At 47.8% G+C, this 57,671-nt stretch carries 43 protein-coding genes (2 of these 43 running past the window's edge); 25 read left to right on the top strand and 18 right to left on the bottom strand.

The features are described 5' to 3' along the window. On the bottom strand, positions 1-349 hold the 5' portion of the coding sequence (locus tag BM082_RS03790; RefSeq protein ID WP_074925359.1) for a DUF3087 domain-containing protein. The gene continues 158 nt to the left of window position 1, outside the view; 349 of the gene's 507 nt are visible here — the first part of the coding sequence; its start codon is at positions 347-349; its stop codon lies off the left edge, out of view. 338 nt (positions 350-687) lie between these two features. Here BM082_RS03790 and BM082_RS03795 point away from each other — a divergent pair, with 338 nt between their 5' ends. The 6 genes from BM082_RS03795 (at position 688) to rodA (ending at position 7,231) form a co-directional block, all read left to right on the top strand. Beyond that, on the top strand, positions 688-1,629 hold the full coding sequence (locus BM082_RS03795) for a hypothetical protein (protein ID WP_074925361.1): 942 nt from the start codon (positions 688-690) through the stop codon (positions 1,627-1,629). Positions 1,630-2,202: 573 nt separating this feature from the next. Then, complete coding sequence (katB, locus tag BM082_RS03810; RefSeq protein ID WP_074925365.1) at positions 2,203-3,663, top strand: catalase KatB; 1,461 nt, start codon at positions 2,203-2,205, stop codon at positions 3,661-3,663. Positions 3,664-3,967: 304 nt separating this feature from the next. Then, complete coding sequence (locus tag BM082_RS03815) at positions 3,968-4,699, top strand: phosphatase PAP2 family protein (protein WP_074925367.1); 732 nt, start codon at positions 3,968-3,970, stop codon at positions 4,697-4,699. Positions 4,700-4,864: 165 nt separating this feature from the next. Further along, positions 4,865-5,242 (top strand): hypothetical protein, encoded by a 378-nt coding sequence (locus tag BM082_RS03820; RefSeq protein ID WP_074925368.1) that lies wholly within the window; start codon positions 4,865-4,867, stop codon positions 5,240-5,242. A gap of 139 nt (positions 5,243-5,381) precedes the next feature. Next, the gene (locus tag BM082_RS03825) at positions 5,382-6,053 is read left to right on the top strand and encodes a DedA family protein (protein WP_017011530.1); all 672 of its coding nucleotides are present in this window, start codon (positions 5,382-5,384) and stop codon (positions 6,051-6,053) included. Between the two features lie 68 nt (positions 6,054-6,121). Then, complete coding sequence (gene rodA / locus BM082_RS03830) at positions 6,122-7,231, top strand: rod shape-determining protein RodA (protein WP_017015265.1); 1,110 nt, start codon at positions 6,122-6,124, stop codon at positions 7,229-7,231. 123 nt (positions 7,232-7,354) lie between these two features. Here the strand turns inward: rodA and BM082_RS03835 are convergent, their stop codons facing one another. The 4 genes from BM082_RS03835 to BM082_RS03850 form a co-directional block, all read right to left on the bottom strand. Continuing rightward, on the bottom strand, positions 7,355-7,846 hold the full coding sequence (locus tag BM082_RS03835) for a peptidylprolyl isomerase (RefSeq protein ID WP_074925370.1): 492 nt from the start codon (positions 7,844-7,846) through the stop codon (positions 7,355-7,357). A gap of 138 nt (positions 7,847-7,984) precedes the next feature. Further along, the gene (locus tag BM082_RS03840) at positions 7,985-11,149 is read right to left on the bottom strand and encodes an efflux RND transporter permease subunit (RefSeq protein ID WP_017015267.1); all 3,165 of its coding nucleotides are present in this window, start codon (positions 11,147-11,149) and stop codon (positions 7,985-7,987) included. A gap of 11 nt (positions 11,150-11,160) precedes the next feature. Beyond that, entirely contained in the window at positions 11,161-12,264 is a 1,104-nt protein-coding gene (locus tag BM082_RS03845; RefSeq protein ID WP_017015268.1) for an efflux RND transporter periplasmic adaptor subunit, read from the bottom strand. Between the two features lie 408 nt (positions 12,265-12,672). Then, positions 12,673-13,659 carry an ABC transporter substrate-binding protein gene (locus BM082_RS03850; protein ID WP_017015269.1) on the bottom strand — a complete coding sequence of 329 codons (987 nt, stop codon included), beginning with the start codon at positions 13,657-13,659 and terminating at the stop codon, positions 12,673-12,675. A gap of 380 nt (positions 13,660-14,039) precedes the next feature. Between BM082_RS03850 and BM082_RS03855 the strand changes: the two genes are divergently transcribed. The 4 genes from BM082_RS03855 (at position 14,040) to BM082_RS03870 (ending at position 18,679) form a co-directional block, all read left to right on the top strand. Continuing rightward, the gene (locus tag BM082_RS03855) at positions 14,040-15,200 is read left to right on the top strand and encodes an ABC transporter ATP-binding protein (protein ID WP_017011536.1); all 1,161 of its coding nucleotides are present in this window, start codon (positions 14,040-14,042) and stop codon (positions 15,198-15,200) included. Positions 15,201-15,407: 207 nt separating this feature from the next. Then, the gene (locus tag BM082_RS03860; RefSeq protein ID WP_017011537.1) at positions 15,408-16,493 is read left to right on the top strand and encodes an ABC transporter substrate-binding protein; all 1,086 of its coding nucleotides are present in this window, start codon (positions 15,408-15,410) and stop codon (positions 16,491-16,493) included. A gap of 72 nt (positions 16,494-16,565) precedes the next feature. Beyond that, positions 16,566-17,822, top strand: coding sequence for an ABC transporter permease (locus tag BM082_RS03865; protein ID WP_074925371.1), 1,257 nt, complete (start codon positions 16,566-16,568; stop codon positions 17,820-17,822). Positions 17,823-17,830: 8 nt separating this feature from the next. Then, the gene (locus BM082_RS03870) at positions 17,831-18,679 is read left to right on the top strand and encodes an ABC transporter permease (RefSeq protein ID WP_017011539.1); all 849 of its coding nucleotides are present in this window, start codon (positions 17,831-17,833) and stop codon (positions 18,677-18,679) included. Between the two features lie 249 nt (positions 18,680-18,928). Here the strand turns inward: BM082_RS03870 and BM082_RS03875 are convergent, their stop codons facing one another. After that, on the bottom strand, positions 18,929-19,282 hold the full coding sequence (locus tag BM082_RS03875) for a DUF6404 family protein (protein ID WP_074925374.1): 354 nt from the start codon (positions 19,280-19,282) through the stop codon (positions 18,929-18,931). Between the two features lie 286 nt (positions 19,283-19,568). On the opposite strand from BM082_RS03875, the gene BM082_RS03880 reads away from it, so the two are divergent. From BM082_RS03880 to BM082_RS03895, 3 genes are all read left to right on the top strand, one after another. Then, the gene (locus BM082_RS03880; protein ID WP_074925376.1) at positions 19,569-20,471 is read left to right on the top strand and encodes an AraC family transcriptional regulator; all 903 of its coding nucleotides are present in this window, start codon (positions 19,569-19,571) and stop codon (positions 20,469-20,471) included. A gap of 391 nt (positions 20,472-20,862) precedes the next feature. Then, the gene (locus tag BM082_RS03885; RefSeq protein WP_017010055.1) at positions 20,863-21,627 is read left to right on the top strand and encodes an AraC family transcriptional regulator; all 765 of its coding nucleotides are present in this window, start codon (positions 20,863-20,865) and stop codon (positions 21,625-21,627) included. A gap of 730 nt (positions 21,628-22,357) precedes the next feature. Continuing rightward, positions 22,358-22,837: an Hsp20 family protein gene (locus tag BM082_RS03895; RefSeq protein ID WP_342028241.1), complete on the top strand. Its 480-nt coding sequence runs from the start codon at positions 22,358-22,360 to the stop codon at positions 22,835-22,837. A gap of 68 nt (positions 22,838-22,905) precedes the next feature. Here the strand turns inward: BM082_RS03895 and BM082_RS03900 are convergent, their stop codons facing one another. The 5 genes from BM082_RS03900 to BM082_RS03920 form a co-directional block, all read right to left on the bottom strand. Beyond that, the gene (locus BM082_RS03900; protein WP_074925380.1) at positions 22,906-23,394 is read right to left on the bottom strand and encodes a GNAT family N-acetyltransferase; all 489 of its coding nucleotides are present in this window, start codon (positions 23,392-23,394) and stop codon (positions 22,906-22,908) included. A gap of 73 nt (positions 23,395-23,467) precedes the next feature. Continuing rightward, entirely contained in the window at positions 23,468-24,154 is a 687-nt protein-coding gene (locus tag BM082_RS03905; RefSeq protein ID WP_074925382.1) for an SDR family oxidoreductase, read from the bottom strand. Positions 24,155-24,801: 647 nt separating this feature from the next. Then, positions 24,802-25,845, bottom strand: coding sequence for a choline metabolism transcriptional regulator GbdR (gene gbdR, locus BM082_RS03910; protein WP_229491930.1), 1,044 nt, complete (start codon positions 25,843-25,845; stop codon positions 24,802-24,804). Between the two features lie 407 nt (positions 25,846-26,252). Then, positions 26,253-27,167 carry a pseudouridine-5'-phosphate glycosidase gene (locus BM082_RS03915; RefSeq protein WP_017010062.1) on the bottom strand — a complete coding sequence of 305 codons (915 nt, stop codon included), beginning with the start codon at positions 27,165-27,167 and terminating at the stop codon, positions 26,253-26,255. Further along, positions 27,161-28,252 carry a PfkB family carbohydrate kinase gene (locus tag BM082_RS03920; protein WP_017010063.1) on the bottom strand — a complete coding sequence of 364 codons (1,092 nt, stop codon included), beginning with the start codon at positions 28,250-28,252 and terminating at the stop codon, positions 27,161-27,163. Before BM082_RS03920 ends, BM082_RS03915 begins: the two co-directional genes overlap by 7 nt. Positions 28,253-28,521: 269 nt before the next feature. Here BM082_RS03920 and BM082_RS03925 point away from each other — a divergent pair, with 269 nt between their 5' ends. From BM082_RS03925 to BM082_RS03940, 4 genes are read left to right on the top strand one after another with little or no spacing between them, the layout of a single operon-like run. Next, on the top strand, positions 28,522-29,067 hold the full coding sequence (locus BM082_RS03925; protein WP_074925383.1) for a formate dehydrogenase subunit gamma: 546 nt from the start codon (positions 28,522-28,524) through the stop codon (positions 29,065-29,067). Next, positions 29,064-30,662 (top strand): formate dehydrogenase beta subunit, encoded by a 1,599-nt coding sequence (locus BM082_RS03930; RefSeq protein WP_017015276.1) that lies wholly within the window; start codon positions 29,064-29,066, stop codon positions 30,660-30,662. Before BM082_RS03925 ends, BM082_RS03930 begins: the two co-directional genes overlap by 4 nt. A 21-nt stretch (positions 30,663-30,683) precedes the next feature. Further along, positions 30,684-33,557 carry a formate dehydrogenase subunit alpha gene (fdhF, locus tag BM082_RS03935; RefSeq protein WP_017017057.1) on the top strand — a complete coding sequence of 958 codons (2,874 nt, stop codon included), beginning with the start codon at positions 30,684-30,686 and terminating at the stop codon, positions 33,555-33,557. Positions 33,558-33,592: 35 nt separating this feature from the next. Continuing rightward, entirely contained in the window at positions 33,593-33,829 is a 237-nt protein-coding gene (locus BM082_RS03940) for a formate dehydrogenase subunit delta (RefSeq protein ID WP_017010068.1), read from the top strand. Positions 33,830-33,926: 97 nt separating this feature from the next. On the opposite strand, the gene BM082_RS03945 is transcribed toward BM082_RS03940, so the two are convergent. Beyond that, a complete protein-coding gene (locus BM082_RS03945; protein ID WP_017015278.1) occupies positions 33,927-35,492 on the bottom strand; it encodes a glycoside hydrolase family 16 protein in 1,566 nt (521 codons plus the stop codon). Between the two features lie 113 nt (positions 35,493-35,605). Then, positions 35,606-37,027 (bottom strand): carbohydrate porin, encoded by a 1,422-nt coding sequence (locus BM082_RS03950; protein ID WP_017015279.1) that lies wholly within the window; start codon positions 37,025-37,027, stop codon positions 35,606-35,608. Positions 37,028-37,703: 676 nt separating this feature from the next. On the opposite strand from BM082_RS03950, the gene BM082_RS25165 reads away from it, so the two are divergent. Beyond that, on the top strand, positions 37,704-45,140 hold the full coding sequence (locus BM082_RS25165; RefSeq protein WP_074925384.1) for a hypothetical protein: 7,437 nt from the start codon (positions 37,704-37,706) through the stop codon (positions 45,138-45,140). A 145-nt stretch (positions 45,141-45,285) separates the two neighbouring features. Here BM082_RS25165 and BM082_RS03960 read toward each other — a convergent pair whose 3' ends face one another. Then, positions 45,286-45,960 (bottom strand): glutathione S-transferase, encoded by a 675-nt coding sequence (locus BM082_RS03960; RefSeq protein WP_074925385.1) that lies wholly within the window; start codon positions 45,958-45,960, stop codon positions 45,286-45,288. Positions 45,961-46,144: 184 nt separating this feature from the next. Here BM082_RS03960 and BM082_RS03965 point away from each other — a divergent pair, with 184 nt between their 5' ends. Then, entirely contained in the window at positions 46,145-48,397 is a 2,253-nt protein-coding gene (locus BM082_RS03965) for a peptidase U32 family protein (RefSeq protein ID WP_074925386.1), read from the top strand. A gap of 133 nt (positions 48,398-48,530) precedes the next feature. On the opposite strand, the gene BM082_RS03970 is transcribed toward BM082_RS03965, so the two are convergent. The 4 genes from BM082_RS03970 to BM082_RS03985 form a co-directional block, all read right to left on the bottom strand. Continuing rightward, a complete protein-coding gene (locus BM082_RS03970; protein ID WP_017015284.1) occupies positions 48,531-49,307 on the bottom strand; it encodes a siderophore-interacting protein in 777 nt (258 codons plus the stop codon). Between the two features lie 163 nt (positions 49,308-49,470). After that, on the bottom strand, positions 49,471-49,776 hold the full coding sequence (locus BM082_RS03975) for a hypothetical protein (RefSeq protein ID WP_017015285.1): 306 nt from the start codon (positions 49,774-49,776) through the stop codon (positions 49,471-49,473). Between the two features lie 251 nt (positions 49,777-50,027). Next, entirely contained in the window at positions 50,028-51,161 is a 1,134-nt protein-coding gene (locus BM082_RS03980) for a Gfo/Idh/MocA family protein (protein ID WP_017015286.1), read from the bottom strand. Between the two features lie 66 nt (positions 51,162-51,227). Further along, positions 51,228-51,935, bottom strand: coding sequence for a GntR family transcriptional regulator (locus BM082_RS03985; RefSeq protein WP_017009967.1), 708 nt, complete (start codon positions 51,933-51,935; stop codon positions 51,228-51,230). Positions 51,936-52,195: 260 nt separating this feature from the next. Between BM082_RS03985 and BM082_RS03990 the strand changes: the two genes are divergently transcribed. The 6 genes from BM082_RS03990 to BM082_RS04015 all read left to right on the top strand — a co-directional run. Next, on the top strand, positions 52,196-53,353 hold the full coding sequence (locus BM082_RS03990; protein WP_017009968.1) for an LLM class flavin-dependent oxidoreductase: 1,158 nt from the start codon (positions 52,196-52,198) through the stop codon (positions 53,351-53,353). Next, a complete protein-coding gene (locus BM082_RS03995) occupies positions 53,353-54,255 on the top strand; it encodes an aldo/keto reductase (protein ID WP_017015287.1) in 903 nt (300 codons plus the stop codon). The genes BM082_RS03990 and BM082_RS03995 overlap by 1 nt, the downstream gene beginning before the upstream one ends. Then, on the top strand, positions 54,252-54,728 hold the full coding sequence (locus BM082_RS04000; protein ID WP_017009970.1) for a flavin reductase family protein: 477 nt from the start codon (positions 54,252-54,254) through the stop codon (positions 54,726-54,728). Before BM082_RS03995 ends, BM082_RS04000 begins: the two co-directional genes overlap by 4 nt. Next, positions 54,728-55,303, top strand: a complete 576-nt coding sequence (locus BM082_RS04005; RefSeq protein ID WP_074925387.1) for a TRAP transporter small permease — start codon at positions 54,728-54,730, stop codon at positions 55,301-55,303. Before BM082_RS04000 ends, BM082_RS04005 begins: the two co-directional genes overlap by 1 nt. Positions 55,304-55,394: 91 nt before the next feature. Then, positions 55,395-56,681 carry a TRAP transporter large permease gene (locus BM082_RS04010; RefSeq protein WP_017009973.1) on the top strand — a complete coding sequence of 429 codons (1,287 nt, stop codon included), beginning with the start codon at positions 55,395-55,397 and terminating at the stop codon, positions 56,679-56,681. Positions 56,682-56,768: 87 nt separating this feature from the next. Further along, on the top strand, positions 56,769-57,671 hold the 5' portion of the coding sequence (locus BM082_RS04015) for a TRAP transporter substrate-binding protein (protein ID WP_017015289.1). Its footprint extends 186 nt past the window's final position; the window shows 903 of its 1,089 coding nt (coding positions 1-903); it begins with the start codon at positions 56,769-56,771; its stop codon lies beyond the right edge, outside the window.

Below are 57,671 nucleotides of genomic sequence, written 5' to 3' on the forward strand. Positions count from 1 at the left end.
TAAATTGCAGCGCAAGCATCGCATCAGGGTTACCTTGCTCGGCTGCGGCAAGGAGCTTTTTGTTCTTGCGGTAGATAAGGTTGAGCGCTTGTTTGAGATCCCACACGTACGCCACTTCACGCATCTTAGGGTGTGATTTCAGTTTTACTAGCCCCGCCACCAGAGCAATCGAACTGACAACAACACCGAGCAAATTCCAGTGAAAATGCGAGCCTGATTCATCAGGGAGTAGGAATATCAAAATTTGAGAGACCGCCAAGCTTGAAATCGCCAAACTCGCAATACAGGCGATAATCACGATATTTAAACGTGAACGGTAAAGTGTCTTGTCGATCTTCATCAGTTGCATGTGTTATCTCGTACAGGAGGAGGCTATAAATCATATCTCTTTTCATCGAGGGATTGAGGGAAACTTTGTTGCAATATGTATACCCAAACAACCTGAAGATGCAGGATTCAGCGAGGTTTACTCACGTTATGATCTAGGCGTCCCTTTGCCGATGTAGTGATCTCCATCAAAAAGGGATAACACCGAGCATGGCCTCTGAAATCGAGCATCTTCAGGTTGTTTGGGTATATGCGTTAGACGAGGCTGAAACAAAGAAGCCGACTTTGTCGTCGCGCAAATAGATACATTGTTCGCATTCCAACGTAAACTGCCCTTATTCGTTCAAGTATATAGCTGCCATGCAAACTGACTCTCATACCCTGATTGATATCCCGTTCAACTTTCGCCACACCTGTTGGTTTTGTGGCGAGCCAGCCTCTCGAGAGTTGAACTTTCCGCGTCGCGCCAATAAAAACGTAGAACATGCATTGTTGGCGATCCCCGCTTGCAAAGAGTGCGAGGCAATCTCACACCCTCGTGACATTAAATCGATTTGGCAATTGCGCGCCCATATCAAACAGAAACTGATGACCAAATACACCAAACACCTCGCTGTTGGTGAAAACTGGACGAAGGAAGAACTTGAAGACAGTGAGTTTTCAGGCTCGATACTGGGTGGGTTCGGAGAAAGCGCGTGGCAGATGTATGAAATCGCCAAGCAGCGAATCGCTTACGAAGGTTGGCCGCTTATCGTCGATGGTCTGCCTTTTTACGCCATTGATGATACGAGCAGTTTTGAATTTGACGGCATGCACTATGCCTCGCTTGCTGCGTGTGTCGAATTCTTCGTGAACGCGAGTGATGTAGACAGAGATCTGCTGACTCAGGTGGTGGATATTGTTACGCCAGCTCGGTTCGGCTACGCATTGAAAATCGCCAAACTCAACAAACGCATTTCTCCTGCACGACGCACCCAGATCATCGATGATATCGCTGTTCAAGAAGTCGAAGACCGAGAAGCCGAGCGCGAACGATTGGCGATGAATGCCCAAGATCATGCCATTGTTGAAATCACGGTATCAGGTGCTATCGCACCCACCTTCGCTATTCAATGGGCGATGGACAGAGGCGCACATACGCTATCCGCTCTGTGCCTATTGGAAGATGAGTACTTTGATGATTTTCAACACCTCGGCGGCGCTGCGGCATTTGCTTCCTACAACGGCTTGCAGTTGTATTTAGATGCCAGAGAAGATGAGGCGTGGGTGGAGGAGAATGATCCTAATAAGGATATGTGGTGAGTAAAATATGCCTGGGATAATAATGAGGGTGTTAATAGTCCGTTTAATGAACGTAGAAAAGGCGCGTATGAATTTTACGAAGCTATTGAGTTTAGTGGTAGTAAGGGTCAGCGCGTATTCCAAGTGCGAGATCTGCGCTAATCAATACAGCAAAGGAATTGCTAGTGACGTCGGAGACAACGCTCTTACATAAAAAGTCATGGTATTTTCAGAACTGTTTCCCAGTCGCCATGAAATGCTTGTACTTGATACCCGTATTTTTCTTCATGATTTTCTGGTTTAAACATGGCTTGGATTTCAAATCGTCTGAGCGATGGATTGCATTGCTCATAATTACGGTGTTATCGCTGCTTTGATGCTTATCGCCAGCATGTGTATGTTTGGATAAAAAACCAACGCATGCCACGGAGACTTATCAATTTATCCCCATGAAAACCCCTTGATATTAACATTTATCACCATGGTTATGATTTAAATCAATATTAAATGCCAGTAATCATTTATAACTCTCCCCTATAGGAATGATATTGATTCTTGTTTATGCACGAAGCATTGACGTATTTAGGGAATAGTATGGAAAACACACGCTACCTCACCAGCCAAAATGGCGCACCTGTTGCTGATGACCAAAACTCATTGACTGCCGGAGAGCGCGGGCCAGTATTACTGCAAGATTGGCACCTCATAGAAAAGCTCGCCCATTTTAACCGAGAGCGTATACCTGAGCGTATCGTTCACGCTAAAGGGACGGGCGCTTATGGCACATTCACACTGACACGTGATCTCTCTGAATTTACCTTAGCTGACCACTTCAATGGTGCGGGTAAACAGACAGAAACATTTGTTCGTTTCTCTACCGTGGGTGGAGAAATGGGGTCTGCTGATGCAGAGAGGGATCCGCGTGGTTTTGGTCTTCGTTTCTATACGCAGCGCGGAAACCACGACATTGTTGGCAACAATACCCCAACGTTTTTTCTGCGTGACGGTATTAAATTCCCTGATTTCATCCACACTCAGAAACGCAATCCTCACACCAACCTGAAAGATGCTCAGGCGATGTGGGAGTTCTGGTCGTTGAACCCAGAATGCATGCATCAGGTAACTGTACTGATGTCTGATCGTGGTATTCCTGCTAACTACCGTCAGATGCACGGCTACGGCTCGCATACCTATTCGTTGTGGAATGATAAGGGTGAACGCTTTTGGGTGAAGTTCCACTTTAAGAGTCTGCAGGGTGTTGTGAACCTGACCAATGACCAAGCAGCAACCCTACGTGGTATTGACCCAGATTCAAGCCAACGTGATCTTGTTATTGCGATTCAAGACGGTAACTTCCCACGTTGGAGCGTGAATGTTCAAATCATGCCAGAGGCGGATGCGAACAACTACCACATTAACCCATTCGATTTAACGAAGGTGTGGCCACACAGCGACTATCCGCTGATTGAAATTGGTGAGCTAGAGCTCAATCGCCTACCAGAAAACTACTTTGCAGAAGTAGAGCAAGTGGCGCTGGCACCGAGCAATTTGGTACCAGGTGTGGGTGCTTCCCCAGACAAAATGCTGCAAGCACGTCTTTTTGCTTATGCTGATGCACAGCGTTACCGCTTGGGTGCGAACTATAACCACTTGCCAGTAAACTGCCCACATGCGACTCAAGCAAACCACTACCAACGTGCGGGTGCAATGGCGGGAACTCAGTGCCCATACTCTGGTCACCAAACCGGTCAAAATGCATCACCAAATTTTGGACCAAACCAACAAGACACTTTGGTGGAAGCGCCAGAATTTAAAGAACCCCCAATGCGTTTAGACGGCGAGGCGGATCGCTACAGTCGTTACAACCAAGATGATTTTGCGCAAGCAGGGAACTTATACCGTTTATTAGGCGACGATGAAAAAGTGCGTTTAGTTGACACTATCTGTGGATCACTTTCACAGGCATCTGAAGACGTTCAACGCCGCATGGTCGAACATTTCAGCAATGCCGATGCCGATTACGGTCAGCGCATCGCAAACACCTTGGGTCTTTAGGACACGAGGCACGTTTGGTGAATCGGGTCAGCCCTAATGAATGGGCGAAGACTAACAAATAGAAACGGCCCACAAGGGCCGTTTCTATTTGTTTGAGCATCAGTTCAATTGGGCGAAATCAAACAGGTCATCACTCACTGAGGTTTGTCTTCACGGTGAACAGGAAGCTGCATCGGGTGTTGTGCAAGCCTTTTAGAAAATGAAATCTAAGAATTCACCGGGTTCTTACACGCGGCTTTTGGCTTGGCGGTAAACTGCTGAATCCAATTATCTTGTTTTTAGAGAGTGAAAGGTCGCGTTGTTTATGGTTTTTCAGAAAAAATACGGATTGATGTGCGCCGTATTGCTTTGCATGTTTTTGTCTTTCTCTGCGCTTGTTTCAGTGCGCTTTTCGTTCGTTGGTGAAGTGAATGACGCGCTCGGTGGAGCGTTTTCTTTTTTGTCCTGGTCTGCGGGATCTAAAGGGTTCTTGTTCACTACTGCACTACTCTGCGCTATCCCCTTTTTCTTAAAATGGCCTCGTCAGCGAGTGCTGGTGTGTTTGTCGTGCTTTGCGTTTGTACTCGGTGCGAGTTTCGTGACCAAAACCGTGCTGAAATCGGTCACTCAAGAAGCTCGTCCCTATACGTATGTATTGCAGGATCTAGGCGCTGTGGATTCTGCGGACGGTTTCTATTCGTTGTCTTCAGCACAACGTGTCAAGGCGATTGATACGGTGAAGGGCTTAGTAAGCGAATGGCGTTTGCCGCATTGGGAAGGGGAAACAAACTATTCGTTCCCGTCTGGGCATACGATTTTTGCGGCTTGCGCTGCAATTTTCTGGGGCGCTATTTTGTTGTCTGAAGGGCATCGCTTGCTCGCGGTAATGTTGGCAATGTGGGCAGGCCTTGTGGGCATGAGTCGGCTTTGGCTTGGTATGCATTGGTCTGTGGATCTCTTTGGTTCCCTTGTCTTCGCGACGGGTATCTGTTTGCTTGTACCCATCGCGGAAATCGCCATTTTTCGGCGAGGTCGGATACAAAATAACCAAGCGTGATGTAAGGGTTGATGAAAAGGGCGTGCGCCCTTTTTTTACGCCTGCTTGGTAGATTTTTAAACCGTGGGTGTTTGCTCAACTTTACGTGTATTCGCCCTGAAAAAATGTTGTCTTTTTTCAGGTTTAGACGTAAATAGTTACTATCTTCATTCTCTTGGTTCTCGCGTGGAAAAACTGCTCAAAAAGCTGCCATTTATCATGGTATTGCTTACTGTGTTATTTTGCAGTTACGCCCTTGGTGTGATGGGGTTAAGTTATGCTAAAAATGTGATAAATAAGGCTGTCAGCCAAGAATCCGTGCCAGACACTAAAATTGACACATTAGCCCCGCGTATTGCGTCGCCTCGAATACTCGTTTCAGCGTCATACCCACTGAACAAAGATCCTCTCTCTTGGCCGATGCTGTTTGCTTCTTTTGCAAGCCTGCAAGTGTTGCGACGCATCTTGTATGGGTTGCCAAGAACACATCTTTCCATCGACACCGATCGCTTAGGAGGTTGGCAAGACGCCAATCTGCAATATCGATTTATTCACTCTCGCTAAAAGCCCAACGTCGAGCAACACATTGACGCCCCTATTTCCTGTGATCACGCCTCACGTGGCGGAACACATCGTGTAGAACAATAAAAACCAATGACTCCGTAACACGCATTTCTTGAACCTTGGTATTTTTGGAGAAACCATGTTTGAAGCAATCCAAGAAGTTTTGGTCGCCATTTGGCACCAAGATTTCAACGCACTTCTCACCCCGGGCAGCGCAACCCTTATCTACATTCTCGTGGCGATTCTCATCAGCCTTGAGAGTGGTTTTCTCCCTGCGGCACCTTTGCCATGTGACAGTATCGTCGTGCTCGTTGGCACCTTGTCAGCGGTGGGTGTGCTGGATCCTTTCCTTGCGTTCCCAATGCTGATCATTGCGGCATCCATGGGCAGTTGGTTGGCATTTTCTCAAGGACGATGGCTGAACAGATTGCCGCTGGTTCAGTCATGGTTGGCGAAAGTGCCTGAAAAGCAAATGCGCACAGTCGATGCGCTGTTATGCCGTCATGGTCTGGTGGCGTTGTTTATCGCGCGTTTTGTGCCAGGTGTGCGCTCTGTGCTGCCAATGATGATGGGGATGCGCGTTCACGAGGCACCGCGTTTTCACTACTTTGCGTGGTTGAGTGCAACCATGTGGGTGTTCTTGCTGTCGGGATTGGGTTACCTCTTACCGTCGCTGCCTGAGCCGATCAGTCGTTTGGTGACCATGGGGCTGATGGCAGCACCTGTGATCACTCTGTGTATCGCGATTTTGACGGCGGTAACGTGGCGTATTCGTAAAGCGCTGCAAGGTAACTTGAAACCCTCCGCATAAGATTGCATTTGTGCGCGTTGGCGTTACTATGGCGCGCTTTTTTTTAACTGAGTGAGATAGAGAGTTCCGTGTTTAGCTTTCGCTTGCGGATAGATTATCCGCTGTTTTTTGCGATTTGTGCGTTGATTGCCTTCGGATCGCTAAGTGTGTGGAGTGCGAGTGGCTATAGCTTGCCCACGCTAGAACGCCATTTAGCGCGTGCCGCGTTGGCCCTTTTGGCACTCATAGGTTTATCAGCCATCCCTGCAAGAAGCTATAAAGATTTTGCACCCAAGCTTTTCATTATTGCCGTGGTGTTGTTAGTTGGGGTTATCGTTGCTGGTGACACAGTAAATGGTGCAAAACGTTGGTTGGCGCTCGGTCCAATCCGTTTTCAACCCTCTGAACTGATCAAAGTGGCGATGCCAATGATGGTGGCATGGCTCATTGTGAAAGACCCAGGGCGACCGGGGTTTCATAAAATCGCCATGTGCGGGTTAGTCACGGCGCTACCTGCTGGATTGATTGTTATTCAACCAGATTTGGATGGTGCGATTTTCACTGTGATGTACGCACTGTTTGTGCTGTATTTAGCGGGCATGAGTTGGAAAATCATCGGATCCGTATTGGCAACCGTGGCAGCGACTGTGCCAGTGATGTGGTTTTTCTTTATGAAAGACTATCAAAAAATGCGTGTTACCCAGTTTTTGAACCCTGAATCTGACCCTCTCGGGTCGGGCTATCAAATCATCCAATCTTTGATTGCGATTGGGTCTGGTGGCTTTAAAGGCAAAGGGTTCATGAGTGCGACCCAAGGGCAATTAGGCTTCATTCCTGAAAGTCACACTGACTTCATTTTCTCGACGTTTGCGGAAGAGTGGGGTTATTTGGGTAGCGCGACCGTTATTTTGTTGTACTTGTTTATTTCAGGTCGAACCCTATGGCTCGCGAGCCAAAGCCCATCGGCGTTTTCTCGTCTTGTGAGTGGTGCTCTGGCAATGAGTTTCTTCCTGTATGCCTTTATCAATCTCGGCATGGTGAGCGGGTTGCTGCCGGTGATGGGGAGTCCGTTGCCGTTCATTAGTTACGGTGGCACGGCCATGATCACGCAAGGTGCGTGTTTTGGTATCATCATGGCGCTTTGCTGTGGGGTACAACAAGCGGAAGCGACCTGGTCTCAACGCAGCTTTGCACGTTAGTCGTTAGCGAGTTGAACACACCCTAACCGAATAGCAGAAATTAAAAAGGCAGGTTTAAAAACCTGCCTTCTTTGTGTCTGTTTTTCACTGAATGCTGTGTCGTTAAACAACGGTAAGTCAGTGTTATTTGATGGTCACGCTTTGGATAACGATCGGATCCATCGGCACGTCATCGTGGCCTGCAACGCGCGTGGTCATTGCGTTACCAATGTTGTTTACCACATCCATACCCACGGTCACTTTACCAAACACTGCGTAACCCCAACCTTGGTTGGTCGTTGCGGTGTGGTCAAGGAAATGGTTGTTTTCCAAGTTAATGAAGAACTGCGCAGTTGCTGAATGTGGGGCATCTGTGCGCGCCATTGCGATAGAGCCTGTGACGTTTTTCAAACCGCGGTTTGCTTCGTTCACAATCGTTTCACGTGTTGGTTTTTCTTTCATTTTCGCGGTGAAACCGCCGCCTTGGATCATGAAGCCTTTGATCACACGGTGGAAAATCGTGTTGTCGTAGAAACCCTCTTCGCAGTATTTCAGGAAGTTTTTAGACGTGACTGGCGCTTTGTCCATGTCGAGTTCGATTTCAATGTCGCCGAAGTTGGTAGATAAAATAATCATAGGTCGTGACCGATAAGGGTTGAATCAAAGGGGCGCAGTATACGCAAAGCAAACGTACTCGCAAAGCCAAGATGTGGGCTAAGACTCGTCGTTCATAGTGTTTCCTGCGCTCGAAATTCGCGCCAACAAAACATGTCATCAATGGCTCGGTTTAGGGGCCTCTTCACCAATTCCTTTATCGCCAAGCGCGACATCGTCGAGATCTGCATCGATACCGTCATGCAATGCTTCCTCTTCGACTTCATCCATTTCCCCTTGGTGCAATTTGTGTTGATCCGCAATGAAGGTGTACATCACAGGCAGCACGAACAAGGTGAATAAGGTGCCCACGGCAAGGCCTGCTACAATCACGAGCCCGATGTTGTAGCGGGATGCTGCGCCCGCGCCTGTGGCAAACAGCAAGGGGATCAAACCTGCAATCATGGCGGATGTGGTCATTAAAATAGGACGAAGACGCACAGTGGCAGCTTCAATGATCGCCGCTTGTTTAGACGCACCTTTCAGTATTTGCTCTTCTTTGGCGACTTCACACATCAAAATGCCGTGCTTGGTGATAAGCCCTACCAAGGTGATCAATCCGACCTGCGAGTAGATGTTCATCGAGGTTTCCCCTGATACATGTGTCCACCCCAAGGCAATCAATGCGCCACTGATGGCAAGAGGAACGGTGAACATGATCACCAAAGGATCACGAACACTTTCAAACTGGCTTGCGAGCACCAAGAAGATGATGGCCAATGCCAGCGCGAAGGTTTGGTATAAGGAACTGCCTTCCTCCACGAATTGACGCGCTTCGCCCATAAAGGAATAGGTGTAACCTTGTGGTAAGTCAGTGACCGCTAATCCTTCAAGGAAGGCGATGGCATCGCCCATTGCAACATTTGGGGCAGGCACAGCTTCAATCGAAATAGAGTTCATTTGGTTGTAATGGGGCAGTGATTTCGCTTGTCCATCCACGGTGAAGCTGACCAAGCTAGAGAGCGGAATGGCGGATCCGTCTTGTGTCGTCACGTAGAATTTATTGATGTTATGCGGGTTGGCGCGGTTAACCCGATCAAGTTGCGGAACGACCTCATAAGAGCGACCATCAATGTTGACGCGATTGATGTACCCGCCACTCATCATGGTGCCTAACGTCGCGCCTATCTCTTGCATGGTGACGCCATACGCCCCGGCTGCATTTCTATCAATGTGCAGACGCACTAAGCCTGAATCGTATTTTAAATTCACGTCCGAATAGACGAAAAGCGGGCTGGCTTTCACTTTCTCTAAGATCTTGTTGCCAATGTTGAACAAGGTTTCAAAATCTGCAGGGCTTGTGATCACGAACTGAACCGGCAAGCCGCCAGATGCGCCGGGCAACGAGGGCATTTGATAGGCAGTTGCATTGATGCCTGGGATGTCTTTCGCCGCTTTGTTGATGTTGGCGGATATTTCTTTCTGGCTTAACGCTCTGTCACTCCACGGAATCAATGGGCCAATCGCGATGCCTTGGCTGCTGGTCGGCACGCCGACAAGGGCTAGCGACGCTTCTGCTTGTGGTTGATCGGCGATGATATTCGCAATCAATTTCATGTTGGCTTGAATGTAATCGTTATTCGACGTGGAAGGTGTGCTGCCTATTACCACGACCACGCCCTGATCTTCATCAGGCGCGAGTTGGGAAGGTACAAAGGTAAACAGCATGGGAAGGGCGACGAACACGGCAATCGCAAAGACAACCACGACGCGTTTGTGTTCCATGATGGCGTGAAGGCCGTGCTGATAGCGCTGGGTTAATCCACCTAACACGCGTTCAACCGTGGCTTCAAAGCGGCTCGGTTGGGTGTGTGGTTTGAGCATTTTGGAACACATCATGGGCGACAAGGTGAGCGCCACGAAGCCTGAGATAAACACGGCGCCAGCGAGGGTGAGCGCGAATTCTTTGAACAATGCGCCTGTGACGCCGCCCATCAGGGCAATCGGTGCGTAAACCGCGGCAAGGGTGATGGTCATTGAGATGATAGGGACGGCGATTTCTCGTGTCGCTTCGAGCGCGGCTTTAAAAGGTTTGGTACCCATCTTGATGTGTCTATCGACGTTTTCCACCACCACAATGGCATCGTCGACCACCAGCCCGATGGCCAATACCATGGCGAGTAAGGTCATCAAATTCAACGTGAAGCCAAAGGCTTGCATGACGACAGCGACGCCAATGAGTGACAAGGGAATGGTAACAATAGGAATGACGACGGCGCGAAACGATCCAAGGAACAGCAAGATCACCACAATCACAATGAGTGCGGCTTCGCCGATGGTTTTTACGACTTCGTCGATTGAATCTATGATTGCCAGCGTGGAGTCATACAGTACGCTGGCTTTCATGGTGGACGGCAAATTGTGTTGAATCGACGTGAACAAACCACTGATGCCTGCTGCCACGTCCAGCGGATTGGCGGTTGGGGTGGCGTTAATACCGATAATGACCGCTTCTCGTCCGTTGGCTAACGCGCGGAAGCTGTCGTTACTTTTGCTCATGTTCACTTCGGCCACGTCACTGAGCAGCACAACTTGGCCTTTCTGGCTTTTAATGATGAGGTTGCGTAACCCTTCTACCGTGTCAACTTGGCTGTCGATCGTACTGTTTAACACAGTGAAATAACTGCTGAACTGGCCGACGGCGGATTGATAGTTGTTTTGCTGCAAGATGCCGACAAGATCTGAGGTGGAGAGCTCGTACTGTCCCAACTTTTCCGGATCTGGCCATATTCGCAAAGCGAACGGGGCGCCGCCCATCATGGAAATATTGGACACCCCGTTGATGGTCGAAAGTTGAGGGTTCACCACCCGTTCTAGGTAGTCTGCGATTTGGCTGGAGTTGAGGTCTTCGCTGAAAAACGACAAATACATGATCGACGTCGTGGAGCCTGTCGATGAGGTCACTGACGGATCGTAAGCTTCTTGCGGCAATTGGTTTGTGACGGAATTGATTTGGGAGAGGACGTTCGCCAATGCCTCATCGGGGTTAGTGTTCAGCATCATGTTCAACACGATGCTCGAACTGCCAAGCTCGCTCGCGGAGGTCATGAAATCAAGGTTGTCCACTTGAGACAACGCTTGTTCTAAAGGCTGGGTGATAAAGCCTTCCACCAATTCTGCATCTGCCCCCGGATACGCGGTGCCCACGGTGATGACGGTATTTGTCATTTCTGGGTATTGCCGCACTTGCAGATCTTTTAACGCATTCAAGCCGAGCAATAGCAATAAAATGCTGAGTGATGTCGCCATAACAGGGCGGTAGATAAATATATCTGTAAATTTCATCGTCTGACTCCTTACAACTGTGGCATGGAATCAGGAACAGAAATGGGGTTTGGCACAATCTTCACTTTGGTGTTGTTGCCCAAATTCAAAATGCCTGTGGTGACAACGTCCTCATTGAATTTCAGCGCTCCCGATATCAAGGCGTTGTTACCGTTTCGCGCAACCACGTCAACCGTGACCTGTTTTACCCGTGTTTCGTCGTCTTTCTTCTCGGTGACATACACTGAGTTACCGTACAAGGCGAAGACGATGGCGGTTTGTGGAACCACAAACTGTTTGTCCAAATCTGTCAGTGCAACGGCGACGTCGGCAAACATACCGCCACGCAATGACCTGTCCTCATTGGGCAGTTCGGCTTGAATGGCGACTAAACCTGTTTGGGCGTTTACCACAGGTTCGATGGCGTTGATTTTTCCTTCATATGCCCGGTCGGGATACGCTTCAACAGTGAGTGAAATGGGCTGACCGATGCTGATTTTCCCGAGTTCCGATTGCGGCACACTGAATCGCACACGCATGACGGACAAATCATCGAGACGGACAATGTCAGAACCTACAGAGGCATATTGACCGAGATTAACGTTGCGAATACCGAGTAAACCATTAAAGGGAGCCTTGATTTCTCGGAGGGCAATGGTGGCTTGCAGGCTTTCAATACTGGCAAGCAGCGCCTCATATTTTGATTGCGCTGCCTCGACGCTTTGCTCTGATACCGAGCGCTCTTTATAGAGTTTGACGAGGCGGTTGTAGTCATCGCGCACCGACGGCAATTGCACTTGCTGTGCTTTCAGATCGGCGGCTTGCACGGAAGCATCAAGATTGACCAACACGGTGGCTTTTTCCACAGATTGGCCGTTTTCAAAGTTAATGCCGGTGACGATGCCCGCGACCTCATTAGAGATATTGACCCCTTGATTAGGTTCGATAAACCCGATCGCACTGATATTTTGCGGCCACACTGTTGGGGTGAGCGTTTCAATCGTCACCGGGTAAACAGGCTCTGGCAGATTGGCGAGGGTATTTTTAATCTTATTGTTCACGAAAAGGTTAAAGCCAATAACGGTGCCAAAGGCGAGCAAGATGATCACCAGCATTCCTAAGATCCATTTGTTCATGCGTAATGCTCCCCGCTCGAGTTAGCGTGTGTTGACAAGGAATTATGTTGGTGTACGTCAGTGAAACGTGGTGGCTGAATGTCCATTTTTGCTGCCTCTCCAGTGCGATACGAAAAAGTATAAGCAACCTGTCACATTGGGTTGTGTCCATCTTGGGACGAATGAAACGCGAAAATTGCGCGCCAAGGGATAAACATTTGAGGTGTGAGAAATGAAAAGTAAATCAGACAGTTGAAGGCGGTGTGGTGTGAGAGGGAAAAGTCAGAACGCGGGTGATCTTTTTCATTGAGGGTGTGAAAGACACGAAAAAGGAGGCGTTTCGCCTCCTTTGGTTTTTAAAATGTCGCCGCAATACATATCGAAAACAGTGTCGATAAATGACGGGGAATATTTGTCGAGATGATGTGCCTACAATGCGTCTTTCACTTTAGCTGCAACGTCAGCAGGCACCCATTGGCTCCATAGCTGCGGGTAGGATTCAAGGAATTCTAGCGCCGCGATTTCGCCATCCGCTTGGTTTTCTTCCATCCATGCCATCATCGCGCTCATGTCAGCATTCGGGTACGCACGATTGGCGATGTATGTGTAAGCCTCAGGGGAGTCCGTTGCAAAAGATTCCGTTGTGATGGTGTTTACGGCAGACGGTGGGTAAGCCGTCACTTTTGGCGATTCACAGCCTTCTTGCGTAATGCACGCCTCATAGTGAACGGGATCGGCTTCTACACCGAAGTCGACTTTTACCATGTCGTAGCGACCAAGCACGGGCGTTGGAGACCAGTAGTAACCAAACCAGGGTTTCTCGCGGTCATACGCACGGGCGATTGAACCTGCCAGCGCAGCGCCTGAGCCTGGGTCAACCATTTCAAAACCGGCGTCTTCAAGGTTGAGTGCATTAAATAGATGGCCTGCGGTGATTTGGCACGTCCAACCTGACGGACAGGTCATGAAGCCTGATTTACTGTCATCTTCTGGATGAGGGAAGAGCTTGGCATTCGCCTTCACACCCTCAATCGTGGCAAGTTCGGGATGTTTCTCGACCATGTATTTTGGTATCCAAAACCCTTCTTCGCCGCCTTCAGCAAATGCTTTACCGGCAAAGCGGAGTTTTTTCTCGCTGACGCCTTTTTCAAGCATTTCCTTGTGTGAGTTGCTCCAGAATTCAGGGGCAATATCTGGTTCGCCTTTTTCCGTCATGGAGATGCCCGTTGGCATAGTATCTCCCGGCACAAGTTCGGCGTCGCAGCCGTAGCCATTCTCAAGAATAAATTTATCTACGTTTGCAATGAGTGTGGCTGAATTCCAGTTCATGTCCGCGATGGTGACGTTGCCACATTCATCTGCAGATGCGAAAGGAGAGAGAGCTAGCAGCGCAAGCGGAAGATAGCGTTTTTGCATGTGAAAATCTCCGGCAGTAGACGATGTTCGTCTTTTTATTTTTTGGTGTGTTAAACCTTATGCCAACGCAACATGAAGGTGCAGAATTCAGGGCGTTTTACGGGGGTTGTGAGCGCCTCTGAGCTCAAGCATCTTCAGGTCGTTTGAGTCTAGTTTTCAGCGTAATGCCTTCAGTGAAAGACGATAACAAAGTGTATGAATGAAGCGTGTGAATTTAACGGTAATCGTGACGTTTGTTAGATTTTGCTAATTCAAAGTTAAAAATGAGTGTTTCATAACTGGGAGCAGGATGAATTGATCAGCCTCTCATTGGGGGGGCATGCTCTTTGATCAATGTTAATGCCATGTTATACGCTCTAGGTTGGTTAAAAGTGTAAAGGATGGCATTCACCATGCAAGATGCTGGGAACGGACAAGGAAACATCCGCGAAATCATTCAGGAACAGAAAAGCGACAGTGGGTCTCCTTTTGTGCGTTTCGACAATGTTCAAAAGAGCTATGACGGGAGAAGTTTGGTCGTCAAAGGGTTCGATCTTGATATTCAACAGGGTGAATTCATCACGCTTCTTGGCCCATCTGGTTCGGGAAAATCGACTGTTCTCATGATGATGGCGGGTTTCGAACAACCTACCCATGGTGAGATCTACCTGAACAACCAACCGATTAAGACGTTGCCTCCTCACAAACGTGGCATTGGATTGGTATTCCAAAACTACGCGTTGTTTCCCCATATGACGGTGGAAGAAAACCTCGCCTTTCCTTTGCAAGTTCGCAACCTTTCTAAATCTGACACTGAAAAAAAAGTGAAACGTGCCTTAGATATGGTGCGTCTTTCTGAGTTTGGGCATCGCCGTCCGGCCCACCTTTCGGGTGGTCAGCAACAACGCGTTGCCGTGGCTCGCGCTTTGGTGTTTGAACCAGAATTGGTATTGATGGACGAACCACTCGGTGCGCTGGATAAAAACTTGCGTGAAGAGATGCAGTACGAAATCAAACACATTCAGCAAGATCTGGGTGTCACCATGATTTACGTAACGCATGATCAATCCGAAGCACTGACCATGTCTGATCGCATTGCTGTATTTAATGACGGTGTCGTCCAGCAACTAGCGACACCAGAAGAATTATACGAGCGACCCGTGAATGCGTTCGTGGCGCAATTTATTGGTGAGAATAATCGTTTGAAAGGCGATGTCATCGAGTTAAGCGATTCGCAGTGCCGCGTAAAAGTACCGAATGGCGACATCATTACGGCGAAACCCGTGGCGGTAGACAGCATGGGGTCGCAGTCAACCTTGTCACTTCGCCCTGAACGTATCGTCATTAACCCCGAAGATGGCGCAATGGCGAATGTGTTTGATGCGAAAGTCGAGGAAGTGATTTACCTCGGCGATCATTTGCGCACTCGCGTGAATGTTTGCGAAAACAACGAATTTATTATCAAAACCCCCAATGCTGACGGTCACCCAAACTTGCGCCGCGGAGAAATGATCCGTGTCGGTTGGGCTGAAGAAGATTGTCGTGCATTGGATGCCTCATAGCATCACCTCACTCTGTTTAAATTGGCGTGTATGCCCAGTTTGAACGTGACGTAAAAACGTACAACACATGGAAAACGAGGACTGAAAGACGGGCACTTAGGAACGCAGTTTTTTGCATGGCATGAAAGAGGACTATTGATGCCATGCAAAAGTGGATTCCTGCACCTGTCTAGATGTTAACAAGCGATAGACTTGAGGAAGAAAATAATGAAAAAACTCGCGTTGCAAGTTGCAATCCTGACAGGACTAACGGGTGTTGCATCCGCGTCTTTTGCAGAAGAGTCGTTAAATGTTGTGTCTTGGGGTGGTGCGTATACTGCCAGCCAAACCAAGGCATATCATGAACCTTGGACGGCTAAAACGGGTCAGAAAGTCATCAATATCGATAAATCTCAGAACGGCCTTTCAGGCCTGCGCGCGCAAGTTGAAGCGGGCAATGTTAGCTGGGATTTGGTAGACATTCTGCCTTCTGATGCCATTGTCGCGTGTGATGAAGGCTTGGCTGAGCCTCTTGATCACGATGTATTGCTTGCCGCTTCGCCAGATGGCATGCCAGCGACAAAAGACTTCCTTGCAGGCTCTTTGAGTGAGTGTTTTGTTCCTTCGATCGTTTACTCGAACATTGTTGCCTTCAACACTGAAATGTTTAAGGGCAAACAGCCAAACTCTATCAATGACGTGTTTGACCTGAAGAAATTCCCAGGTAAGCGCTCGCTTCAGAAAAAACCTATCAACAACCTTGAGTGGGCATTGATTGCAGACGGCGTTCCTGCAGGCGAAGTCTACGATGTGCTAAGCACCGAAGAAGGTGTTCAACGTGCCTTCAAGAAACTCGACACCATTAAAGATTCTGTGATTTGGTGGGAAGAGGGCGCGCAGCCACCACAACTTCTTGCTGACAAAGAAGTGGCATTTGCTTCTGCGTACAACGGCCGAATCTTTAACGCGGCGGTGAATGAAAAGCAACCATTTGACATCATTTGGGACGGCCAAGTGTTTGAGCTGGATGGTTGGGTCGTGCCAAAAGGTAAGCTAGACAAAGTGAAAGATTACCTTCGCTTTGCGACAGACTCTCAGCGTTTGGCTGATCAAGCGAAATACATTTCGTATGGCCCAGCAAGAAACTCTTCCGCGGCGATGGTGACAACGCATGCGGACACGGGTATCGACATGAAACCGCACATGCCAACCTTTGGTCCTAACTTCAGCACAGCGATTCCGAAAGATGATGAGTTCTGGGCTGACAATGGTGATGAACTGGCACAACGCTTTAACGCGTGGTTAGTACAGTAACGTAACAATAAGTCGGCGGATGACGTACGGTTATCCGCCGACTTTTTGTGAGCAAGCGGTTGGAGAGAGTACGTGCAGGGAAGTAAAACACAAGAATTGACGACAGCAGATGGCGTTTCACTTCGCGTCAGTCAAGAAAGATCAATTCGACGCAACAAAATCAAAGCGTTTTTATTGGTGGCTCCGCTGCTGATATTTCTGCTGGTGGCGTTCGTTTTACCCATTGTCGATATGCTAAAACGCAGTGTCGAAAACCCCGAAGTACTCACTTACCTTCCCACCACAACTGTTGCGCTGCAAGAATGGAATGACGACGAACTGCCTGATGAAAGTGTGTTTGCTGCGTTGGCAGTGGATCTAAAAGCAGGTGCAGAAGCGCGAACCATTGGTAAAGTCGCGTCACGACTAAACTATGAAAAATCGGGTATGCGCTCGCTGATCATGAAATCAGCACGTAAATCCAAACGCTTTAAAGAAGGGGCGTACAAAGAACAGTTGTTGAAGGCAGATAAACGCTGGGCCGATGTTGGTGTGTGGAAACTTATTCAGCGTGAGTCTAGCCCTTATACGTTCTCTTATTATCTTAACGCGGTTGACCACAAATACGCTGACAATGGCGACATCGTGGCGCAGCCCGAACATCTCCAAATCTATAATTCTCTCTTCTTCCGAACGATTTACATGAGTATCGCGATCACTTCCTTGTGTTTGTTGTTGGGATACCCGATAGCCTATTTGTTGGCAAACCTGCCACTTCGTCAGGCGAATTTACTGATGATTTTGGTGTTGTTACCGTTCTGGACGTCATTGCTTGTGCGTACTGCAACATGGATTGCGATTCTTCAACAGCAAGGCGTGTTGAATGACCTTATGGTGGGGGCTGGCATTCTGTCGGACGAAGACCGGATACAAATGATCTATAACCAGACTGGCACCTTGATTGCGATGACACACATATTGCTGCCGTTCATGATATTGCCACTCTATTCCGTCATGAAAACCATATCTCCAAGTTATGTGCGTGCTGCGCGTTCTATGGGGGCGACACCGTTTACCGCGTTTAGGCGTGTTTACTTCCCTCAAACATTGCCCGGTATTGGTGCTGGCTCGATTTTGGTGTTTATTCTTGCGATTGGTTACTACATCACCCCCGCATTAGTGGGCGGACAAACCGGTACCTTTATCACTAACTTTATTGCGTACCACATGCAAACCTCGCTGAACTGGGGCTTGGCTGCTGCCATTGCGTCGATTCTTCTGATCATCGTTATCGGATTGTATTGGCTTTATAACCGCCTTATTGGCGTCGATAACGTGAAATTAGGGTAGGAGATAACATGGCTATTCCAGAGTGCGCCACCACGAGTGAAAAGGTTTGGTATGTTGCGTTTCGTATCATTTGTGCCGGTATATTCTTGTTCCTTATTGGCCCTTTGTTGGTCATTATCCCGCTAAGTTTTAACGCTGAACCCTATTTTACGTTCACACCTGAAATGTTGAGCTTTAGTCCCGAAGGCTTTTCTCTGCGTTGGTATGACGATTTTTTTAGCTCCGAATCTTGGCAGACCGCCATTAAGAACAGCCTGATTGTGGCGATAGCATCGACGATCCTTGCGACAGTGCTCGGAACCACCGCCGCGCTTGGTTTATCAAGCCGTTACATGCCATACAAAGATGCCATCATGGCGATTCTCATCTCGCCAATGATTGTGCCGTTGATCATCTCAGCGGCAGCAATGTTCTTCTTCTTCTCCCGATTCCAAATGACACATACGTACATTGGCGTTGTGCTCGCTCACACGGCGTTAGGTATCCCGTTTGTTGTTATCACGGTGACAGCTACCTTGAGCGGCTTTGACCACTCACTTACCCGCGCTGCGGCGAGTTTGGGGGCGAATCCGGTTTATACCTTCTTTAAAGTCGTCCTGCCGCTGGTAACGCCCGGCGTGATTTCTGGTGCGCTGTTCGCGTTTATTACGTCGTTCGATGAAGTGGTGGTGGTGCTGTTTATTGCAGGGCCTGAGCAAACAACGTTGCCGATTCAGATGTGGTCGGGGATCCGTGAAGAAATCAGCCCAACGATCTTGGCTGCAGCAACCTTGCTTGTGGTTTTATCGATTGCATTGTTAACAACGTTAGAGTTTTTACGCCGTCGAAGTGCACGTTTGCGTGGCATTGAAGAGTAGTTTGTGGCGCGCAGTTGTTGAAAAGTAGGTGTTGAAACCGGAGTAAGTTAATGGCGGCGGTTTATTGATGTTTGTCAGTAGGCCTTCGTTTGATGTTTTTTCTTAGAAAGGCTGGCTTGCCAACGACCCATTCCCCCAAATAAGGTCATTGGCAAACCGAGCACAAATCGCAGATTATTTTCTCGCTTCTCGCTTCTCGCTTCTCGCTTCTCGCTTCTCGCTTCTCGCTTTAGATAACCTCGTATCTCGTTAACGCATTACCTCTTTCCAACTCGGCACACCTTTGCGCTTCGCAGAAAACTTGTACCAGCTCGCCATCAATAGGCCGAAGACAACGCCCGTAAACAGTGATGCGTTGAATGCGTAAAACACAGAGACACCTAAACTGCGCCATTGCATAAACCACATGATCACACCCCAAATGGTGCCAAACCATACAATCCCGAACAGCACGTTAACGGCAAACGCGCAAAATTGCGGTGGCGGAACCTTAATGCCAACGCGACGCGCTAAACGGTAGATGATTGGGCTGATAGAAGAAGGAAGAAAGCCCTTTTCGAGCAGTACTTGGTGTGCGTGGTCTAATTGTTGTTCGAATTTCATTCTGACTAACTGTATTCAATAGATTGCATGCACTTTAACGCATTGACATTCGTAGGGTAGGGGCAGTTTAGCGTTCGGTGAGCTTGCTCTCACTCGCCAATCCAAGATGGGTGATTCGTGAGACAAACATAGAAGTTATTATGGATTTTTGGGTGATTTTTAAGCATGCATCAAGGCTTGGCCTTATCTCGGTCCATGTACCATTTCACTTACCATAGAGAAGACTTATTGGAATGAGTTCGATAGTCTCGAGCTACGTTACGCATCCTTGGAGCATCATTCAGCCATGAAAGTGGACTACAAGAAGCGCCTATTGCCTGTGATTCGGTTTTTGGAGGCAAATTTCAACGAACCGCTCAATCTGATTGAAGTGGCTGCGCTTGCCAACCTATCTCCCTACCATTTTCATCGAATGTTCAAAGCGGTGCAGCAAGAAACCCTGGCCGACTTTATCCGTCGTCTACGGCTAGAAGCGGCGGCTGAGGAGTTGTTCAAGGCCAAGCCTCCGGTGTTGAACGTTGCGCTTGATTATGGGTTCTCATCGTCACAGAGCCTTGCTAAAGCTTTTAAGCAGCACTTTGGTGTTACACCTTCAGCGTTCAGAGACTGTGAAGACTGGCAAATGTTTGGTCAACTTTCTCGAAGCAGCAAGATTGGACACACGTTGCGCAAGATTGGAAACGCGGAACGAGACACAGAATTGTATATTGACTCAACGACATCAACGAGGAGTGAATTTATGGAAACGCAATATTTTGAGCGTGCTAAATTGGCGTATGTACGTGTCACAGGCCCTTATGGTGAAGGTTATGAGCCAGCGGCAGGTAAGCTCTATCAATGGGCAGGGCCGAAAGGGCTTGCTGAGGCCACTTGCCTCTTTATTTACCACGATAACCCCGAAATTACGCCTGCTGAGAAATGCCGGACCGACATTTGTTTGATGGTGCCAGAAGACACGACTGTGCAAGGGGACATCGAACTGCAAGACTTTCCGGGGGGGAATTACGGTGTGATGCGCAAAACCATCACCGATTTTTCGCAGTATTCTGGGGCGTGGGATGACATCATGACAGACATGATTAACTCTGGTCTTGAGCCTGATAATCGCCCTTGCTTTGAGTGGTACCACACTTACGACCAAGAACATCACATTGCTGATGTGAGTTTTTGTACGCCGATCAAGGCCTAATCTGGCTCTATGGCTATTTCATTTCTTTAAACAGCAGTTCTGTCTCAGTGCTGCTGTTGTGCCTTCTCTATCCCTTTGACACTCTTTCAACCTCAACCTCAACCTCAACCTCAACCTCAGCAGACCCTAAGCATTCCAGAAGCACCCTATACCCATAAAGTAATCCGATAGACGTGATAGTGCCGTATAGATTTCTATTCGACGTATCGTTGTAAACGCTATTTCGCTTCGCTGTGATTTCAGCGTATGCCCCTAAGGCACTATTTTGTCTACGGGATTGTTACTCTGCGAAACGGTTGCTTAATGTAACTACTGCTTAATGTAACTACCGCTCAACGGAGCTACTACTCAAAGTGGCTATGGTTAAAAGGAGCTATGGCTAAAAGGCACTATGGCTGATATTTCTGAAACGACTTCATTCAATGCTGATCATTTGAATAACTTGGTGATTGGTGTTGCGGCTAATGTGGGCAGGCAAGATGTGCGTATGCATCATCATGCTAAACCGCAACTGCTGTTCGCATCATCTGGTTGCATGAGCATTATGCTGAATGGTGTTTGGTGTGTATTGCCACCAACTCGTGCGGCGTGGATCCCTGCGGGCATTGATCATTGTACCGAAATGTTAAACGTAGAAGCCTATCGTTCTCTCTATTTCCACCGTGACGTCGCACCCATGTTGCCATCGGAGATAAAGATCATTTCGGTTAATGGGTTGATGAGAGAGTTGATAGAGCGCATGGCGTATTGGGATTGGGAGATGCCAATGCAGGCGCAAAAACCTGCGTTTTCATTGTTCTGTGAGGAGCTTAAATCCGCAAAGGAAGAACAGTTCTCGTTGATATTGCCCACGGATCGACGCATCGTGCGGTGGTTACAGGGCGTGTTGGATGGAGAGTATTTGCCTGCGCCATTAAATGAAATGGCACAGGATATTGGCGCAAGCGCCAAAACCATCAGCCGGATTTTTACTCGGGAAACGGGCATGCCCTATCAATCATGGCGGCAGCAATGGCGATTGCAGACGTCTGTTGAGCGTCTGTCACAGGGTTACAGTGTATCAGACGTTGCAAGTGGGCTGCATTTCTCCAGCGACAGCGCCTTTATCAGTTTTTTCCGTAAGATGACTGGAAGCACGCCTGGGAGATATGTGTAACATTCTATATCCGTTGTGCTGAGTCTTCTCCAAAACACCTTAACACCTGAGATGAACGCTCACAATTTACACTGTAATTTTACCGTCAGTTTGATGTTGAATTATTGTAATGAGAGTTATTCTCATCTAATCTTAGTGGCAAGGCAGAGATTGGAGCGTCATCATGGTTCATGGAAATATCGTTACTCATCCTCCAGCAGAGATAACGCCGAAAAAGCGAACGGTGCAGATAGAGATATCAGTTGATAGCTTGGAACGGCTGTTTCTCAATGGGCAATTGTGTGCTGCAGAGTTTAGTTGTCTTGATGTCGAATCTAAGCAAGCAGTCCAAAAGTTATGTTTGAATGCATGTGTTCATCGTCTTCAAAAGGCGCAATAAGCGGCGCTTTGTTGCGAAATAAAAGTTAACAAAGTGTTAATTCATCTTGTTGCTAAATTAAATTTTTAAAATATTTATATCTACGCTTGAAAACGTTTGATTCTATCTCCATATCTTTAAGATTACCTTTTTTCTTTCTTCTTTTGGTGTTGATTTTTTATCTCTTCAAAGGAGAAAAATAACGCCTTACTTTTCGTTAACTTATAAGTAAATTAAAAAATATTTTCCATGAGATACTTGAAAATAGATTAGGTAGACGCCAAATAGAGTGATGTAAGGTTGTGGCGATATTCGTGCGGCCTTTATATGAAAACTCTATTAACCATATCGCTTCATTTGGAGGATATTATGATGAAAACTATCGATTTGACCCCACTGTACCGCAATAGCGTTGGCTTTGACCGCTTTGCATCTTTATTGGATAACGCTTTTCGAGCAGAAAGTGCTTCAGGCGGTTATCCTCCGTACAATATTGAGTCTCTAGAAGAGAATAAATATGCCATAACCCTTGCTGTAGCTGGGTTTACGCAAGATGAGTTAGACATCAATGTTGAACGTGGCGTGCTGACCATTCGTGGTGAGAGGGCAAAAGCCGAGGGTAAGCATTACCTCTATCAAGGTATCGCGAACCGTACGTTTGAGCGAAAGTTCAACCTCGCTGATTATATCGAAATTACAGGTGCTGATTTAGAAAATGGCCTATTGACCATTAAACTTCTAAAACGTATTCCAGAAGCAATGAAACCAAGAAGCATTGCAATTAATGGACAACCACGCGTTGCGCCTGAACTTGAAAAATCCGTTGAAGAGAAGAACGCTGAACTTGTGTAATTCTTCTGTTTATCTTGAACGATAGATTACATTTAGTTTTGGGTTAAATAATAGTAGGGCCATTTTAATTAATGGCCCTTTGTTGCGTTTTTATTTTGATGTTGTTGGAGTTTTAGATGCATGTTTATATGTTCAACACCCGTTCTTTTCGATAAATAGACGTTACCGGAAACAACAAATCCAACAGAAGTATAAAGACGAATAGCATTCAGCCTTGCACTCAGTGTGACATCCGTGGCTGACCGTGATCGTAAGTATTGAATGGCTTCGGTGACAAGTTGATGTCCAAACCCTTTTCCTTGGTCTTTTGGTGTCACTACCATTTGCGACAATTGATAGTGGTTTTCCGATGTTTCAGTCACCCGTAAATAGGCCACCAGCGTGCCTTCTCGCGTGAGCGCGAGGTGATTACTGCGCGCTTCAATGTCATCAAAAATCACGTTCCTTGGAAGATTGACGGGCTCGAAGAACAAAGTGAACCTCAAATCCAGCGCATCTTGATAAAATGGTTCGTTGCGATTGAGCGTAACAAATTCAACATCACTGTTAACTTTCATTCATGCCTCCATTCTTTTACGTTTTAATGCCTTAAACGATGCGCCTTGTTATTTTAAAACGGCGAGAAGTGACTCACCAGACATGCTCTTTGCCTTCCCACGTAAAGAACTTACCGCTGTCTTGCATGGTTAAGCGGTGAGCCAGTAAGAGAATACCCGATGCGCTTTGTTCTGCCGTAATGTCCGCCTCACTGCCTCCCATGTCCGTTTGTACCCAACCAGGATGAACAGGGCAAACAACGATCTTTTGTGCCTTCAGTTCTAGCGATAATACCTGCATGACTTTGTTGATGGCAGCCTTAGAGCTTCTGTAAGCAATCATGCCTGTAGATTCTCTATGCAGCGCCCCCATTTGGCTGGAAACCGTCACAACGCGTGGTGATGAACTTAGGGATAGATTCTTTAAGAGGGCGTTCATCACCATCAGTGGGGCAATGGTATTCACTTCGAATGTGTGTAACCAGCCTCGTGTGTCCATATCGTTGTAAGACTGTCTATCAGGACCGATGACACCCGCATTATTAATGAGGATGTCTATGTGCTGATTCGCTAACACGTCTGGCAGATGGGCGAGATCAGTCGCGTTGGTAACATCAAGTCGTAACCATGTGAGTCTGTTTTTCTCGTCTTGGGTAAGTGGAAGTTCAGGGGGCGTATCACCGCGATAGGTGGCAAGTATGGCATCTTTGTTTTTCAGGCTTTGCTTAACGAGTTCCAAGCCAATACCCCTGTTGCCGCCAGTGATGAATAATGTTTGCATATTTCCCTCGCATTTGTGTCTCCATAAATAGGCACACCATGTTGCGGCTTGGTGATCATTTGATGTCAGTAACTTTCACATTTAAGACGCTTCTTGGCAACGCTTACACGTGTTTTCCACCTATAAATTCAATACATTACGATGACTTTAAGAAGTTACCCACAGAAACGGTGGATAACCCTTTGGGTAACATTGGATTAATACAAATGTCATCTTGAATAAAGTCGTTGAGTGCTTTTGTCAGGCGGCTTTAGCACAATTGCCTAAAACATGATTCGCCGTATTTAGAGGCCGAAAATGCTCGATATTGCTCGCACATTTGACGCCTACTTACATCAAAGCTGGGTGAATTTACATCCAACTTTATTGGCAATAAAGAGGCGAGAGGTTTGAAGAAAACGCAGCGGTTAAAAAGTGTACAGTCCTTGTGGGTGACGGGTGACCAGTAACAGGTAACAAGTCTCGGCGTTCGGTGGTGTATGAGAGAAAACAGAACATCACATGGCAACATTGGCGGTGAACATTGGACAGCGCCGACCAATAAACTGCGAAAGAAACAGAAACGAACGAAAAACGCCCTCGTTGGGTTTCGAGGGCGTTTACGTATTTACTGAGCCATTTATTCAAGCAAAGAAAGGGTTGCCTGATTAAATCGCGATCTGCTCTTTGTTTTCTTCGTCCGCAACAAAGAGCTTATTCTTGGTTTGTTGTTGCGCGGTTTTTTGGCTCAACCCCAAACGCTCTTCTCTTGGCGGAATACCAAAGTAATCACGGTAGCACTTGCTAAAGTGTGGCGTAGATACAAACCCACACGCAATCGAAATTTCGATGACGGACAGGTTGGTCTGCGTGAGCAATTGCCTTGCGCGGCTTAGCCTCAAATGCAAATAATAGCGAGAAGGTGAGCATTGAAGATGGCGTTGGAAGAGGCGCTCAAGCTGCCGACGAGACAACTCGACAAGTCCTGCAAGTTCATCAATGCAGAAAGGCTCCTCGAGGTTAGCTTCCATTAGGGAAACCGTTTCAAGTAACTTGGGTTGTGCTGTGCCAATCAAATTCCGCAGCGGGACTTTCTGCACATCTTCCGTGTTTCGCACGCGCTCGCACACAAACATTTCAGAGATGGCAGCGCTCAGCTTGTTACCATGCTCGCGAGTGACCATGGTAAGCATCATGTCCATTGGCGCTGTGCCACCCGCGCTGGTCATGCGCGTATCACTGATCGTGAAAAGCTTGTTGCTGATGCGAACGGTGGGGAAGGCCTCTTGCAGTCCTGCTAGGTTTTCCCAATGCACAGAGCAGGCTTTGTCATGCATAACGCCTGCTTTTGCAAGGACGTAGCTGCCCGTACAGATGGCACCAATTTTAAGATGCTTTCTGTCTTGTTGTGCAATCCAACTGAGCAACTTGGGGGAGCAGTTTTCGTGGACATCAATCCCGCCGCATACGATCACGACATCAAGGTCCATACTGTTTGGGATCTTGTCGTCGACATTAATGGCGAGTGAATCGCTGGCTGATACAGGCTCTCCGTCTTCGCTGAACGTATACCAACGGTAAAGGGTTTCCCCTGAAAGTTGGTTGGCCATTCGTAACACTTCGATTGCTGACGCCATTGCAATCATGGTGAAGCGTTGGCAGAGGAAAAATCCTATTCTCACTGGTTGGCGGAGTGATGATACTGATCCCATCGTTAATCCCTTCTATCTCTTTGCACTGCTCAATTATTTTATTGATATCAAGGTTGAAATGATTACAACACGTAGAGAATCGCATTCGACAGAAAAACGGCATCTCTTCTCTGCATATACCAATGTTAAAAAAAAGTAAATGTTGCGTTGGCGTTTAAAAGGAAATAGACGTGAAAAAGGTATCTCAATAGCGTTTAGAACGCGATCGTATCAAAAATGAAACAGTCTACTCTGGGTGCTTTTTTGTTACACGGCGTTAACAATGCTTAGTGCTGTAAAGAAAAAAATCGATGTTTTCTTTGTTTTTTGACGTGCTATAAAATGCGGGTGAATCAACGCGGAAGAGATGAGTGTAAAAAAGGTGCGGCACTGAAAGTTAAACGCATGCCGCACATGGATAGAGGGGGTTAGTTGCAATAAGCAACGGCAATCTTCGACGCGAGCGCCGCGTTGTTTAAAACTAAGGCGATATTGGCCTTTAAACTTTCGCCCTGTGTTTTTTCTGCCACTTTGGCGAGTAAAAAAGGGGTAGAGGCTTTGCCTTTTATGCCTTGGGCATCCATTTCCTCAATGGCACTTTGAATGACATGGTCAATGTCTTCATTTGCCATGGCATGTTCCTTTGGAATTGGATTGGCAATGATGGCGCCGCCTTCTAAAGACATCGCCCATTTCGCTTTTAGTGCATCGGCGATTTGCTGCGGCGCATCGAGGCGGTAATCAACGTTAAATGCACTCTCTCTACTGTAAAATGCAGGTAACGTGTCGGTTTGGTATCCCACCACGGGCACACCCTTGGTTTCGAGGTATTCCAAGGTTAAACCAAGATCTAGAATGGATTTGATACCTGCACAGACTACAGCCACTTTGGTTTGAGCAAGTTCTTCCAAATCCGCTGAAATATCTAAACTGTTTTCCGCACCGCGATGCACACCGCCTATGCCGCCTGTTGCAAACACACGAATTCCCGCCATATCCGCCAGTATCATCGTTGAAGCAACCGTCGTAGCGCCATCGCCTTTTGTGGCAACGATGAATGGGATATCACGTCGGCTGGTTTTCATTGCCTTTAGACCCTGTTGGCCGAGATAGGTGATTTCTTCTTCAGAGAGCCCGACTTTTAGGCGGCCTTTCAAGATGGCGATGGTCGCGGGTATCGCGCCGCTATCTCGTACTTTTTGCTCTACGCGTAGCGCGGTTTCAACATTTTGTGGGTAGGGCATGCCGTGAGAAATGATGGTGGATTCTAACGCCACGACAGGTTTTCCCTCTGCAATCGCGCGTTCGATATCAGGATGGATATCGAGATACGGGTTTAACATGGCACGTCCTCTATGCGTTGTTGAACCAACAATTCATTGATGTTGGGGTTGATGGTGTTGGTATGTTCCAATGCGATGGCCGCGCAGCCCGATGCAAAATGACAGGCTTCAATGTCTGATAGCCCTGCGAGTTGGCCATGAACAATACCCGCTAGGAATGCATCACCTGCGCCGTTGGCGTTAACGACCTTAACGGGTAGCGGTCGGACTAATTGTTCATTGTTCTGCGTACGGTACAAAACACCGTCTGCTCCCATGGTGAGAAATAGCCTTTGTACGCCGTGTTGAATGAACCAATCCGCGATGTTGTCAATGTCTAACTCCGATTCAAGCGGCAGGCCTGATATGGCTTGTGCCTCGATCAAGTTAGGTTTCAGCGTGTGGACTCGAGACAAGTAAGGCTTTGCTTTGCTTGCTTTGGCTGATGAGACGGCGTCGAGATAAATGTTCTTGTCAGAGAATTTGCTAAAGATATACGCGAGCGTGGTATCTGAAAGGTTGGTATCCACAATGACTGCCGAGGCGTTTCGAATGAGCTCGACGTATTGCGACAGCAAACCCACGTTCAAGTGTTTCAAGATTGACATGTCAGACACTGCAGCCACCATGTCGCCCTGATTGTCGAGTAAAGACAAATAGGTGGACGTGGTTTGGTTGCTGATCTGGTTGACGGCGTTGATATCCACTCCCGCCATTTTGGTTTGATTCAGGATCAAATCACCATAGGCATCATCGCCAACGACGGATATAAGTCTGACGTCTGTCCCTAGCCGTGCGAGGTTTTCTGCGATGTTTCTGCCTACGCCGCCAGCAGAGCCTTTCACTTTCCCTGGGTTTGAATCACGTTCGATGAATGCATTATCAGGTTGGCCAAGGATGTCCATGTTCATGCCGCCAATCACCACGACATATTGTTGGTTGGCGATGAAATACCCTTTCCCTTGGATTATCCCTTTCTTCGTCATGTTCATGATATGAACAGCGACGGCTGATCGGCTAATGTTGAGTAAATCCGCAATGGCTTGCTGCTGGATGAATGGGTCCCCTTTGATCAGCTGCAATATCTCATCTTCACGTGATGTCATCGTTACCTCTACAGCTCTGTATAAACACATGTTCGGTTGTTAAACAAATGTTAGTGTTGGCGTGTTTGAGTTAATAGTCAATTGCAAACGAACAACAATTGATAAGATTGTGAACAGCGCATCTTTTTCGTTTGGATTAGCAAGTGATTAGGTGTTGTTTGCATCCTCTTGCACGTCGCAACTCGACCATGAAACGTCTCAATTCGCCAACAGGCGAGGAAGTAAATCGCACTACAATTAGACTATTGGTCTACTCGCAAGGAATGCAAATGGAAAAGACGACACCTCCCACATCATCATGTGGTGCGTCGTTGGCGACCCCTCCGCTAACCGAATCTCAATGTCAGGTCGTGAATGAAGCATTGAATTTACTCAGCACATCGCCGGGCGCATTGTTGCCTGTGCTGCATCATATCCAAAAGGTATTGCGCTTTGTTCCGCCTGCCGCCATCCCTCAGATTGCCAGAACGTTAAACCAATCTGAGGCCGATGTTCATGGCACCATGAGCTTTTATCATGAGTTCCGAAATTCGCCGCCTGGTGCAACCGTCATTCAGGTGTGTCGAGCAGAGTCCTGTCAATCCATGGGTTCTCTCGCGCTTGAAGCCTATGTTCGTTCGCGACTCGGCATCGATTTTCATCAAACGACGCGCGACAACAACTTCACGCTTGAACCGGTTTATTGCTTGGGAAATTGCATGAATTCTCCATCGATCCGCGTCGAAGATGAGATACATGGCGATATGAATGCAGCGCGTTTTGATGCGTTGGTGGAAGGGTGTCTAACACAAGTGATCGAGGTGAAAGCACCATGACATATAAAATCTATGTGCCCCTTGATACGTCAGCGGTTTCCCTTGGTGCTGACAAAGTGGCAGCCAGAATGGAACACCTCGCCGTGAACAGCGGCGAAGCAGTGTCCGTGATTCGAACGGGATCCCGAGGCATGTTCTGGCTGGAACCCATGGTGGAAGTGGATACGCCGCAAGGCCGTGTCGCTTTTGGGCCTGTGTCGGAAGACGACGTAGATGCCCTTATGGCATTGCGTTTTTTTGATGTCGAAGGTTCAGGAAAGGGAGGCCAAGAACACGCTCTCTATCTTGGTCCAACCGAAGCGCTTCCTTGGTTGAAGAAACAACAACGGCTCACCTTTTCACGCGTGGGCATTGTCGATCCTTTGGATGTGAATGACTACAAACGTCATGGTGGGTTTGAAGGGCTGAAGAATGCCTTGGCCATGAATGCACAAGAAATTCTGGATGCGGTGAAACAATCCGGATTGAGAGGGCGTGGCGGTGCGGCTTTCCCGACGGGCATCAAATGGCAAACGGTCGCCGACCAACAAGAAGGCCAAAAGTACGTGATCTGCAATGCCGATGAAGGGGATTCAGGTACGTTTGCTGACCGCATGCTGATGGAAGGCGATCCGCTCACTTTGATTGAAGGCATGATCATTTGCGCCATTTCTGTTGGTGCAACGCAAGGCTATGTCTACACACGCTCTGAATACCCGAAAGCTTGCGAGATTTTTATCAAGGCGATAGAAAAAGCCTATGAAGCGGGCTATCTCGGTGAGGACATTTGCGGTTCTGGCCATCATTTCGATCTTGAACTTCGTATGGGCGCAGGTGCGTACATTTGCGGCGAAGAAACCTCCTTGATGGAAAGCCTTGAAGGAAAACGAGGCATAGTGCGTAACAAACCGCCTTTGCCTGCCATTGAAGGCTTGTTTGGTCGCCCAACGGTAATCAACAACGTGATTTCGTTAGCGTCTGTCCCAACCATTTTGGCGAAGGGCGCAAGCTACTATGAAAACTTCGGCCAAGGCCGTTCGCGAGGCACCATGCCTTTGCAATTGGCGGGCAACATTAAACGTGGCGGCTTGGTAGAGTTGGCGTTTGGTGTATCGCTCAATGAACTGATGTATGACTTTGGCGGCGGCAGCAAAACAGGTCGTCCGCTAAAGGCTGCGCAATTGGGTGGGCCACTCGGGGCGTATTTGCCGGCTTCGCAGTGGGATGTCGACATGGATTATGAGGCGTTGTCTTCTAAAGGGGCGATGCTCGGTCATGGTGGCATTGTGGCGTTTGATGATCAAATCGACATGAGCCACATGGCGCGGTTCGCCATGGAATTCTGCGTGTTGGAATCGTGTGGGAAATGCACGCCTTGCCGCATTGGCGCCGTGCGTGGTGTGGAAGTGATTGACCAATTGGTTGAAGCCTCTGGTGATGAAAAGCTAGAGCGACATGAATTGCTGCAAGATCTCTGCGACACAATGGAACTGGGTTCAATGTGCGCCATGGGTGGGATGACACCGTATCCTGTGAAAAGCGCCCTCTTGCATTTCCCTGAAGACTTTGGCCTCGCGGCCATTCACCACACCAACGCTGCGGGCAACGGCGATTAGTTTTCGCCAAGGAGTATTACAATGGTTGAGTTTTACATTCCCATTGATCAAGACCGAAAAGATTTTGGTACACCCAATGTCACCGGCGAAGATCTTAAGCAAATTACGTTAAACATCGATGGCTGGCCTATCACCGTCCCAGAGGGGACATCGGTGATGCGTGCGGCATCCATGTTGAATATTCAAATCCCCAAATTATGCGCGACTGACAGCTTGGATGCGTTTGGATCGTGCCGCATGTGCGTGGTGGATATTGAGGGTATGCGCGGAAAACCCGCGTCTTGCACCACACCTGTGTCGGAAGGCATGAAAGTCACCACACAAAATGCGGCACTGTCAAAGTTACGCCGTAACGTGATGGAGTTGTACATCTCTGATCACCCCCTTGATTGTTTGACCTGTGCCGTGAATGGCGATTGTGAATTACAAGACGTCGCCGGTGCTGTCGGCCTGCGTGATGTGCGATATGGCTTCGAAGGTGAAAACCATCTCAAGATGGAAAAAGACACGTCAAACCCGTATTTCACCTTTGATAGCAGTAAATGCATTGTGTGCTCGCGTTGCGTGCGCTCGTGCTCTGACATCCAAGGTCAGTTTGCGTTAACCGTTGAAGGCCGTGGGTTTGATTCTCGCATTGTGGCGGGTAGCAATAACTTCATGGATTCTGAATGTGTGTCGTGTGGCGCGTGTGTTCAAGCATGCCCTACGGCAGCATTGACGGAAAATAGCGTGATTGAGCAGGGCACGCCGAGTCATTTTCGTGTCACAACGTGCGCGTATTGCGGCGTAGGTTGTTCGTTCAGAGCGGAAATGAAAGGCGACCAGCTTGTGCGTATGGTGCCGAACAAAGACGGCAAAGCAAACCAAGGCCATTCTTGTGTGAAAGGGCGCTTTGCATTTGGTTATGCAACACACAGTGATCGTATGCTTGACCCAATGATCCGTGATTCCATCGATCAACCTTGGCGCAAAGTGAGCTGGGAAGAGGCCATCGACTTTGCCGCCAACCGCATTAATACGTTACGTGACAAATACGGCGCGAACGCGCTGGGCGGGATCACCTCTTCACGTTGCACCAACGAAGAAACCTACTTAGTGCAGAAATTGGTTCGTGCAGGGTTCGGGACGAACAATGTCGATACCTGTGCGCGTGTTTGCCATTCACCAACGGGCTACGGCTTGAAAACCACGTTAGGTGAATCCGCAGGGACACAGACGTTTGATTCGGTGCAAAAAGCGGACGTGGTGGTCGTGATTGGTGCGAACCCCACTGATGGACACCCTGTTTTCGCCTCGCAGCTTAAACGTCGCCTACGCAATGGCGCGAAGTTGATAGTGATTGACCCTCGCGAAATTGATTTGGTGAATGCACCGCATGTGCGCGCCAAGTTCCACCTACAACTTCGTCCGGGCACCAACGTTGCAGTGCTGAATGCATTGGCACACGTGATTGTGTCGGAAGGGTTGGATGCAAAAGCATTCATTGACGAGCGTTGCGACACGGCGGAATTCGAAAAATGGCGCACATTTATTGCTGACGAACACCATTCGCCAGAAGCAATGGAAAGTGAAACGGGGGTGCCAGCCATGCTTATCCGCGAAGCGGCTCGGCTTTATGGCGGTGCGAACAACGGTGCCATTTACTATGGTCTCGGTGTGACAGAACACAGCCAAGGCAGCTCCGCCGTGATGGCCATTGCTAACCTTGCGATGGTTACGGGCAACATTGGCCGTGAAGGTGTGGGTGTGAATCCGCTTCGTGGCCAGAACAACGTACAAGGTAGTTGCGACATGGGCTCGTTCCCTCATGAATTGCCGGGCTACCGCCATGTTTCAGACCCAGACGTTCGCGCGCTGTTTGAAGGCGAGTGGGGGGTGAAGATTGATGACGAACCAGGGCTTCGTATTCCTAATATGTTCGATGCTGCGATCGCAGGTCGATTCAAAGCCTTGTATGTGCAGGGCGAAGACATCGCGCAATCTGACCCAAATACACAGCACGTCGAAGCTGCACTCTCTTCGCTTGAATGTTTGATCGTGCAAGACATCTTCTTAAATGAAACCGCGAAATTTGCGCATGTGTTCTTGCCAGGAGCGACCTTCCTCGAAAAAGACGGCACTTTCACGAACGCTGAACGACGAATTTCTCCGGTAAGAAAAGTCATGGCACCTCTGTCAGGAAAGGCGGATTGGGAAGCAACCGTCGCGCTGGCGAATGCGCTGGGTTGTGAAATGACGTATCAACATCCGTCAGAAATCATGGATGAAATTGCCAAGTTGACGCCGACATTTCATGGTGTGAGTTATGAAAAATTGGATGAACTGGGTTCTATTCAATGGCCATGTAACGATGACGCGCCGCAGGGTACGCCAACCATGCACATTGACGCGTTTGTGAAAGGTAAAGGCAGTTTTGTGGTGACGGAGTATGTCGCATCACAAGAGAAAGTGAACAAGCGGTTCCCATTGTTGCTGACCACGGGTCGGATCCTGAGTCAATACAATGTTGGCGCGCAAACCCGAAGAACGGAAAACTCGCGATGGCATGAAGAAGATGTGCTCGAGCTTCATCCATTAGACGCGGAAGATCGCGGCATTGTGGATGGCACGCCAGTTCGCATTCGCAGCCGTGCAGGGGAGGTAACATTACCTGCGTTAATCAGTAATCGGATGCAACCGGGTGTGGTTTATACCACTTTCCACCATCCTGTTTCGGGTACCAATGTGATCACCACGAATAACTCTGATTGGGCGACCAATTGTCCAGAGTACAAAGTGACCGCAGTACAAGTGCGAGTGGCTGCAGATCAAGCACAGTGGCAAGAACGCTTCCGCGCGTTTGATGAAGAGCAGCAAGCACACGTCTCGGCGGCGTATCAAGAAGATACGGACTGAGTGTCACTCAATAAGAAAGAAGGAAGAGCCTGAGTATGGACGGCGAAGCACATAGAAACGAACAGCTGTATGCGATGGCAAACCAAATTGCCGATAATCTTGCCCATGGACGAAGTGAAGAAGAGACCATTGATGAAGTGGCATCTCATATTCGTCGTTTTTGGTCGCGAGACATGAAAGACAGTTTGTTTGACGCATTAGAATCGGGTGAGCTCAATCCGCTTGCAGAAGAAGCGGCGTCAAACTTAGCAAGAGAATATCAGTTTAAATAGAACCCAATCTTGAATAGCGGCGAAAGCAACTGAACCTTATGTGTGACCCAATAAAAAAGCGGCTGATTCAGCCGCTTTTTTCATACCAAAGGATGGGTTACTTTTCGTATCGAATGTTATCGATGTAAAGCACCATTGGCCCTGTTGGTTCAATAACGAAGATGTTTTTCAGACCTTCTACATTGGCTTTCGCGCCAGGTGCAAAACGGTTACCGTTATTGATCAAGTCAGCGAAGTTAATACGCACTTCACGCCATTGTCCAAGAGGTGGGATTTCCACATCAACGTCACTCGCTGCTGGCCAGCCGCTGTCGACTTTCAACATCAGGTTAGCTGCTGGATCTTTCTCTTCAACCAGAAGGTCAAAGACAATGTCACCACCGCTCATCCACTCGCCCATGTTGACTTCTGGTGATTCGAAGTAGAAGTTACCGATGTCGCCAGTCTTCTTAATCGCCAGAATGTCGCCACGGCCTTCAGCTTGCTTGGTTTCAACATACACCTTGAACTGCGGATCGTATTCTTTCGAGCGCAGGTGCTTGTCTAGGCTGTCGCCGTACAGCAAGAACTCAGGGCCTGTTGCATAGTCTGGACCTGGAATGATGATTTCAGGTGCAGGTGTACCTGCAACAAACTTGGCGTCTTCCGACACTGTCGCACAACCTTTGCCATTAACCGGATCTTTTGCACATTCGTAGACACGAACGTAGTCAACTTCCATGGTTTGCGGGAAGATGGAATCATCAATGCCGCCTTCGTTGGCATTCGCCGCCCATGAACCGCCAATAGCAAGGTTTAAGATCATGTGGAAACGCTGGTTAAACGGCGCGTCTTCTTCTCCAGTGACAATCTTGCCACCTTCTTTGTATTGACTGAACCAACCATCAGAACGCTGCGTTGCGTAGTGGATATCATCGATATACCAACGCATTTCGTTCTTCTCCCACTCTATGGCATAGGTATGGAAGCCATCAGCAGGGTTGACGTGATCAGGGAGGTGATATTCTGCAGCAGTGCTCACGTTGTCAGGCCACTCGCGACCGTAGTGCAAAGTACCGTGAATACGCGCTTCTTCTTTGCCCGGCTCCGCGCCTAGCTCGTCCGTCGGCGTTTTCAGGTTAACGGCTTCAACGATATCAATCTCGCCCGATGCAGCCCAGCCACCATAAACATAGTCCGTTGGAAGCATCCAAATCGCAGGCCAAGTACCTTGGCCAAACGGAAGCTTAGCTCGCACTTCAAAACGACCATATTGCCAATCGCCTTTGTTCATGGTTCTTAGGCGAGCAGAGGTGTAGGGGAGTGTCGCTTTGCGGCGGCTCTTTCCTTCAGGGTCTGATGGACCCGTGAATTGGAAATCACGTGCAACAATGTGCAATTTACCGTCTTCAACAAACGAGTTAACGTCACGATCGGTATAGCATTGGCGTTCTGCGTTACCGCCGCCGTAGCAGTTTTCTTCGTGACTCCATTTGCTCTTATCAATGGCAGCACCACTGAATTCGTCGTTCCATACCAGCGTCCATGTTTTTGGCGCTTTGATCATTGGTCCACTGGTATCAGGCCCTTGAGAAATGGGCTGATAGACTTTCGACGAACACCCAGCCACTGCAGCAACTACTGCAGTCGCAATCAGTGCGCGACGATAGGGGAAATTAGTCATTTTCGTATCCTTACAGGTCGAACTTTTGGTGCTCAAAAAACACGCAACACATACAAACTTAAGATAGCTGCCGATTACTCGTAACATAGGAGCAATTGGCATCACCCCATCTATTACCAGTAGGCATCAGCCTGAATGCCGAAGACAATGTCATCCGTTGTTGGAACGGTAGGATCGTTTTGTGCGCCTGTTGTCCAAGAACTAGGGAGATAAGTGGCAGTAAATCGAATTTCTGCTGTAGATAACCCGTCAGATAAGACAAATGTAGGAGCGACAGTAAATTTAGACTGGTGCCAGTGACCGCCATTTTGAACATTCTCGTAATATCCCACTTCAGTTTGTACGATAAAGTTACCTTTAACAGGGAAAATATTACGCATCATGGCTGAAACCCAATAGTTATAGCCAGAATGAACACCGTCTAGGCTATTGCCATTTGTATAGTAGTCATCATTTGTCCCTTCATCGTTATATTGAATTTGTACAGAAGGGAAAAATCCGATGCCATTATCCATGGTGTATCCACCCCAGAGCAGAAGTCGAGCAGAAGTCGCATCATCTTCTCTGAAAGTTATACGGGAATAAGGGTCGCCAAACCACGGGCCTTGTTCACCTACTTTATAACCTTGAATGAGTGACCCTGGACGTAGAGATGAATAGTCAGTGACCGTGCTGCCTAGAAGATTTCCTGAACCAAGGCCTCTACCAGCTTGAAGAATGGCGTAAGAAAAAGCGTTACCTTTGAGGCCAAAGAAATCTAGCATGTGATAGATAGCAGTTACATCATACCCAGTGTCTGCCCACTCTTTGCCATCAAGCGCATAGTTATCTGGCAAATATTTTAGGTTACCGTGTAGTGTTAAAGCGCCCAAAGTGTATGCAGCATGAAGGGTATGCATGGAGTTATTTTGGTTTGCAACTACTTGCTCGCGTTGGGACTCAGTAAAGAATCTTTTGTTAAAATTCTCATCTAACTCGCCATTTTCAAATGCTGTATTAACGAAGTCGTCATAATCTCCGTAATCCAAGCTTATGTTTCGTTCACTAGATATATATGCAAGATCCAAAAATGAGTCACCGACTTCAAAATCTTGAATACCGACACCGATACCTTCTAGATCCGTATAGAAAAAATCTGTCATGAAGATGTAGTTTTCTTCTGCCAGCTTTCTCTTGCCTGCCCATAAAGTACCAGATGGAAGCACGCCATCCATTTCTAAATAGCCAATTAGATCATCGAATTCGGTGTCGCCGACACCAATATGAATACGGAGTTGTTGGTCTTCATTGATATTGGTAATGGTGGTGAAACCAAAGTTACCGTCATTGTCGGATTCCAAGCCTAAACGACCGAGCTGTTCCTTTTGACCACCGATATCTGCTTTTTTAAAATCATTTTCTTTACTGGCAAAAAAACCAGCGCGAAAGTAACCGTGAAATTCGACTTCGTCGATAATGGCGGCATTCGCAGCAGGTATGCTTGATAGCACACCTGCAACAGCGAGCGCTGCTATCGACAGTTTTGACTTTTTCATTCTGACTCCGTGAAGAGATCTTAAAGGTTGTTTCGCAAGAAAGCGCTTTCTTTCTGTGCTTATAAATGCTCGAAATCGACATCGAATAAACCTGACACCCAGAGAGGTTTTTTTCTAGAAAAAATCGAGGTTGACTAGCTTTTCACCTTCTTTGTCGGTGATGTTAAACATCGGTCCGTGTAAATCTCAAAGAAAGCGCTATGCAATTGCGACGTTAAGAAGGTCTGCCTTCAACTGCAATCAGTAACTGTAAAAACCTTTAACTAATTCACATAATATTTACATTTGGCCTTATTTATTGGTCATTAAGACCATGACTATCGGCTCTGTCTTAAAAATAATTCACATTTTGATGTGACGTATCACTTGTGAGTCTTGTTACAAAGAGAGCGCTTTCTTTTGTGAGTGTTTCTATTAATTGAAAGAATGAAATTAAATTCATGTTGTATCGACCTGTCCATTAACAATATTTTTACAAGCTAGGCGATGGGTCTATCCATCTGCAAGTCAAAGTCAGTTTTCTGGCTTTGTTTTTAAGCACTGCTGAAAGCGCTTTCTTTTGGCGGCGACACCCAACCAAAGCAAGTTTCTCCGTTCGACAGGGGAGTTCTGAACTTCCGCAATGCGCGCAGCGCTGTTGCGGTCAAGATGTAGGATTAGAAATACGGACGATATGATGAAGAATATATTTGCAAAAATGCTGTTGATGGCGTCTGTCGCCTTAACTGGCTGTGGTGGTGGGGATGACCCTATCGTGGGTGAGTCGATAGAAGGCTCGCCCCGTTCTGAAGATGTTTTAACCGTTCAATCCTCTGGTGCACTGCGCTCTGGATTGGGGTTGAATGGTTGGGAAGGTGTTGCTCGCATTACTTCTGGTGATGCAGTCACTGTTACTACTCCTTCTAGCGAAGCAGAGGCGGGTGATTTTGGCGATTTTAAATGGGGAGCGGGCGTAACTTCAGATCCTGCACTTGATCTTTCAGGCTACGGTGATGGTTATCTAAATTTTGAAGTGAAAGGTACTGTTCAATCTCCGGTGACTATCGGCTTCCAGACCGGAGAGTTTGGTAATGCAGATCGCCCTGACGCATCTAACGGAGTTGTGTTTGAGCCAACTGCTGCATCACCTAACAGTGGTGTAAATGCGCTTGCCGGCGGTCGTACGATTACTAGTGATTGGCAAACTTATCAGATTAGTATTTCTGAGTTGACTAGCGGCTTGCCTATTGATTTTACAGATGTATCGTCACCTTTATTCATTGCAGGACCAGGTGTTGACGGCGGTACAGTAGAAGTCCGGAACGCATTTTTTTCAAAATCTCCTAATTCCGAAATTGGTACTGACAGTGAGCAATGGACCGTTTTTAACGGTGCTGTAACTGCTAACTCATACATCGCATACAGTGGTCAACAATCTACATTGCCTGTTGAAATTTGGTTCGATAATTTTGGTAGTGGTTCTACTGTCTCGAACTTGACGGGAGAGGAATATTCGACAGCTTTTGAGCTCACTAGCGGCAATGAGTGGGGAATCGACGTTGCAGTAACTGCATTTGGCCTACCAAACAATCCGGCAGACATCTCCGCGTATAATTTTGCTCGATTCAAGGTTCAACCTGGTAACTTTACAGGTGTCGAAAGTGTTGTTATTCAACCAAATGAGAATGATCCCGAAAACCCTTTTGAAACACGCTATCACTATGGTTTTTCTAGCGGAACCGATCTCGGTAATGGCTGGATCCAAATGCAAGTGCCTGTCCCCGCAGGTGTAGAGGACTTAGCATGGTACGCGATTCAATTTAACGGCGTGGGCAAGATGAAGCTCGCCGATATAGAATTTGTCAACGTTGGTGCTGGGCAAGGTCAAGGTATTGACGGCGGAACTGACGGTGGCACCGATGGTGGTTCAAACTCTTCTGGTACAGGCTACATTCTCTACACTGGTCAAGAAGCCAATGTTTCTTTCGAAGAGTTACAAGCATGGAATGGTGCAGGTATTTCGGAAGTATCTGGTGGTACTTATGATCCTGCACTTGAGCTAACTGTCACTGGTGGTTGGGGAGCTTTAGCTTGGGCTAGCTCATCAAGCGTTGTCGATTTCACTCCATACACTCATGCACAATTCAAAGTGAAGACTGACGCTGCTCAAGTACGTGTGTCTATCACTGGTCAAAGTGACGGAGAAGTTGCGAACGATCACCAGCTTTCGACAGGCACAGCATTAGCTGACGGCTGGGTGCAAATGGAAATACCCGTCCCGGCTTTTGCAGATGTAACTACGTTTGCTTTGGTGCTAGGACAAGATGGTACGTTGCAGATTGCTGACATTGCTTTGGTGAACAACAATACCGATGGCGGCACTGACGCTCCAGATACAGGTTACATTCTCTACACTGGTCAAGAAGCTAATATTGCTTTCGAAGATCTACAAGCGTGGAATGGTGCTGGTATTTCGGAAGTTTCTGGCGGTACTTATGACCCAGTACTTGAGCTGACCGTTACTGGTGGATGGGGTGCATTAGCTTGGGCTAACTCATCAAGCGTTGTCGATTTCACTCCATACACTCACGCGCAATTCAAAGTGAAGACTGATGCTGCTCAGGTACGTGTGTCTATCACTGGCCAGAGTGACGGAGAAGTTGCGAACGAATACGCGCTTTCGACAGGTACAGCACTAGCTGACGGCTGGGTGCAAATGGAAATACCGGTCCCAGCCTTTGCAGATGTGACTACATTCGCTGTGGTGCTAGGACAAGATGGCACGTTGCAGATAGCTGATATTGCTCTGGTCAAGAACGATACTGACGGCGGCACCGATGGTGGCACTGACGGCGGCACTGATGGTGGCACTGACGGCGGCACTGACGGCGGCACTGATGGTGGCACTGACGGCAGCAGCACTGAATACTCAGTAGCGCCTGAAATTGCGCCACAACCAACGGCAACGGGTGACTTCCCAGTTTCAACCGTTACTGGTGGTGATGCATCAGGACAGCCTGTGCTTGGCACTGCTCAACTGCCTGCAATCTCTTACGGTGCATATCGCACAAACGTGCGTTCTAATGAAAATGCTCCAAGCGTTGCGGAAGTTAAAGAAGACCTGAAAATCATGCATGCAACTGGCATTCGTATGCTGCGTACATATAACACTCAGGACTTCGTAGACACTGAACGTTTACTTCAGGCGATTGATGAGCTTCAGCAGGAAGACGCTAGCTTCGAAATGAACGTCATGCTTGGTGTGTGGATTTCAGCACTCAATGCATTCTCTAATGTAGAAATAGACAGTTCACAAGAACATGCCAACAACCAATTGGAAATGGATAAAGCGGTTGAGTTCGCTCAAACCTATCCAAACATTATCAAAGTGATTGCGGTTGGTAATGAGGCAATGGTTGAGTGGGCGAGCAGCTACCGTGTTGAGCCTGGTATTATCCTGAGCCGTGTTAACGAACTTCAAGCAATGAAGGCCGATGGCACAATCAGTGATGATATTTGGATCACCAGTTCTGAAAACTGGGCGGTTTGGTCTATCAACAATGGTTACTACCAAGCGCATGAAGCAGACATCAAAGCACTGATTCAAGCAGTTGACTACGTGTCCGTTCATGTTTACCCATTCCACGATACATTCCATGACGGTGATTTCTGGCCAGTTCCTGAGTCAGAGCAATCTCTTACTCGTCAAGAACAAGCTGATAAAGCCATGGAGCGCGCGTTCAACAAAGCGCTAACTCAAATTGATGCTGTTAAAGACAGTGTCATGGCAATTGACAGCACTAAGCAGATTCACATTGGTGAAACAGGTTGGTCGACTGAGTCGAACACTGGTTTCGGTGCTGGTGGAACGGGTGCTTCTGATGAGTACAAACAGAAGAAATACTATGATGCGATGAGCCAATGGGCTATCGACTACGGCGCATCTGTATTCTTCTTCCAAGCATTTGATGAACCATGGAAAGGTGGTGCTGAAAACACTGGCGATCCAGAGAAACACTTTGGTCTGATCGACATTGATGGTAATGCGAAATATGCCATTTGGGATCTGGTTGATGCCGGTGCGTTTGAAGGAATCACTCGCGGTGGTAATCAGATCGTTAAGTCAAACGGCGGTGTTGAGCAAAACGTCATTGACGCTATTCACGCTATTCCGTACGAAACGGGTTCTGATACCTCTGGTGCTGGGTACGTCATGTATACCGGTAAAGACACTGTTCACGGCTTCGACGACATTCAAGTATGGTCGCAAGACGGTTCGGGTGCTTCAATTGGTGCCGGAAGTGACAGCACTTATTCACCTGTTCAAGAACTTACGGTAACGGGTGATTGGGGTTCTGCTGCTTGGTTGTTTAACACAACACAAGTAGACCTTACGCCATACACACATGCCGAGTTCAAAGTTAAAACATCTGCTGCGAATGTTGATGTCACTTTCATCAACCAAGCAGATGAAACAACAGCTAACCCATACTCACTGTCATCAGGTACTTCACTTGATAATGGTTGGGTTCAAATGAGCGTGCCAGTGCCTTCTTATACTGATATGAAGACATTCGCGTTGACGCTTGGTGAAAACGGAACACTTGAGATCGCTGACATTGCATTCGTGAACAACGATAGCAGTGGCGGTACTGACGCTCCAGAAACGGGCTATGTACTTTACACCGGTCAAGAGACAAACATTGTCTTTGAAGACGTTCAAGTATGGAACAATGCTGGTTTAAGCGAGGTCGCTAATGACACGTACAATCCAGTACTAGAACTCGACGTAACGGACGGTTGGGGCGCGGTTGCTTGGGTTAGCAGCTCAAATCCAATTGATATCTCGTCTTACACACATGCACAGTTCAAAGTGCGCACAGATGCAAGCGCGGTTCGATTGTCTATTCAGAGTCTGTCACAGGATGAGGTCGCTAATGACTACTCACTGTCACAGGGTACTGCTCTGACTGATGGCTGGGTACAAATGGAAGTGCCATTACCCGCATTCACAGACATGACAACCTTCGCGATGGTATTGAGCCAAAACGGCACCTTGGAAATTGCTGATGTTGCTTATGTGAACAAAGGCAATGGTGGTGCTGCGCCAGAAGTTGGCTACATCCTGTATACAGGCCAAGAAACCAACCTTGTTTTCGATGATGTTCAAGTCTGGAACAATGCAGGTCTAGGTGATGCTACCAGTGACTTGTATAACCCTGTACTTGAATTGACAGTCACTGATGGTTGGGGTGCATTGGCGTGGTCAAGTACGCTTAACCCAATTGACGTTACGTCATACACACACGCACGCTTCAAGCTTCTGACTGACCTTGCTCAGGTTCGCATCTCAATCCAAGGTGTAACCGATGGTGAAGTGGCTGATGATTACTTGCTTTCAAACGGAACAGCGCTGACAGATGGCTGGGTACAAATGGAACTACCACTGCCTGACTTCGCGGATTTAACAACCTTCGCGGTTGTCCTGTCAGAAAACGGTAGCTTCCAGATTGCAGACCTCGCGTTTGTAAACGCTGATAATGACGGCGGCACCGATGGTGGTACTGACGGTGGCACCGATGGTGGCACCGATGGTGGCACCGATGGTGGTACTGACGGTGGCACCGATGGTGGTACTGACGGTGGCACCGATGGTGGTACTGACGGTGGCACCGATGGTGGTACTGACGGCGGCACTGATGGTGGTACTGACGGCGGCACCGATGGTGGTACTGACGGCGGCACTGACGGCGGAACCGATGGTGGCACTGACGGTGTGACTATCACAGCGAGCGATATTATTGACTTCGAAGCCAACACAGTAACGTGGGAAGTGTTCGAAAACGATGACAACCCAGCGGTTGAGCTTGTTGCTAACCCAGATACATCTGGTGCAAATGTTTCTGCGACAGCAGCCAAGCTAATTGCACGTGAAAATGGCCAACCATGGGCTGGTGCAATCACTCGCGACGTAGAACCGTTTACCCTTGATGCGACCAACAGCGTTGTTCGTATGATGGTGTATAAAGACAAAATCAGCACAGTACGTTTCAAACTGGAAACAGCAAGTGGTTATGCGCAAGAGCTTCTTGCTAACAATACGCTTGTTAACCAGTGGGAAGAGTTGACGTTTGATTTCTCTTCTGTCGCAGACTTGTATGACGGTCCTGTAACAGGCGTAGTTGTGTTCCCTGATTTTGTTGATGCGGATACTATGCGTGATGCTGATGCAGTCATGTACTTCGACAACATCACATTCAATGCAGCGGACACGGACGGCGGCACTGATGGTGGAACTGACGGCGGAACTGACGGCGGTACCGATGGTGGTACGACTGGAAGTGTGACGTCTATCTTTAGTGATGATTACACCGATATTGCCATCAATGAATGGGGCCCTAACTGGGGTGACTCTTCAGCTCGCATCATCGATGGCACTCTGAATGACAGCCCAGCCAAAGTGATCACGCTTGGCGCAGGTCAAACATTCGCCGGTATTGATTTCTCATCAGCAGCATTTGACGCGACGAGTCTTACTACTTTCCATATGCAGTACAAATTAGATCCTTTGTTAGCTGGGCAAGTGGTTAATATTAAGTTGTCAAATCATGATGGTGGCAATGGCGAAACCGGTGCGATTCAATACACCAGCGTACCTTCAAGTGAAGATGTCGTTACGCTTGCGATTCCGTTTACTGAATTTACAGACGCAAGTGGCAGTGGTGATTTATCACGAAATGCTATCGCACAAATCGTCATTTCTGCGGCAAGATCTGATGGCAGTGCGCCAGTAGATATCTATCTCGATAATATCTATTTCAGTGATGGCAGCACCGATGGTGGCACTGACGGCGGTACCGATGGTGGCACTGACGGCGGCACCGATGGTGGTACTGACGGCGGCACCGATGGTGGCACTGACGGCGGCACCGATGGTGGTACTGACGGCGGCACCGATGGTGGAACTGACGGCAGCACCGATGGTGGTACTGACGGCGGCACCGATGGTGGTACTGACGGCGGCACCGATGGTGGCACTGACGGCGGCACAGACGGTGGAACTGACGGCGGCACGACTGACAACACGCCAATCGTTATCTTTAACGATGCGGCTAACCCGCAGTGGGTAGCATGGGATTGTTGTGGTGGAACGACGCCACCTGTTACGACGGATAGTGATGCGACTTACGGCGCTGTGACCTTCTTTGAAGTGGCTAATGCGACAGTGAACGGCTTTAGTTCTCGTGACGGTGTTGCTACGGATCCTCAGCCAATCGATGTGAATGCATGGATGGTAGAAGGTGTCATCTCATTTGATATCAAGCTACTTGCTGCAGGTGAAACACCTGCTGATGTTTGGAACTTCAAAGTAGAGTCAAATGGTGGTAGTGAAGCTGTGGAGCTGCGTTTAGACACTGTTCCAGAGTTGAACGTATGGAAGAACTACACGTTCAACCTGAGCGACCTGTCGAACAACGGCCTAGACCTCACTGCAATTGACCTGATTATGGTGTTCCCAGCTTGGGATACAGGAATCGGTTCTGAGTACGTGATAGACAATGTTGTCATCTCTCCGACTGCTAATGATGGCGGCACTGACGGTGGCACTGATGGTGGTACTGATGGCGGCACTGACACAACAGGTGACGTTGTTTCCATCTTCAGTGATGACTACACCGATATCACTGTAAATGAGTGGGGCCCTAACTGGGGTGACTCTTCAGCACGTATCACTGATGGCGATCTTAACGGTAGTCCAGCTAAAGTGATTAATGTTGAAGCAGGTCAAGTGTTTGCCGGCATTGATTTCTCTTCGGCAGCATTTGATGCATCTAGCTTCACGACATTCAACATGCAATACAAAGTCGATCCTTTGTTAGCAGGTCAGGTGATTAACATTAAGTTGTCTAACCATGCTGGAGGCTCTGGTGAGACTGGTGCGATTCAATACACCAGTGTTCCTTCAAGTACTGATGTAGTGACATTGAGTGTTTCGCTAGATGATTTTACCGATGCGAGTGGCAGCGGTGATTTATCAAGAGATGCGATTGCACAAATTGTTATCACTGCTTCAAGAGCTGATAGCAATGAGTCTGTCGATGTTTATTTAGATAACATTTATTTCAGTAAATGATAAGGTGATTAAGTAACTGTTGAGTACGTTAATCAATAGTTCTTCAACTTAAAATATAAAGGCCAAGTATTGTTACTTGGCCTTTTTGTTTTTCATGTGTGTGAGTTTTTGGTGCGAAAAAGATCGTATTAAAAGATGTCTCTCTTTAACAATACTTCCCGTCAGCAAGATTAAACCCAAATAAAACTCCCTCATCATTCTCATTCCATTTTGGATGGCTCACCATCGCTTTAGAAAATAGCGGATCATTGTAATGATTAATCAGCCATGCGCGTAAATGGGGAAGTGGTGATTGGGCGTACCATTTTTTATCGACGCGAGAGAATTGGCGGATAAAAGGAAGAATGGCGTAATCCACCAAGCTTGGTGAATTACCCATGATATACGCATGTTGAGAGAGCTTATTTTCAATGTCTACTAACCATTCGCAGCATCTATAACGCCATTCGATTGCATTGTCATCGTGGTAGCGGGAAGCAGCGCGGTATTTTTGCAAAGCATGGACAAAATCGGAATCGCTGCTTTGTATTAAGCGCAACATGAGGGGCAGTTGTTGGTCATCGTGGGAATAGAGGAGGTTGCTAGGATCAGATAAAGATAACGCCCATACCATCACATCAATGCTTTCTTCTATCACTGTGCCGTCTTGGCACTGCAAAACCGGAACCGTGCCTTTTGGTGAAATAGACAGCATCTCTTGCGGTTTATTGTTCATGTCGATATCACGGAGCTCTACTACTTGACGAGCGTGGAGTATTCCGAGACGAGCTCGCATGGCATAGGGGCATTGTCGCAATGAGTAAAGAATCGGCGCTGTCATCGGCTAAGTACCTAAAAAACGTTGGCTTGTTTGACATCTTATCGGATAGAAGGAGGGGATTCACGAAGATTTCTATCATGATCTAGGTCAAGAAAAGCGTTCGTGTGTGGCAATGAAAGCGTGAGGCGAGTAGAATACTCCCTCAAAAATTACTACATAAAATACCGAAGCGAGCAATCTCACAATGAGTAGAAAACTTGAATTATTGGCACCAGGCGGTGATGTCGAAGCGATCAAAGCGGCCATCGTTGCAGGGGCAAATGCCGTTTATTGTGGCTTAGATATATTCAACGCCCGTAATCGCGCATCCAATCTTTCATTTGATGAGCTAAATGGCGTATTACGACTGGCTCATGAATACGGTTGTGAAGTATTTCTGACGCTAAATGTGGTTATTTTAGAACGTGAGATTAAATCACTTGTAAAGTTGTTAAATCAACTCGTGAATACAACGATCGATGGCATTATTGTACAAGATCTCGGTGTGTTTAATTTGGTGAAAAAATATTTCCCAACATTAGATGTTCACGCTTCTACACAGCTAACCACGCACAATGAAGGTCAATTGCAGTTCTTAAGTAAGGTGGGTGCTTCGCGCGTTAACTTATCTCGTGAACTTAATATTGATGAAATTAAAGAAATGACGGCAGTGGCTCATGAACATGACATGCTCACGGAAGTGTTTGTTCATGGCTCTTTGTGTATCGCCTTCTCTGGTCAATGTTATTCAAGTTCAGTTAGCGTCGGTAACTCGGGCAACCGTGGGCGTTGTAGCCAAGCGTGTCGTGACGAATATGAAGTGACAAACGTTGGCACAAAATACCCGCTCAACTTGAAAGACAATTCAGCCTATTTTGATCTTCCTGAATTGGTTGAGGCGAAAGTCGACTCACTGAAAATTGAAGGTCGTATTAAAGGCGCGCACTACGTTTACACTGTTGTTGAGAACTGGCGTAAGAACATCAACAAATTTGTAGAAACGGGCGAATTGTATGAAGACGACTCGAACCTGCACAAAGTGTTTAACCGTGGGCTAACGAACAAGTTTCTGAAAGGCAACTTAACCAGAGACATGTTTATCGATAACCCGCGTGATAACAGCGTGAATTATGCGGTTGAAAAAAATAACGCGATTGATGTTGTTCAGATCCAGGACGTGAGAAAAGACCTTTATAACGACAAGAACGCAATTGGCGCGACGCTTGAAGATAAAGTGAAGGGCTTAGACATTGATAAAATTGCGATTACCATTGCGTTCAAAGCAACAGTGGGTGAACCGCTTACTGTAGTTGTGACACCAAGCAAAGGTGTTCAAGACGCATTTGAAGTGACGACCACTTCGCTGCTCCGTGAAGTGAGCGAAAAGGCAATCACATCCGTTGAGTTAGAGAAACGCTTTAAAGGGGTGATCACCCCAAATTACGAACTGCTTGGATATGATTTCTCAGATCTTGACGAAAACCTCTCGGTTCCTTTAAGAGAAGTGACGGAATTGAAAGATCGTGTCGCATTCTTGTTGAATGGCTCCAAAGCGTTGATCAAACACGTTGATGTGCCAGCATTGCCACAGCAAGTGAAAGTGGCTGAGAAGCCAACGCTTTCGATGCTGATTGCGGATGTGGCAGATTTGAATGTGTGTGATGTGACAGACGCAGATATTTACTTCAAGTTGCCTGAAAGCTTTAAAAAGCGTGACCGTAAATACATCAATATTTTCCTAGAAAACCCACGCCTGATTCCATGGTTCCCTGCGGTACTGATTGGCAAAGACTATGACGAAGCAGTCAAAGTGCTAGAAGAAGTGAAGCCTGCGCGAATTGTCACGAACAATACAGGTATTGCTTACAAAGCGTATGAGATGGGGATTGAGTGGGTCGCGGGTCCATTCTTAAACACCACAAACTCACATGCTCTCGTTACGATGAAAGAATCGCTAAATTGCGCAGGTGCCTTCATCTCTAATGAAATCAATAGAATGCAAATTAAGGATATTCGTCGTCCTGAAAACTTCAAATTGGCTTACAGCATTTATCACCCGATTTTGATGATGACGAGCCGTCAGTGCTTCTTCCAGCAGACGGTAGGTTGCAACAAGCCAGCCATTGAAGCGGGTTGTATGCTGCGATGTGAAAAAGCGACCACCATAACGAATGTAAAGGGCGTTTCATTCGCAGTGGACAAGCAAAAAGGCGGTTACCCAAGCATTTATAACCACGAGCAATTCTTGAACATGGATATCGTGACCGATTTGTCGCACCTGTTTGATGAGTTCTTTATTGATTTAACTAACATTGGCGGCGGCTCTAAAGAGAAGGCTGACAAAGTAGAGTTGGTTAATCATTTTGAGAAACTGATTAATGGTGATATCACGGTACGAGAAGAGCTATTTACAATGGTTCCTATCAACACCAATGATCAGTACCAGCAAGGCCTATAGAGCCTACGGCTACTAGGTTCTAGCGTGAGAAACAAAAAACCGCGATCATGATTCGCGGTTTTTTGCGTTATAAAGGACTCATCATGTGTCCTTTTATGGAGTGCTCCGCTATTTCGTCAGAATCACACCAGGATCACGCCACGCCTTCTGCGTCTTTTTGCTTGATCACTTTGTGGCCTTCTTCGGTCACCCCATTTTTCCAATAGCTGCTGATGTAGATGTTATCTCGATCGACGTCTTTTTCGTTGCGGAAGTATTGGCGGAGTTCGCGCATCGTGTCGAATTCGCTCGCACTCCAGACGAATACGTCGCCGTTTAGCCATGCTTTTTGCTTCGCTCGAACAGCCAGAGATTCACTTTTGCCTGCGACCACCCAATCAAACTCGATCCCTTCAGGTGCCTCAAGCGCTTGAATGTCTTCTTTGGACAGCACCTCAACCACGGCATAGCCTTTTGCGTTGTCCGGCAGGGTTTTGAGTTTTGCTGACAGTGCAGGTAGGGATGTCATGTCAGCGACCATGAAGAACCAATCCGCTGCACTGTTGATGTTTTGAATCGTGCCAGGGCCTGCGATGTTAATGGTGTCGCCGGGTTTTGCGTTTAATGCCCAACGCGCCGCATGGCCACAACCGCAATTATCGACTTCATGACGTACAAAATCGACGGTCATTGTTTGGGTCATGAAGTCGAGTGTTCGAATGGTATAGGTGCGCATGACAGGACGCTCACCGTCGGCTAGGTTGCTTAAATCCGCGCTGCCTTCTTTTGTAAACATCAATTTGATGTAGCCGCCTTCACAATCAGCAGGAAAGCGAGCCAATCCCTCACCATGGAGCTCAATGCGTTGCATGTTAGGCGTGATTTGCGTGCTGGATTGAACAACAAGCGATGTAGGGCTAGGTTTCTTCATTCATTGTCTCTTTGTTTTTATGCGTGTTTATTGTCATTACCTGCTCACAATATCGTCACACCCCTTACGCTGTCAATGATAATTATTCTCATTTGAGTTTAATTCAAAAAAAAGCCCTTACACACAAGTAAGGGCTTTCGTTATACGTGGTTACTGGGCTCGATTATCTTTCGCCGGTAATAAAGCGCTTAACACTTTGACTGTTACCTTCGTTATCAGTAACAGTAAACTCTACATATTGTGAGCGCTGTGATACCAAGTTATAGAAGGTTGAGCCTTCGTCATTTGTTACCGCAGAGAATTTATTGGCTGTTACCGTTGCACCTTCAATTGGTGTGCCATCTCGAAAAACTTTTACGGTCGCCGAACCGTCATTAACGTGCACCGAAACGTCTAGGTTATGGCTAGGCATCGCAGTTGCCGTCATTGAAGCAAGAATAAGGCTTAGAGCTGTTAGAGTTGTTTTCATGATCGTATCTCCTACATGGGTGATAGTTGTTTTGTTATCGGATGCAGTAACGATAGGTCAGTGACGAACAGAAAAAAATGGGATAATTTTGTTGATCTTGTTCAAATACTCTGTGCAAGATTATGTAAAATTACCGGTCAAACTTACTCATAATAAATAAATTTCACACTTTTCAGCGATTACTATCGACAGTGTTAAATGAATAAAGGGCCTGTCTCCAACAATAGCTAAGTTGAAGTCTGAGCTTGAGGTTATCCCTCAAACCCTAGCCCACCTTGAGTAATATTGATCACCTTGTGTCGCTTGATTGCCTCTTGTGCGGCGAGGCCGAGTACAACCGCTTTAAGACCGTCTTCCAGCGTCACTTCCACAGATTGCTCACCCAAGATGGCGCGCTGAAATTTCTGGTGTTGATAGAAGGTTGAACCGTTGTGGTCACCTGCTTCTAGCAATTCTGGATCGACAGGTACATCCATCTGTTTTGGCCCTTTCGGATTGCGAGGGCTAGAGATGACTTTTGAAACAGGAGCTTCTCCAAGCGTTTCCGTTGGCCAAAAACGACCAGGCCCAGGGACGAAGCATTCAATTTTTCCCGCATCCCCCACGGCACAAATTTCTTCTTGGTAGCGTGAACCTTCTGCAAACATGCAAAGTTCCAAACTGGCTCGCGTACCGTTACCAAACTCTACGGTGACGAAAGCATTGTCGAGAATGTCAGGTGTTTGACCGTCATATTGTTCGTCACGGTGGTTCACGGCTTGGCTGCCAGAGCCGAATACACGAACCGGATTGGCTTGGGTTAGTAAACGCATGAGATCGAAAAAGTGACAGCATTTCTCAACCAGGGTGCCGCCTGTTTTGTGGTTGAAGCGGTTCCAGTCATCCACTTTCTCTAGGAAAGGAAAACGGTGCTCGCGAATCGAAAACAGATGACGCTGACCGACTTCGCCGTTATCGAGCAATGAGAGTAACTTGGTGATCGGCGGCATATAACGGTATTCCATCGCCACCCAAATAGGAGAAGGGTGTGTTGCAGCAGCGTCGAGCAGCAGGTTTACGTCTTCGATGCGCGTGCAAATGGGCTTTTCAATCAGTATGGGTAGAGAGCAGCGGCTCAACATGCCCAATAATTGCTCTGCATGCTGGTAGTTAGGTGTGGCCACGACAATGGCATCGACATTGTTTGTTTCCATCAAGGCGTCTAAGTCATCAACACAGGTTGCTTCTGGCACGAGTGTGTGGGCAAGCTCGCGCATTTCAGCGTTAGGTTCGGCCAATACAGTGATTTCGACATTGTCTAACAGTTGAATATTGCGAATGTGCTCGCGTCCCATCATGCCGCACCCGAGAATACCGTAGCGAAGAGGGGTTCCTTGTTGTGTCATTGCATTGTCCTTATGAAAAATGGGAGGAATACCGTCAAGACCGATTGTTATAAAAAACGATAGTTATTAAGACCATCGTGCGGCGTAACGGACGGTATGGGGATCAAACCAAGTGAATGAGACTTCTTCGATGCGGTCTCGGTTGGACCAACTCATTCGTTCGATATAGCCGCAGGGTGAGCCTTCAGCTAACTCAAATTCTTTGGGCTTCCAATCTGGCACGTTACTGACAGTGATGCTGTCTTGAACACGGGAGATCCAAAACCCCAACTTCTCGCGGTAATACACGTAAAGTGATTCCACTAATTCTTGCGGGTCTATGGCAGTACGGTGTCGCCCATCGATCCAAATTTCTTCTACTGCAGCGGGTTTTTGATCAAGACGACGCAAACGGCGAAATCGCCACAATGGCGCATTCGAAGGCAGGCTGAGTAAAGAGGCCACATAGGTGTTCTGCATTTTATCTACACTAAGAAAATCCGCATTCGGCAACCCGCCACCGCTTTGCAGTTCTAACCTGAAAAAGTGGTAGATGGCATTGTCGCTCAATGTTTCTTTTACATAGGTGCCAGAACCTTGTTTTCGTTCTAAAAGCCCTTTGTTTTCCAATTCTGCGAGTGCTTTGCGGAGCGTGCCTGTCGCAACCCCCAGTTTTTTTGACAATTCTGCTTCCGTTGGCAATCGCTCGCCTGGCAGCCAATAGCCAGCGGTGATTTCTCTGTGCAACAGCTCGCTAATTTGAATGAACAGGGGTAATCGGATTGATTCACTCATTTCTAAAAATTCTCGAAATTAATAAATGCTTTTAATTTAATGGTTTACCGCTCGCTAGCGATATCTTAGTGCTAAATCAACATCAAATTCATTCAGCATTGATTTACTTTTCATATTTATCTTATAGCATTATTTAACAAATCATTCACTATTCATTTACCTTGTGGGTATTTTCGCATGGAGCGTTAGGTGCTGATTGTTAAGCACTTTCGGTGTGCGTGAATTGAGTTTAAAAAGAAAAAAGAGCGGGAGATTGGACAATGAGTGTAGTGCCCATCACAAGTGCAGGATTAGATGCCTCGGAGGTGTCTTGGTTTGCACCTATTTGCAGTGATGACTATCGCTATCTAGGTGTGCCAGATGGCAATTTGAGAAGTAATTGGGAAAACACGCGAGACATCGTACTCACCGCTGAAAAGCAGGGTTTTCGTAACATTTTATGTCCTTCGTCTTACCAAGTCGGGCAAGACACCATGACCTTCGCGTCGGCGATGGGTCCACTGACTGAGCGCATTAACCTGTTGGCTGCGATTCGTTGTGGTGAGGTTCATCCTGCGATGTTGGCACGCTCGGTAGCGACACTCGATCACATCATGAAAGGGCGACTCACCCTGAATGTGATTTCCTCTGATTTCCCCGGACAGAAAGAAGACAGCGCGTTTCGCTATCGCCGTTCGAAAGAAGTGGTTGAGATCCTGCGCCAAGCATGGACGCAAGATGAAATCCGCTACCAAGGCGAGATTTATAACTTGAGCGATTTGTCGACAGATCCGGTGCGCCCATATCAACAAAACGGTGGCCCGTTACTGTATTTCGGCGGTTACTCACCAGATGCCTTAGAGCTGTGTGGTTCTGAGTGTGATGTCTACCTGATGTGGCCGGAAACGCAAGACATGTTGGCGAATCGTATGCGCGCGGTGAATGAAGTGGCACAACGCCACAATCGCACCTTGGATTACGGATTGCGTGTTCACATGGTGGTGCGTGATACCGAAGCAGAAGCCAAAGAATATGCAGAGTCATTGGTTTCGAAGCTTGACGATGAATTTGGTCGCTCGATCAAAGAGCGTGCGTTAGATGCAACCAGCCTTGGTGTGGCGCTTCAGTCGAAGCAGCGTGAAGACGCAGACAAGTTTGGTTACACCGAATCGAACCTTTGGACGGGCGTAGGTCGCGCGCGCTCTGGGTGCGGTGCGGCCTTGGTAGGCAGTGTTGACCAAGTGCTGACCAAAATTGAGGAATACCAAAAAATGGGGATTCGCGCGTTTATCTTCTCGGGATACCCGCACAAAGACGAATGTGAAATTGTGGGCCAGAAAATTCTGCCACACCTGAAAACCTGTTCAATGCCAGAAGAATATGGCCGTGTGCCGGCAACAACACCAGCAACACCTTTGGGTGTGGGAGAAAGAAAGTAATGAAGTACACCCAACTGAACGACGCTTTACCTGCTTTTAGTCGCATTGTTTATGGCGCTTGGCGTTTAGCCGACGATGTTGATACCTCAGAAGCGAATGTCCGCGCGAAAGTCGATGCGTGTTTAGAGCAAGGCATTACCACGTTTGATCATGCGGATATTTACGGCGATTACGAATGTGAGGCGGTGTTTGGTCAAGTGTTGGCGAAAACGCCGTCACTGCGTGATCAAATACAGCTCGTAAGCAAATGCGACATCATGTTGCTGTCCGACAAATACGCCGATCGTCGCGTGAAGTACTACGATACCTCGCCAGCGCACATCCGCACGTCGGTACATAACTCGTTAAAACACCTGAATACCGATCACCTTGATTTACTGCTGATTCACCGTCCGGATCCTTTCATGGATCACCATGCCACTGGGCAAGCGCTGGATGCCTTGATTGATGAAGGCTTGGTGAAAGGCGTTGGTGTATCGAACTTCCAACGCTGGGATTGGGATTTACTCCAATCTGGCATGAAAAACCCATTGGTGACCAATCAAGTCGAAATGAGCTTGCTTGCGCGTGACAGCTTTACTGATGGCACCTTGGCGTTTATGCAGCAACACGGCATCAAGCCGATGGCATGGTCACCGCTTGCGGGTGGTGAGTTGTTTGGTAATGGCGAAGCAGCGCAGCGCGTGAAGCCATTGTTACAACGTGAAGCGGAGCGTTTTGGCGTAGGCATTGATGCGGTGGCGGTTGCTTGGTTATTGGCACACCCAGCGGGCATTTTGCCTGTGGTTGGCACCAATAATTTGGCACGTATTCGTACCGCAAGTGATGCACTGAAGGTGAACATTGACCGAGAAACATGGTTTGAACTCTTAACGGCAGCCGCCGGGGAGGAAGTGGCATGAGTAAGGAACTGCGCAACGCATTAGGACGCTTTGCAACGGGCGTGACGGTCATCACCGCACGCCATGAAGGCGAAGATTACGGGCTGACCTGTTCATCGTTCAATTCTGTGTCGCTTGAGCCTGCCATTGTGCTGTGGAGCTTAAACAGTGGGTCGTCGTCGAAAGTGCCGATCCTTGAATCGGGCGGTTACACGGTAAGTGTGCTTGCCGTGGAACACTCTGAGCTCGCGATGAAGTTTTGCCGCGGAAGCCACGAAGAACGTTTCAGCGATGTCGACATTGAACGTGCACCCAGTGGTCGCGCTATCATTTCTGGCGCTGTGGCGTGGTTTGATTGTGATATGCATGGCGTGGTGGCTGCAGGCGATCACGACATCATGCTGGGCAAAGTGACGGACTTTAGCTCTGGCCGTGAAGGTTCGGGGTTGGTGTTTGAACAAAGCCGATTTGGTCGTGTAGGAGAAGTGGCTTAATGGCATTTATGACGACGAGTTTAACCGCAATTTCCGCGATCAACGATCGCATCGGGAAGATTGGCTCATCGATCGCGTGGGTGTTGGTGGCGTTAATGGTCGGCAGCATTTTGCTTCAAGTGGTGTGTCGCTACGTGTTCAATTCCGCCCTACCTTGGCCGGAAGAAGTCGCGCGCGCATTGATGATTTGGATGATGGCATTGGTTGCTGGTGAAGCGTATCGAAAAGGCATGTTTGTCTCGATCGATATGATCCATAACTACTTACCTGCCAGCGTTAGCCGGTTCATCAAAATCTTTCTGCTTGCGCTGGCGTTTGCCGTGTTGGTTCAACTGTTCGTCGTTGCTCTTGAGTTTTTTGACCGCGGGTTTCGTACCCGCGCTGCGTCGTTTCCATTGAAACGCGCATGGATTTACCTCGCGATGCCTGTGTGCTTCGGCACCATGTTATTGGCGAATGTTGAATTGTTCCTTCGCGCTTTACTGCCAGGCAGTGCGTCGTCTGATGGTGATGCGTCTGAAGACAAAGGCGGTGATGAGGGAACATCCATTAACGCGAGTACGGAAAAAGGATAGCGGCGATAGCCATATTTATTGGCACGTCGATGGGTAACGTGAGGCATGAAATATGCCCAAACCCACGCTCAACATAGGGAAGTGGTTGTAAATGTTAATCCTGTTTTTACCTCTGTTCTTACTGATCCTCATGCTTGGCATGCCCGTGTTTTTTGCCCTGCTGACCGCGCCTGGCTTAATGCTGTATGCAGAAGGCATGGATCGCGATATTCCTTTGCTGTTCCGCAACATCTACAACGGCATTGATTCATTCCCACTGATGGCGATCCCCTTCTTTATGTTGGCGGGCGAGGTGATGAACCGAAGCGGTATCACCCTCAGCTTGGTGAGCTTTTCCCAGTCTTTGATTGGGCATGTGCGTGGCGGTTTGGCGCATGTGAATGTTATGTCGAGCATGTTGTTTGCAGGGCTATCAGGCTCTGCGGTGGCTGATACCTCTGCAATCGGCTCCATGATGATCCCTGCCATGGAAAAGAACGGGTACTCACGAAAATTTGCGGCGGCCATTACCGCGGCTTCGTCCGTGATTGGCCCGATCATTCCGCCTTCAGGCATCATGATCATTTATGCCTACACCATGGAAATATCTGTCGCAGCATTGTTTGCGGCGGGTGTGGTGCCAGGGCTGTTGATTGGTGGTGGGTTAATGGCGCTGATTGCCTTGATGGCGAAGAGCCAAAATTTGCCCATTGCCAGTGAAAAAGCGACGTGGCGAGAGCGTGGTGTGGCAACGAAAAATGCCTTCTGGCCGTTGCTCACGCCTGTGATCATTTTGGGTGGTATCTTAGGGGGTATTTTTACCCCGACAGAAGCATCGGCAATTGCCGTTGTGTATACCCTTGTCGTGGGAATGTTTGTTCTTAAAACCGTCAAATTGAAAGATATCCCAGACATCTTTACCAGCAGTGCAAAATCGTCAGCGGTTATCTTGTTGCTGGTGGGTTCCGCGCTGGCCTTTAAAACCGTGGTGTCGCTTTCTCACGCAGCAGAAGCCATGGCGGAGTTCACGCTGGGCATCAGTGATAACCCGCTGATCCTACTCTTCTTGATCAACATTTTACTCTTTGTGATTGGTATGTTCCTCGATGCCGGTCCTGCCATCATTATTCTTGGCCCAATCTTGGCGCCTGTTTTTATCAGCCTGGGTATCGACCCAGTGCATTTCGCCATCATCATGAGCGTCAATTTAACGGTTGGCCTTGCGACGCCGCCGATGGGCCTTGTGCTCTTTGTCGCCTCCAGTGTGTCTGGTGAAAAAGTGGAAACCATCTCCCGTGCCATTTTGCCGTTCTTGGCAGTCGAAGTATTGGTGATATTCCTGATTACGTTTTTCCCGGCTCTGTCTATGACTATCCCGCAGTGGTTAGGCTTGGCGTGAGTGGGTTTGTAAGCAACGGAGAACTGACGTTCTCGCCTTAACAAAGTCAGTGTTCGACTGGCTATCCACGGATGTGAAAGGTGAAGTATGAAAACAACAGTAAAAACAATGCATAAAGCATTGAAAGGAAGTGCTCTCGGACTGGCTGCTGTCATGTCGACAATGGCAATGACCGCGCCAACAATGGCCGCCGATTTTAACCTTCGTGCCGTCGCGAATTCGAACGAAAACGATGAAGATTATGATGGTCTTGTTGTCTTCAAGGATTTTGTTGAATCACACTCAAACGGCAAGATTAAAGTCGATCTTTTCATTGGTACCCAACTTTGCGGCAACGGCACCGAGTGCATCCAAGCAGTAGAAGATGGCTCTGTTGATGTTTATATTTCAACCTCTGGTGGCGCGGCTAACATGTTCCCGTATATCCAAGTGCTGGATCTGCCGTATGTATTGCCTGATGATCGAACCGCTGAAGCCGTGCTTCAAGGTGATTTTGTGCGTGAACTACGTAAAGAAATCCTCGCTGACACCGACAACAAATTGCGTTTGATGGCGATTGGTAACACGGGTGGTTGGCGTAATTTTGCTAACACCAAACGCACGGTAAAACAGCCAAGTGACATGGAAGGGTTGAAAATCCGTACCGTGGTGGCTGATTTGCCGCAGGAACTTGTTAAAGCGCTGGGCGCTAGCCCTACGCCAATCCCATGGCCTGAGCTTTACACCTCATTCCAAACGGGCGTGGTTGAAGGCTCAAAAAACGGCATTACTGACATCATGGGCATGAAGTTTCCAGAAGCGGGCCTGAAATATGTCACGCTCGATGGTCACGCATACATGTCAGCACTGTGGTACATGAATAACGAAGTGTTCATGGACATGCCTGTTGAGCAGCGCAAAGTGATCGTTGACGGTTTCCGCGCGTTGCAACAAGCAACGTTTGCGTCTCCGAAGCGTAAATCGATTGCCGCCTATGAAGCCTTCAAAAAA

This window comes from Enterovibrio norvegicus DSM 15893 (genome assembly GCF_900115495.1).
GTDB classification, from domain to species: Bacteria; Pseudomonadota; Gammaproteobacteria; order Enterobacterales; family Vibrionaceae; genus Enterovibrio; species Enterovibrio norvegicus.

What these genes read in the sequence shown, in the direction of transcription:
- BM082_RS03795 (WP_074925361.1), top strand. Translation starts at nt 688, where the DNA reads ATGCAAACTGACTCTCATACCCTGATTGATATCCCGTTCAACTTTCGC.
- katB (WP_074925365.1), top strand. Translation starts at nt 2,203, where the DNA reads ATGGAAAACACACGCTACCTCACCAGCCAAAATGGCGCACCTGTTGCT.
- BM082_RS03815 (WP_074925367.1), top strand. Translation starts at nt 3,968, where the DNA reads ATGGTTTTTCAGAAAAAATACGGATTGATGTGCGCCGTATTGCTTTGC.
- BM082_RS03825 (WP_017011530.1), top strand. Translation starts at nt 5,382, where the DNA reads ATGTTTGAAGCAATCCAAGAAGTTTTGGTCGCCATTTGGCACCAAGAT.
- BM082_RS03835 (WP_074925370.1), bottom strand. Translation starts at nt 7,846, where the DNA reads ATGATTATTTTATCTACCAACTTCGGCGACATTGAAATCGAACTCGAC.
- BM082_RS03840 (WP_017015267.1), bottom strand. Translation starts at nt 11,149, where the DNA reads ATGAAATTTACAGATATATTTATCTACCGCCCTGTTATGGCGACATCA.
- BM082_RS03845 (WP_017015268.1), bottom strand. Translation starts at nt 12,264, where the DNA reads ATGAACAAATGGATCTTAGGAATGCTGGTGATCATCTTGCTCGCCTTT.
- BM082_RS03850 (WP_017015269.1), bottom strand. Translation starts at nt 13,659, where the DNA reads ATGCAAAAACGCTATCTTCCGCTTGCGCTGCTAGCTCTCTCTCCTTTC.
- BM082_RS03855 (WP_017011536.1), top strand. Translation starts at nt 14,040, where the DNA reads ATGGCATTCACCATGCAAGATGCTGGGAACGGACAAGGAAACATCCGC.
- BM082_RS03860 (WP_017011537.1), top strand. Translation starts at nt 15,408, where the DNA reads ATGAAAAAACTCGCGTTGCAAGTTGCAATCCTGACAGGACTAACGGGT.
- BM082_RS03870 (WP_017011539.1), top strand. Translation starts at nt 17,831, where the DNA reads ATGGCTATTCCAGAGTGCGCCACCACGAGTGAAAAGGTTTGGTATGTT.
- BM082_RS03875 (WP_074925374.1), bottom strand. Translation starts at nt 19,282, where the DNA reads ATGAAATTCGAACAACAATTAGACCACGCACACCAAGTACTGCTCGAA.
- BM082_RS03880 (WP_074925376.1), top strand. Translation starts at nt 19,569, where the DNA reads ATGAAAGTGGACTACAAGAAGCGCCTATTGCCTGTGATTCGGTTTTTG.
- BM082_RS03885 (WP_017010055.1), top strand. Translation starts at nt 20,863, where the DNA reads ATGGCTGATATTTCTGAAACGACTTCATTCAATGCTGATCATTTGAAT.
- BM082_RS03895 (WP_342028241.1), top strand. Translation starts at nt 22,358, where the DNA reads ATGAAAACTATCGATTTGACCCCACTGTACCGCAATAGCGTTGGCTTT.
- BM082_RS03900 (WP_074925380.1), bottom strand. Translation starts at nt 23,394, where the DNA reads ATGAAAGTTAACAGTGATGTTGAATTTGTTACGCTCAATCGCAACGAA.
- BM082_RS03905 (WP_074925382.1), bottom strand. Translation starts at nt 24,154, where the DNA reads ATGCAAACATTATTCATCACTGGCGGCAACAGGGGTATTGGCTTGGAA.
- gbdR (WP_229491930.1), bottom strand. Translation starts at nt 25,845, where the DNA reads ATGGGATCAGTATCATCACTCCGCCAACCAGTGAGAATAGGATTTTTC.
- BM082_RS03915 (WP_017010062.1), bottom strand. Translation starts at nt 27,167, where the DNA reads ATGTTAAACCCGTATCTCGATATCCATCCTGATATCGAACGCGCGATT.
- BM082_RS03920 (WP_017010063.1), bottom strand. Translation starts at nt 28,252, where the DNA reads ATGACATCACGTGAAGATGAGATATTGCAGCTGATCAAAGGGGACCCA.
- BM082_RS03925 (WP_074925383.1), top strand. Translation starts at nt 28,522, where the DNA reads ATGGAAAAGACGACACCTCCCACATCATCATGTGGTGCGTCGTTGGCG.
- BM082_RS03930 (WP_017015276.1), top strand. Translation starts at nt 29,064, where the DNA reads ATGACATATAAAATCTATGTGCCCCTTGATACGTCAGCGGTTTCCCTT.
- fdhF (WP_017017057.1), top strand. Translation starts at nt 30,684, where the DNA reads ATGGTTGAGTTTTACATTCCCATTGATCAAGACCGAAAAGATTTTGGT.
- BM082_RS03940 (WP_017010068.1), top strand. Translation starts at nt 33,593, where the DNA reads ATGGACGGCGAAGCACATAGAAACGAACAGCTGTATGCGATGGCAAAC.
- BM082_RS03945 (WP_017015278.1), bottom strand. Translation starts at nt 35,492, where the DNA reads ATGACTAATTTCCCCTATCGTCGCGCACTGATTGCGACTGCAGTAGTT.
- BM082_RS03950 (WP_017015279.1), bottom strand. Translation starts at nt 37,027, where the DNA reads ATGAAAAAGTCAAAACTGTCGATAGCAGCGCTCGCTGTTGCAGGTGTG.
- BM082_RS25165 (WP_074925384.1), top strand. Translation starts at nt 37,704, where the DNA reads ATGAAGAATATATTTGCAAAAATGCTGTTGATGGCGTCTGTCGCCTTA.
- BM082_RS03960 (WP_074925385.1), bottom strand. Translation starts at nt 45,960, where the DNA reads ATGACAGCGCCGATTCTTTACTCATTGCGACAATGCCCCTATGCCATG.
- BM082_RS03965 (WP_074925386.1), top strand. Translation starts at nt 46,145, where the DNA reads ATGAGTAGAAAACTTGAATTATTGGCACCAGGCGGTGATGTCGAAGCG.
- BM082_RS03970 (WP_017015284.1), bottom strand. Translation starts at nt 49,307, where the DNA reads ATGAAGAAACCTAGCCCTACATCGCTTGTTGTTCAATCCAGCACGCAA.
- BM082_RS03975 (WP_017015285.1), bottom strand. Translation starts at nt 49,776, where the DNA reads ATGAAAACAACTCTAACAGCTCTAAGCCTTATTCTTGCTTCAATGACG.
- BM082_RS03980 (WP_017015286.1), bottom strand. Translation starts at nt 51,161, where the DNA reads ATGACACAACAAGGAACCCCTCTTCGCTACGGTATTCTCGGGTGCGGC.
- BM082_RS03985 (WP_017009967.1), bottom strand. Translation starts at nt 51,935, where the DNA reads ATGAGTGAATCAATCCGATTACCCCTGTTCATTCAAATTAGCGAGCTG.
- BM082_RS03990 (WP_017009968.1), top strand. Translation starts at nt 52,196, where the DNA reads ATGAGTGTAGTGCCCATCACAAGTGCAGGATTAGATGCCTCGGAGGTG.
- BM082_RS03995 (WP_017015287.1), top strand. Translation starts at nt 53,353, where the DNA reads ATGAAGTACACCCAACTGAACGACGCTTTACCTGCTTTTAGTCGCATT.
- BM082_RS04000 (WP_017009970.1), top strand. Translation starts at nt 54,252, where the DNA reads ATGAGTAAGGAACTGCGCAACGCATTAGGACGCTTTGCAACGGGCGTG.
- BM082_RS04005 (WP_074925387.1), top strand. Translation starts at nt 54,728, where the DNA reads ATGGCATTTATGACGACGAGTTTAACCGCAATTTCCGCGATCAACGAT.
- BM082_RS04010 (WP_017009973.1), top strand. Translation starts at nt 55,395, where the DNA reads ATGTTAATCCTGTTTTTACCTCTGTTCTTACTGATCCTCATGCTTGGC.